Below are 57,671 nucleotides of genomic sequence, written 5' to 3' on the forward strand. Positions count from 1 at the left end.
GTGTGGTAACTATAAGAATAGGTCTTCATGGCCTTTTTGGTCTAGTCATTTAGGTGTTGCACTTCAATTTTAAATCCGGCGTGAATAAATGAATAAAAAGTTACGCCAGTAGTTGTCTTCTTTTCAAGAAATGGCTATGTTGGAAATAATGATGTTAAGTTTGACCATTTCCCGGGCAGATCTAACAACAGCGAGGTTTTATTAAAAAATGGAGGTTACGCCTAATGTTGCACTACCAAGAGCGAGCATTTCGCATCATGCAATTAACTGACATCCACATTGGTTCATTCCCCTTTGTCACGGAGGATTTACAAACCTTGGCCGCTATCAAAAAGGCCGTACTGGCCGTTAAGCCGGATTTAATCATGGTCACCGGTGATCTGATCTGGTCCGATGATGTTGAGCAACCTGAGCGAGGTTATCAAGCCTTGGTTGAATTATTCAATCAATTACCTTTCCCAATTGCCGTGACTTATGGCAATCATGATGCGGAGGATACCATGACCCGAACTCATCTACGCCAATTAGAAGCCGGACTAAAATATCGGGTTCCTAAACAGCACGCCTTTGTTGATGATCGTGATAAAGAAGCTTACACGTTAGAAATCACTGATGAGCACGGTTTAAGCCACGTACTGTATGTCATTGATACTGGTAACCACGCCCCAGGCAGTCAAACAGCCTATGACTACCCTTCTGCACAACAAGTTACTTGGTGGCGCCAAACACAAGCTGACTACCAAGCCAACCAAGATCGACCAATACTTGACTTAGCTTTTATCCACATTCCACTGCCTGAATACCAACAAGCGGGCGAACATCAATTAGCGGGGTTCTTTTGGGAACAAAACCCACGTGTTTCCTGTGGCCAATTGAACTCGGGACTTTTTGCTGAGTTAGCTCAGGATGACCAGTTAAAAGCCGTTTTCTGTGGCCATGATCACGACAACAATTTTGTTGGCACTTATTTAGGCAAGCAACTGATTTACGGGAACGTTTCTGGATATAATTGTTATGGCGATTTACCTCGTGGTTATCGTCTGATTAATTTGCAACCCGACCAATTTACGACCGCAGTAATTCCCTATCAATCCTAAACAAGTACCGCCACTTAGGCAGTCACTAGGGACCAATCTAATTGTTTAAAGTAATCTAAATTACTAACGCGTTCTACTTAACACGCATACTTTTAGCGATTAAATGCGGACCCACCCGACAACTTCAAATAATATCTACTGCCAAAATAAGCCTGTGTGGCAATCCCCAGTTAAACTGGAAATTGCCACACAGGCTTTATAATTACCGTCATTTATTTTTTTAATTAGTGCCGAGTTAATTCTGGGTTGTTAATCTGGTCGCCGATAAGCTCATTGCTGGCTGATTGTGCTTAGCTATTATTTGCCAACAATGGCATCAATTTGAGCCAACTCTTCAGCTGCAAAATCCAAGTGATTTAGTGCTTTGAGGCTATCTTCAAGTTGGCTTAAGCGTGAGGCACCTACTAGCACACTGGTAACAGTTGGTTGCCGCAAATTCCATGCTAGCGCCATTTCCGCAAGGCTTTGTCCCCGATTTTGCGCAATTTGATTTAACTGCTGAACTTTATTGATAGTCGCTTCAACATTTTCTGGGGATAAGAAAGGACTTGAAGAACGGCCAGCTCGAGAATCAGCTGGAATACCATTTAAGTAACGATTAGTTAACAGCCCTTGTGCTAACGGACTAAAAGTAATCGCTCCTAAATTTTCCTGGGTTAAAACATCAGTTAAACCGTCTTCGATCCAACGATCAAACATGTTGTAGCGCGGCTGGTGAATAATAAACGGTGTGCCCAATTTCTTGAAGACCTTGGCAATAGCTACTGTTTGTTCAGCCGAATAGTTAGAAACACCAATATAGAGTGCTTTGCCTTGACGAACTAATAAATCCAGTGCGCCCGCTGTCTCTTCAATTGGCGTATCTGGATCTGGCCGATGATGATAGAAAATGTCAACATAGTCCAGTCCCATTCGTTGCAAACTCTGGTCACAACTGGCAATAATATTCTTCTTTGAACCCCATTCACCATAAGGGCCTGGCCACATATAATAACCAGCTTTAGAGGAAATCACTAATTCATCCCGATACTGTCCTAATTCTTCCCGTAAAATTCGGCCAAAATTACGTTCTGCCGAGCCGGCCGGTGGTCCATAATTATTTGCTAAATCAAAATGAGTGACGCCACGATCAAAGGCGCCACAAAGAATTTCTTTCTGGTTGCTTAGTCGGTCAACATCACCAAAATTATGCCACAGGCCTAGAGAAATTGCTGGCAATCTTAAACCCGATTGCCCCACATGACGGTATGGCATTGTTTCATAACGTTGTTTGCTTGCTTGATACATACTTTCACCTCAATTATTAAGACTAATGCTATTATAATTGAAACAACTGCTTTATTAAAGCGATTTCAAATATTCTTCATTAACGTTGACTACTAAAAGCTCGCTGTTTCTTAAAACGACGTTTAGCAGTAATGGCTAACAAACTAATATCACCAACCAGTAAAAAGATCATTGAACGACTAATAAATTGTGTGCCAGTATTGGTAATTAAGCCACTACCAGTACTACTCAACATTTGACTAACAAATAAAGCCGCCGCCAAAATCAACAGAATCAAGTTCAGCCCAGCAAACCGATAAGCCAGGTTACGCAATAACTTAGCATTAAGCAGACTAAAAATAACAATCACAATTGGCAAAAGAATCAATAATTGACCGACTAGTTTCAGCAACGTTGCGGAAACCACAAAATTACTACCTAACTGTTGACCGCCACTAGCCAACAATAAATGTGCCAAACTGGCCGTGCCTTGACTTTGAATAAAACTTTGACCAAAAGCGCCTAATAAACTAATAAAACCAGCAATAACAGCTAACCAGCCTGTAACACCCAATTTAGCCAGTTTCGGCAAATGCAACTTACTTAAGGTTTGCGTTAATTTGCTAAAAAAGTGATGTTGGTGCTGACCTTGCGACTGGCCAGCATCCGAACTGGGCGCTACTTTAGTTGAATGTTGCCGCTGAGTCCGCGATAAAGGCTGCGCTGAATCTTCACCCTGATTGTCGGCCTGATCAGTCTGGACCTTGAATTGCCGAGTCGCCTCTGGATCAGTCGCAGCTGCTTTTAACGCATAGCCACAATGAGCACAAAATAAATCTTCTGGTGTCACAATTTGACCACAACGCGGACAAAAATGAGCATCACTAGTCCGCTGTTGCGAATTTAAATCTGGTTGCTCTTGCCATTGTTCAAATTTTCTTTGCATGATTTTACTCCTGAAAAATTCATTCTAAAAATATCAAGCCATAAAACTAGTTCCTCTTTCATTCTACACAAAATAAGTTATTTGTCCGTTTTTTTATGAAAACTTGCTTAAAAATTAAAGATTTGCTATGCTAACTATAAATATTAAACGATTTGCCACCGGGCGAGAGCGTACTTATTCCATTAGGTCATGTTGGAATAGGACCCTCTCGTTTTTTTGTTTGATCGCAAATCAAGGAGGAAAATTATTATGTCATGGCTATTTTTAGTTTTTGCAGGAATATTCGAAGTTGTTTGGGCGACGACGATGAAATTATCCCACGGATTCAGTAAATTGCCTTTCACCTTAGCCACTATTTTCGGTATGATCGCCAGCTTTTTACTGCTGGCGCAAGCAATCAAGAAATTGCCGATGAGCCTTGCTTACCCGGTTCGGACTGGTATTGGCGCCGTGGGTGCGATTATTGTTGGCGTGATTTTATTCAAAGACCAATTGAGCCCTCTGACTTGGGTTTTTGTCATCATGCTACTTGTGGGTATTATTGGCATTAAAGTGACTAGTGGTCATTAAAAATTAATTCTGGCATTAATAACCGTGAGCGCTAAAAGTAAGCTCAAGCTAAATTAAGTTGCAGAAGTACCCCCCCAAAAAAAAAATTTTTTGTAAATTGCCTAATTATAAATAGTTATTTACTGATAAAACAACGCCCTTACATTCATTCCATCATGAATGCCACTATCCTACAAGTGGCAATTTAGTCATAAATTCGCCAATAAAAAAAGCCGTCATTTCTGACGACTTTTTTTGCTGCAATATCTTAACGTTTACGTTCTGGGATACGAGCAGCTTTACCACGTAAGGCACGTAAGTAGTACAATTTAGAACGACGTACACGGCCAAGACGGATAACTTCGATTTTTTCAACCCGAGGTGTGTGTAATGGGAATGTCCGTTCAACACCAACGCCGTTACTGATCTTACGAACAGTATAAGTTTCGCTAATGCCAGTACCATGACGCTTGATAATAACGCCTTCAAATAACTGGATCCGTTCGCGAGTACCTTCGACGATTTTAGCGTGAACACGGATTGTGTCCCCAGCACGAAAATCAGGAATATCTTCCCGTAATTGACTCTTGGTAATGTCTGAAATTAATTGATTCATACCAATTTCTCCTCTTCATCCAACATTCTTACCTTGTTTCTAAACCAAGACAGCGGAATATTGTTGCTATGTGGTCCTACCACAATATTAAATAATATCACAAATCGTTAAAGCTTGACAAGTCATCCCGTTGATTTAATTGCCGAACTAATTTCTGAATGGTCGGATCAGTAATTTTTTCTAATAAATCTGGTCGTTCTTTTAAGGTTCGCCAAACGGCAGCTTTTAAACGCCATTCGGCAATTAATGGATGATTGCCATTCGTCAACACAAATGGTACCGTTTGCCCCTGATAATCAGCTGGTCGCGTATATTGCGGATATTCCAATAAACCTTGGGCAAACGAATCAGTTGCTGCCGATTCTTGTTTACCTAACACACCAGGAATTTGCCGGGCGAGCGCATCAATCATCACCATTGCTGGCAGTTCACCGCCAGTAACCACATAATCACCTAAAGAAACTTGATCCGTCGCTAAATCATAAACTCGTTGATCAAAGCCTTCATAGTGACCACAAATAAACGTCAAATGCTGGCATTGCGCTAATTCAACTGCATAAGCATGGTCAAATTGGCGACCACCAGGATCCAAAATAATTGTCCGATCAGAAGGCCCATGTTTGGCCGTCACATCATTTAGCGCCGCTGCAATTGGCTGAACTTGCAACAGCATGCCAGCACCACCACCATATGGTGTGTCATCAACATGATGCTGCTTATTTGTAGTAAAGTCACGAAAATTTGTAACATCAATTTTTAAAATACCATTTTCCTGTGCGCGGCCAATTAAAGACGCTTGCAGGGCCCCGAACATTTCTGGAAATAAACTTAAAATATCAATTTGCATGATGTGACTCCTTAATCATCCAAGCCAGCTGGCACTTCAACATAGGCCATTTTGGCAGCCAAATCAATTTTAAGAACAACTGATTTTAGATAGGGCAATAACAGATCAGCCTTTTTCGGGCGTTTGATCACCCAAACGTCATTGGCTCCCGGCGCCAGAATTTCTTTGACCACACCGATAGTTTCGTTAGTTGCTTGTTCAACTACCGTTAAGCCAACAATATCACGATAATAATACTCACCAGGTGCCAAACGATGCTGTTCAGCCTCCGTCACATATAATAAGTGTGTTTTCAATGGTAAAACTTGATCTAAGTTATCGTAACCAGTAAAAGTCAACAAATGCATTTGTTGCTGGCGACGATGGGTTTTAATCGTCAATTCTTGATAACGATTGCCGCCGATCTGCACAAATAAAGTCCGCCCGATCTTAAAACGTTTCTCAGGAAAATCAGTTGTTGCCAGCACTTTTACTTCACCACGAACACCATGGGTATTCACGATTCGACCAACTTCGTAGTAATTTTCTGCCACGATTGTTTCCTCCACAATTGTCTATCTCAGTTATTTTAATTCAAAAAAAGCTAGGATAAAGAAACTTTATCCCAGCTCAATCGTCCTAATTATCAAGAATATTTAAACGAATTCGTTTACCATTATCCAAACGAATACCATAAATCAACGTCCGAATTGCCTGAGCGACCCGACCTTGCTTACCAATAATTCGACCGATATCTTTGCGGTTAACCGCTAAATTGTAGGTCACAAAATGACTATCTGCCGTAGTTGCAATTGATAATTCATCAGGTACCATGATTAACGGTGTAACAATAGCGCTGATCAAATTTTTAACTGCTTCCGTGGTCATCTGCTACTACTTCTTTTCGAAACGAGCTTCGTGATACTTCTTCATAATGCCTTGTGTTGATAACAAGTTACGAACAGTATCTGAAGGTTGAGCACCCTTTTGTAACCAGTCTAAGATAACATCTTCGTCCAATTTCAGTTGAACTGGTTCTGAGATTGGGTTGTAGTAACCAACTTCTTGAATGAAGCGGCCATCACGAGGTGCACGTGAATCAGCAACAACTAAGCGATAGAATGGTTTACGTTTTGAGCCCATGCGGCGCATACGAATCTTAACAGTCATAATTTAATTTCCTCCTAAAATAACTAACACAAAATAATATACCAAATCTTGGCACCGATGTAAAGTGTTTTTTCTTTACATCTAGAAATACTTGACACAGAAAATACGTTAAGGCCTAGCATAGTGGTAAAACGGGACAGGTTCTGACTGCATTCCTGCTGCTTGTAGTGGAACGCTGCCGACATTGATCTGAGCCAATTACAAACCAAATTGCCTCAAATACAGGTCTTATTGTAAGTGCTAAAGCACCAACAATAATTTGGCTACCACTCGCCCAGGATCGGGCGCAAATTAAAACCATTGGCTGGCGACAAAATCCCTCCATTCCGTCAGGAGTTGAGGTAGTACGCTTCAACTTTGTTGGTTGTTAAGGTGATTTTCGTGGAGCCGAGCGGCTTAATTCGAATTGTCGTCATAATTGAACAATATCACCAAAAAAGTCTGTTTGACAATTTTCTGGTTTAATTCAGAAGTATTATCAAACAGGCTTAGTGGTTTACTTCAATCTGCTTTTCTAAACAGTGGTGCTCAGTTCTGTTAGTTTACTCAGGTGGTTGCTGGGCGATTGTTCTGGCGTGGAACGCTGTGGCCGTCGATTTGAGCTTATTGCTAGCGCAACAATCTCAAATTCGAGGCTTATTCTAAGCGATAAATCGCTAAGAATAATTTCACAGCTGACGCCAATCGCCCAGCAACCACCAATCAAATTGGGAGAATTCTACTAACACTGCCAACCATTACTTAGACTTAAATCGTTTAACTTTCTTTAAACGTTTCTTCTTGTTCTTCTTCTGTTTACGTACCATCGAATTCATTGCCATTTTGCCCATACGTCCTTGAATGCCGTCGCCGAGCATCCCCTCCATGCCAGAGAAGTTACCCTTAGACATTTTGGTCATCATTTCGCGGGATTGTTTGAATTGTTTGATCATCCGGTTGACTTCTTGGACATTGCGGCCAGAACCAGCGGCAATTCGGCGGCGGCGACTAGGATTCAAAAGATCAGGATTCTCGCGTTCCTTAGGCGTCATTGAATAAACGATTGCCTTTAAGTGATCAATATCCTTAGGGTCCATTTTGACATTTTTCAATGCTGGATTGTTCGCCATTCCGGGAATCATTTTCATAATTTCATCCAATGGCCCCATGTTTTGAAGCTGGCTCATTTGATCAACGAAGTCATTGAAGTCAAAACTATTTTCCTGAATCTTTTGGGCCATTTTCTCAGCCTGATCAGTGTCATAGTCCTGTTGAGCTTTTTCAATCAAGCTCATCATGTCGCCCATTCCGAGAATGCGATCAGCCATTCGATCAGGATAGAAGACATCTAATTGGTCGAGCTTTTCACCCTGCCCAATAAATTTAATTGGTTTACCAGTGACGGCTCGAATTGATAACGCCGCCCCACCACGAGTGTCGCCATCTAACTTGGTCAAAATAACCCCAGTGACGTCGAGTTGCTGATTGAACCCATCGGCAACCTGAGTCGCAACCTGACCAGTCATCGCATCGACAACTAATAGGATCTCATTTGGTTGAGCCAAAGCCTTAATACGGGCCAATTCATCCATTAATTGTTCGTCAATTTCCAGACGACCGGCCGTATCAATGATCACGTAGTCATTTTTATTTTTATCGGCTTCGGCCAAACCTTGCTTGACAATATCAACTGGGTCATGATCAGTTCCCATTTCAAAAACAGGGACATCTAATTGTTGACCAACTGTTACCAACTGGTCAACTGCGGCTGGTCGATAAACGTCGGCCGCAATCATTAAGGGCCGTGCATGCTCTTGCTTCTTTAAGCGATTAGCCAATTTACCCGCAGTGGTTGTCTTACCAGCACCTTGTAAACCAACCATCATAATGATTGTTGGAATATGGGGAGACTTATTTAACGGTACGGCAGCTTCACCCATAACTTTAACTAATTCATCATGGACGATTTTAATCACTTGTTGCGCTGGCGTTAAGCTTTCCAGCACTTCTTTACCTAGTGCTTGGGTACGAACTGTTTTAACGAAATCCTTAACCACGTCAAAGTTAACATCGGCCTCCAGGAGTGCCAGCCGAACTTCACGCATTGCTTCGCGGATATCATTTTCATTGATCTTACCTTTACGGCGTAAACCGCTAAAGGCATTTTGTAATCGTTCTGTTAATCCTTCAAAGGCCATTTATCTTCAACCATCCTTACTGAGAATCAATTAAGTGTTCAAAATCTTTAAGTAGTGACTTTAATTCGGCATCAGTTTGATAACGCTGGGAAACCACGCGATTCAATTGATTAACCAACGTCACTTGTTGCTGAAAATGCGCCATTAAATGCAAGCGATCTTCATAACTTTGTAGAATTTTTTCGGTCCTCTTGATATTATCATAAACTGCCTGCCGACTCACTTCAAATTCAGCAGCAATTTCACCTAATGAGTAATCTTGGCCATAATATAAATCAAGATAAGTCGCCTGCTTGGAGGTCAGTAAGGACTGATAAAAATCGTAAAGTTCATTAACGTGTTCGTTGGGCACCAGATTCATTTTAATTAGCCGCCTCATCAATTAAGCCCTTAAATAGGCCGTAAACAAATTTTTCGGCATTAAAGGCCTGCAAATCACCAACATGTTCGCCTAAACCAACTAGTTTAACTGGCAAATGTAGTTCATTTCGGATTGCAATGACAATGCCCCCCTTAGAACTACCATCAAGTTTAGTCAAGACAATGCCGGTAACATCGGTCGTTGCTTGGAACTGTTTAGCTTGATTTAAGGCATTTTGCCCAGTCGAAGCATCTAAAACTAATAACACTTCCTGTGGCGCTGCTGGTAACTCACGCACAATTACTCGTTTCATTTTGGCAAGCTCATTCATCAAGTTCACTTTGTTTTGCAAACGGCCAGCAGTATCAACCAATAACACATCATAGTTTTCGGCTTTAGCTTTTTTGACTGCTTCAAAGGCAACTGAAGCTGGATCAGCACCAGGTTCAGATTTAACAATATCCACCCCAACACGACGGGCCCATTCAGCCAGTTGCTCAATTGCACCGGCCCGGAAAGTATCACAGGCTGCTAACAGGACTTTTTTGCCTTCAGCCTTTAACTGAGCTGATAATTTACCAACGGTGGTAGTTTTACCAGCACCATTAACGCCCACAAATAGGAAAACAGTTGGGCCAGCAGTTGGTGCGGCAAAATGAAGCTGGTTGTCTTCTTCGGCACCAGCATCACCGTATAAATCAACCATTTTTTCAACGATGACCAAACCCACTTGTTTTTTGGTCTTGGCATTTTGTAATTTAACTTCGTCACGTAATTGATTGCTGATCGTCATTGCCGTTTCAAACCCAACATCAGCTTCGATTAGCATTCCTTCCAGATCTTCAAAGAAATCTTCATCAACCGAACGAAAACCTGCTAAAAATTCATTCAACCGTGCTGCAAAACCATGGCGACTTTTAGCCAACCCGCGGTCATAGTCGGTCGTGGTTTCGTCAGTGGTCGTGGTCGCACTAGTTTCAGACGTCGCACTTACTACTGAAGTTGGCGTCACTAAGGATTCTGAGGTGGATTCAGCATCAACCGATGTTGTTGAGGTTTCGTTAGCAGCTGATGTTGCCACAGTTGATGCCTGTGTTGCTAGCTTAGTTGCTTGGCTGGTTAATGATTGGTCGCTTGACTCTGGTGCAGCACTGTCTGACGCAGCTTGTTCAGCTGCTGGTAGTGCTGATTGCTCGTCAGCCTGCTTATTCTCATTAGTCAGCGATGTTTGGGTAACCACTGACTTTTCTGTAGTCGCCGATGTTGATGCAGCTTGACCTGTAGCTGATACTGTCTCTGACGTACTCAAATCAGCCGTTGTCGAACCTGATGCCGAGTTTTCCGTGTCATCAGCTGCAACTGTTGCTTTTTTTTCAGTTGGTTCAGTTGACTCGGCTTTACCGCCGCCAAATGCTTTCTTAACCCGATCGAAAAATCCCATGAAGTTCCTCCCTAAATTAGTTGTTTGAGATCCTGTTGTTTATTGTCCACTGACAGATACAGCTTGTTGATCAAGGTCCGTTAGTGACACGCTGATGATTTTGGAAATACCTGATTCTTGCATGGTCACGCCATAGAGCCGGTCAACTTTAACCATGGTGCCTTTACGATGCGTAATGACAATGAACTGCGTTTGTTGCTCATAATGTTGTAAATAATTCGCAAAGCGGTCAACATTTGCTTCATCCAAAGATGCTTCAACTTCGTCTAAGATACTAAACGGTGCTGGCCGTACTTTCAAAATAGCAAATAGTAATGTAATCGCTGTTAAGGCGCGTTCACCACCAGACAGCAAACTTAAATGTTGCAACTTTTTACCAGGTGGCTGCGCATTGATCTCAATTCCGGTAGTTAATGGATCACTTTCGTCAGTTAAATCAAGTTGCGCCTGGCCACCACCAAACATTTTTGGAAAAATATCACGAAATGCCTGGTTAACCGCAGTAAAGGTTGTTTGAAAACGGCGACTAACCTCTTGATCCATTTCAGTCATTGTTGCTAATAACTGTTCACGGGCTGCAATTAAATCCGCCTGTTGTTTAGCCAAAAATTGATAACGCTCATTCACTTCAGCAAATTCTTGAATAGCATCTAAATTCACCTGACCGATATCGGCCAAAGCCATTTTAACTAATTTTATTTGCTGTTGTAACTCCGACAAAACAACCTGCTGTTGCTGAGCCTGCTGATAGGCGGCCTCAAAGCTTAATTGATAAGTTTCACTTAAGCGAGTTAAGCGTTGACTCATGGCGGTTTTTAATGAATTAACTGCCACGGCAACTTGCTCCTGTTCTTTTGCGGTTTGCTTCTGTAATTGATAACAACGTTCAGCTTCTGGCTCCAAAGTGGTCAAAGCTTGACTAGCTGTCGTTCGATCAGCCTGTGCCCGTGTTAAAGTGGCTTGCTGACGACTAATTTGTTCAGTTAAATCCGCTAGCTGCTGCTTTATGGTATCAATGTCTTGTTTACTTTGAGTTGCTGTCGCCGTCAAATCAGTCAGTGTTTGTTGTAACTGTTGCTGCCGCTCCTTTTGTTGTTGCAAAGTTTGTGTCTGCCGTTTAGCTAGATCCTGTTGATTTTGCAAAGTGGTATTAACGACCGCTAACTGAGTTTTTAATTCACTAATTTCTCCTGTTAAAGTCTCCTTTTGACTATTGAAATTAGTTAACCGTTCCTGAAGTTGATCAAGCTGTGCTTGCACTTGCGTCACTTGTTGGGCCAGTTGCTCCTGCTGATCTTTCGTTGTTGCGATCTTCGCAACTAAGTCAGCTTGTTCAGTTTGTAATCGTTTAGCCGTTAATTGGCCAACTTGTTGTTCTCGCTGTAAGCGACTTAATTGTGCTTGTTCTTGCTGGGTTTGATCTTGGATATGACTTAATGCCAGTTGTTGCTTTTGTTGGGCTTGCTCAGCAATCGTGACTGCTTCACTAGCTGCCATTTGGTGCTGTTTAGTTGTGGCTAAGTGCTCTTTCTTTTGATTTAAAGATTGCTGTAAAGTCTTCAATTGTTGCTGCTGATCAGCCAACTCCTGCTGTCGATTCAATAATCCTTGGCCTTGCTGCTTAAGGCGGCCCCCCGTCATGGCACCCCCTGGTGAAAGGATATCGCCTTCCAAAGTGACAATTCGGGTTTGAAAATGAATTGCTTTAGCAATTGCCGTAGCTGTTACCAGATTAGTTGCTAGAAGAACATTTCCTAGTAAATGTTGTAAAATCTTTTCAAGTCCAGGAGCAATTTTAATTAAATCCGCACCGACACCCAGAAAACCAGGCAGCTGTTGTGCCGTTTGTAAAACATGTTGTGCAACTGAGCGGCTTTGAATCGTTGTTAAAGGCAAAAATGTGGCACGGCCCAAACGGCGTTCTTTCAAGAAGTGAATCGCTTGACTAGCGCTTTGGGTGTCTAGACAAACAATTTGTTGCAGCTGCGCACCTAATACTTGTTCAATCGCCACTTGATAATCACTTGGCACTGTCAGTAAATCAGCAACAGCGCCCTTCAAACCAGGTAATTGATTCTTCGGGTTCAAAACAGCTCTGACCCCTAAGTAAAAGCCGCTATGATCAGTAGTTAATTCTTGTAAACTCTGATAACGTGCTTTTAATTGCTGAAACTTTTCTAATTGTTGGTACCATACTTGTTGTTCTTCGTTAGCTTCATTTTCTAATTGTGTAAACGCTAATTTGGCTTGTTGTAATGCGGCGATTTGTTGATCAAGCGTCTGCTGCAAATCAGCTTCTTTTTGCGTTTGTTGTTGACAAATCGTTGTCTGCTTGGCCAATTGTGCATCCTGTTGCTGTTGATCAGCAGTTTGCTGTTGCATTTGGTTAGCCAAACGCGTTTGACTATCTTCTAAATGAACCAATTCATTACGATTAGTAGTTTGTTGCTGTAACAATTCAATGTAGTCACCACGTCGTTGAGTCAATTGAGTGGCCAAATCGTCTTGATTCTCATTGAGTTGTGTCTGCAACTGCCGCAATTGTTGTTGTAAATCCTGCTGCTGCTTAGTCGCTGCCGCAACATTGTCAGTAGTCGTTTGTAAATTAGCAGTTTGCTGGGTTAAATTAGTTGCCAACTCCGCCAATTGCTGCTGGGTCGTGCTTAAGCTCGTATCATGATAACTAGAACGTTCTGTGGTCAAAGAAACCTGACCCTTTAATTGCTCCTGTTGACGCGTCTTTTCTAAAAGCGATTGCTGCTGACTTTCAATTTTTTGGTTAATCACGGCCAATTTTTGACGCAATTCACTTAAATTCTGATTTGCTTGTTGGGCCTGTTGATCGATTTTGTCAGAAATCTGTTGTAATTCAGTTTGACGCGTTTGCTTAGCAGTTTGTTGTTGCTGCAAATCAGCCAATTCCAAAGCCAAAATTTGTTGATCAAGTTGATCATACTGCTTTTTTTGACGTTGATAATCAGTCGCTAGACTGGCTTGTTGACGTAATGGCTCAATCCGACTTTTTAATTCGGCATAAATATCCGCAACTCGATTCAAATTTTCATTGGCGGTCGCTAGTTCAGCTTCAGCCTGCTGCTTTTGCTGCTTATATTTATAAACACCAGCCACTTCTTCAATAATCATCCGTCGTTCTTCTGGCTTACTATTGAAGATTTCTTCAACCCGCCCCTGAGAAATAATCGAGAAAGAGGCCTTGCCCATACCTGCATTCAGAAACAAATCACTGATATCACGTAAACGACAGCTTTTCTGATTAAGATAAAACTCACTGGTACCATCGCGAAACAATCGCCTGGTCACAGACACGGTAGTTTGATCAGTCGTTAATTCATGGTTACGATTATCAAAAATTAAAGTGACCTCAGCCCGATTTAATGGTTCTCGCAACGCACTGCCAGCAAAAATAATATCCGGCATATGACTGCCTCGTAAACTTTTAGCTGATTGTTCGCCCATCACCCAGCGAATAGCTTCAGTAATATTACTTTTACCACTGCCGTTAGGACCAACAATGCCAGTGACCCCTGTTGTAAAGTCAATGGTCGTTTTGTCAGCAAAAGATTTAAATCCATTAATAATTAGTGATTTTAGCGGCATGAATCATCCAACCTATTCCTCATTGATAACATGATATTTCAACAATGCACTTTTAGCAGCCGCTTTTTCGGCTGTTTTTTTATTCTTACCTTCACCCTTGGTAACCAGCTGACCATCCACCTGCAACTCAACGATGAATTGTTTATCATTTTCATCACCAACTGTGTCTAACACCACATATTCAATCTGGCGTTCGCCATCGCGCTGCAAATATTCCTGCAATCTGGTCTTAAAATCCACATCAGAGGAATATTGTCCAGCGTCAATTTTAGGGAAAAGTATTTGTTTGAGAAACGCGACTACTGCGGGCATACCTTGATCAAGATAAAGAGCGCCATTGAACGCCTCCCAAACATCTTCTAACAAGCTGGGACGTTCCCGCGAGCCCATTCGTTCCTCACCGACACCTAAGTTGATATAAGGCTTAAACCCAGCTTCCAGTGCCAAATTGCAAAAACTTGATGACTTAACAATTGCGGCTCGCATTCTGGTTAGCTTGCCTTCTGGTAAATGTTGGTAATTTTCAAATAAATAATCTGAAACAGCTAGTTCCATGACGGCATCACCTAAAAACTCTAGCCGCTCATAATTACCATAACCTAATTCTTTATTTTCATTGGCAAATGAGGCATGCGTAAAGGCTGCATCTAATAAAGATAAGTCTTTAAACTCCACACCGTACTTTGCTCGCAAAGCCGTCGTAAATTCGGCAGCGACCATAAAACCTCACTCCTTAATTAATTAGCCTAACCTAAATTCAATCATAATCCTGAATACTTCAATTATACCCTAAATCAGCGTTTTTGTGAGGTGACACTCACGTTTTCCCAACCAATAGTCGGTGCTAATGAAAATCCTTTTACACGCTGATTAACTGCACGAACATCACAACTTCCAGTCGTTGGTACAACATAAGCAGCTTGGTTCATATAAGTTTGCCAAGTACGAAAAGCCTGAACCCGTGTCGTCGTATCAAAAGCAGCAACATCATCAATCGCGGCTAATAATTGGTTATTTCTCTTCGTGACAAAGCGACTGAGATTAAAACTAGCCGTTTCTGAATATAAATCAGCTGGCGAAGGCTCGGTCGATAAATCCCAAGCGGCTTCAAAAAAGTCAATATCCGGATCATCATTCATTAACTTGTCGTAAAAGCTGTTCGCTTCTAACAAGCGACCTGACGTTAATTTAACATTTAGCCCCAGTTTATGCCATTCAGCCAAATAAGTTTGCACCATTTCCTCTTTATGCGTACTATCGCGCTTAACTGCAAAATGGAGAACTAATGGTTTGCCATTTGGTTGCACTCGCCATTTGCCGGACTTGCGATACCCAGCCTGATCCAAGAGTCGGGCAGCTTTAGCTGGATCGTAATCATAGCTAGCCGCCTGATCATTGTAGTATTGCTTAAAAGCCCGAGGAATCAAAGTATTGATTTTAAATTGCCAACCATTGGTATACTGACGCGATACTTGTTGAACGTTCATACTATAAATAATGGCCTGCCGCAAAGCCTTTGTTTGCAACTTATTATGTTGATCCATCACATTTTTGCCATTTTTGTAGCGGCCTACTTTAAACGCTAGATAACGATAACTTAACGATTTATCGCCGATGAATTTAGTATGCGTATCTGATTGTAATGCTGTAAATTGTTCATCGGCAACAGTAGCAACATCATATTGGTGTTTTTGCATGACTTGAACCACTGAATTAGGCGACACCACATTATAAGTAATCGTAGCTAACTGTGGCTTGCGACCATAATAATAAGGATTCGGTGTCCAAACTACTTTCTGCCCAGTTTCCACACTTTTAACTTGGTAGGGGCCATAATACAGCGGGGTTTCACGAATTGCGGCACTATTGCGGACCTGATCAAAGGCAATTTGCCGGAGCTGATGACTAGGACTTGCATATTCCCAAAAATAGCCATTGCCACTTTGGGTCATTCCGGGCTTCATTGCTAAATAATGAATCACCACTTGATTGCCTTGAGCACCAGCCGGTAGTTCAATGCCGGAAATATGGTCAGATTGACCGGCATGATAAGCCGCCATGCCCACAATCTGCGCCAATGAATTCGTGTAACGCTGGCTTTGACTTTTAGGATTGGCAATTAGCAAATACGAATACAAAATATCCTCAGCAATCAAGGGCTGACCGTCTGACCAACGGACCTTAGGATTAATCGTGATTGTCACCGTTTTAGCAGCAATATTCAAAGCCAAATTAGCGGCGCCACCATCAATAATGCGGTAATTATCATCAAACTTGAATAAAGGTTCATTACCTGGGTCAGCAATAACTTCATCATTTTTGTCAGTCACGAAAGCTTCATTGAAAATCCCCTTAAAAGGTGACCAAGAAACTAATGCATATTTAAAATGACCACCACTTACTGCTGTGTGCTGATTATGCACACCGACTGGTAACTTAGCCAAAGTTGTGCCTTGATAATTACCGGTTGACTTGGTGTCATCATCATGACGCTGACAACCAGCTAGCAAAATTATTCCCATACAGAAGGCAACTAATAACCCTAGCTGTCCTGACTTCCACTTCATCATCGAAAACTCCTTACAAAAATAAAGCGTGCCAGCACTGGTTTTCCACTGATCAGTAATGATAAAATCCGGACAATTCTGAGAAGAATCGCCCGGATTTTATCATTGAGTAGGACCAGCCACCTCTTGCAGGCACGTTTACAAAATAATATTTGACTGTTCGGCACAATTAAGTTCTGTTACCAGCCAGCTAATAACACTTAATTATTTCGTTTGGTGGGCAAAAACATAGTCAACGGCATCCCCAACAGTTTCTAGTTTTTCCGCATCGTCATCAGGAATTTCACCGCCAAAAGTATCTTCTAATTCCAGCACAAATTCAACGAGATCAATTGAATCAGCTGCTAAGTCACTCTTAATATTAGTGCTCGCAGTAATCGATTCTGGTGCAACTTCAAACCGGCCAGCAATTAATTGACTGATTTTTTGTAAAATTTCTTCTTTAGTCATGATGGTCCTCCTATTTGATTGGATTAGCTTTTAGAAAAGCAATCATCTGATGAATCGTTTGTTGTTGTAACATTTCGCGTATCTGACCAATGGTTGACACAACCGCGCCCTCATCAGAACCACCATGTGTTTTAATGACTGGCGCATTTACACCTAATAACACGGCGCCACCATTGGCTGACGTACTAAATTTTGTTTTGATCTGACCTAAGGCTGGTTTAATCATTAACGCACCTAATTTTGCTCGGGTACCACTGTTAAGCAAAGCTAACTTGATTTGTTTCATTAATAAACTCGCCATACCTTCAGTCGCTTTCAAAACAGCATTACCAGTAAATCCATCAGTGACAATGACATCGGCTTTATTAGTTAATAGATTGCCCGCTTCAATATTACCAACAAAATTTAAAGCAGTGTTTGCTTGTAAGCGTTGATATACTTCTTGGTGCAGACTATCACCCTTGTCAAATTCAGTACCATTATTCAGTAAACCAACTCGCGGTTGAGCAATTTTACGAATATCGCGCGCATAAATTGACCCCATGATTGCCCACTGTTCCAAGTAACTTGCCTTGCTTTCAGCATTTGCGCCTGCATCTAACAAATTGACTACATTGGTCACATCAGTTGTGGGCAAGGTTGGCATCAATGCTGGCCGTTCGACGCCCTTGATCCGACCAATAATAAAAATTCCGGTTGCTAATAAGGCACCAGTGTTACCCATCGAAAATAAGGCCTCAGCCTCGCCTTGTTTAACAGCCTGAGCTGCCATGACCATTGATGAATCTTTTTTGGTCCGAACAGCCTTAACCGGTTCATCTTCGTTCGTGATTTGGCTATCTGCCTGCACAAAAGTTAAGCGCGTACTGTTTTGAACAAGTGGCTTAACTTTTGCTAAATCACCAAATAAAATAAATTCTAAATCAGGCCATTGATCACGAGCCTGTTCAACTCCCCTGATCACGACCTCTGGTGCATGATCGCCACCCATGGCATCTACTGCTATTTTCATGATACTTTCATCCCCGCTTAGTCAAAGTTATCTGCTGCTTGTTGTTGCTGCAAATACTGCGCCAATTCATAGTGCGTTGTTTGCGTCAATTTCGGATCTTCTTTAAAAATTGCTTGGACCTCCAAGCGGGCGGTTAAGAGAATATTATTATTAGCGACAGGGTCACCTAATCTGAATTCCGGTATGCCTGACTGCTTATCTCCAAAAATATCACCTTGGCCCCGTAATTTCAAGTCCGCTTCGGCCAAAACAAAACCATCATTGGTTTGGGTCATGATTTCCATTCGTTTAACAGCCACTTCATTTTGTGGATCCGCAATTAGAAAACAAAAGGCTTGCCGTTGTCCACGACCAACACGACCACGAAGTTGATGCAGGGTCGCTAATCCAAACCGATCGGCGTTATAAATAATCATCACATTGGCCTCAGGTACGTCAACACCGACCTCAACAACTGTTGTAGCCACTAAAACTCGGATTTTTCCTTGAGTGAAAGCCGCCATAGTTGCTTCTTTCTCAGCCGTGGGCATTTGTCCATGGAGCAAAGCGACTGACGTCTGGGAACCAAAGTATTTCTGTAACCGTTGATAAAGATCTTCAGCATTTTTTAAGCTGACCTGATCAGATTCGCTGACTAGTGGTGCCACAACAAATGCCTGATCACCAGCGGCTAACTGGCGTTGCGTAAATGCAAATGCTTCATTAGCTTGATTGATTTTCAACCAGCTTGTTTGAATTGGCCGTCGACCAGCTGGCAACTCATCAATTGTTGAAATATCCATTTCACCGTAGGTCGTAATCGCTAAAGTTCGTGGGATTGGCGTCGCCGTCATTGCCAAAATATCTGGGTTAGGTCCCTTTTCTCGTAAAGCGCGGCGCTGATTAACACCAAACCGATGTTGTTCATCTATTACTGCGAAACCAAGGTTTTTATAAGTAATCCCCGTTTGAATTAAAGCTTGGGTGCCAATAATAATATTGGTTCGTCCAGTTGCTACTTCAGTTAAAACTTGGTTGCGAGCGGCTGTTTTTAAGGAACCAGTCAATAAACTAACTCGAACATGCAGCGGTGCAAATAACTTGGTTAATTTCTGATAATGCTGCTCGGCCAAAATTTCCGTAGGCACCATTAAGGCCGCCTGGAAGCCGGCCGTTACGGCTGCGAACATCGCGATTGCTGCCACCACAGTTTTACCAGAACCAACATCACCTTGCAACAAACGATTCATATGATGGGCATCTTTTAAATCAGCACAAATCTCGTTAACAACTCGTTTCTGAGCAGCCGTTAATTCAAAAGGCAGCGTCTGAATAAATTCTTTTAGCGCTCCTAAATCATAGTTCAGCTGTAAACCAGTATCGCTATTATGATTCTGAACGCGCAATGATTCAATTTGTAATTCAAACAGGAAAAATTCGCGAAAAATCGCACTACGCCGAGCCTGCAACGATTCTGTCTGATTTTTAGGAAAATGCATTTGCCGCACTAATTCCTGATCGTTGAGCAATCGATAATGTGACCGCACTGTGGTCGGAATAACATCAGGCAGCAAATCATGATATTGGTCGTAAGCCTCTTGGATCAAACTAACTAGTTTTTTCTGACGAATATTTTTATTAACTGAATAGATAGGATCTAACTCATTTTTAGTGGCGGCAGTGATTACTTTCATCCCCACAACACTTTTTTTAGTTAAATTCCACTTACCATAAACGGCCACTTCTTCATCTGGCTCAAACTTATCTTTCAGCCAAGGCTGATTAAAGAAACTAACAATGACTGCCACTTGATCAATCAACAGCCGCACTGACAAACGAATTTTGTGCGGGCCAAAACGGCTGATCACTGGTGGACTAATTACTGTTCCCTTAAACAAGGCTTTTTCCTGATCAACTAATTCAGCCAGGGGACGTGACTTTAAATCATCATAGCGAAAGGGAAAGTAAAATAACAACGATTTAATTGTCGTGATTTTCAAATCAGCCAAAGCAGCAGCAGTTTTGGGACCCACGCCACTTAAAATAGTAATTGGATCTGTTAGTTGCATCATACTTTCCCCCCCTCATCAAAAATAACATGACAAAAGTGGTAAAAAAGGTTGCCATAAACTAGTCTGCACACCTTCTTTACCACAATTTTAACGCTAATTATTCAACTGAAATCAAATATGGGTAAACTGGCTGATCACCTTGGTGAATTTCAACTTCAATTTCATCATCCTCAGCACTGACAGCATCAGAAATAGCTTGTGCTTCATCTTTATTACCAGATTGACCAATGATGATGGTGACAATCTCACTATCTTCATCAAGCATTTTGATAACCGTTGCAATTGCGGCACTTTGACGATTAGGATCATCTACCAGAATCTTACCATCAACGATGCCCATGTAATGACCCTTGTAAATTGCTAAGCCATCAATCTCAGTATCACGGATTGCTTCTGTAATTGAACCACTCTTGACTGTTGACAACGCATCAGTCATTTCAGCTTGATTATCAGCTAAGCTAGCTTCCGGGCTGAAGGATAATAAAGCAGTCATCCCTTGCAAAATTGACTTACTTGGCACAATTGCAACTTCTGCCTTAACAACTTCAGCAGCTTGTTGAGCAGCTAATAAAATATTACCGTTATTTGGTAAAACTAAAACTTTTTCTGCATTGGTCGTATTGATTGCATCAACGATATCTTGAGTACTTGGATTCATCGTTTGACCACCACTAAGCACATAAGTTGCACCTAAACTCCGGAAAAGATCAGAAACACCTTCGCCAGCAGCAATCGTCACAATACCCCATTCCTGTGGTCCCTGTTGTTCTTTCTCATCCGATTCAATAATACTTTCATGTTGAATCCGCATGTTATCAATTTTTATTTTAGCCAAAGTCCCGAAATGTTGACCATAGTCTAAAACTTGCCCGGGATTCTCAGTATGCACGTGAACTTTAACAACTTCATCATCAGCAACAACCAAGAGTGAATCGCCAATCTTACTGAGATATTCACGGAAGTCATTAATATCAAATGGCTTTGTTGGTTGATCACCTTGACCAAGTTCAACCATCATTTCTGTACAATAGCCATATTGAATATCAGCAGTTGATAGTTGGCTTTGGGCAGATTGGTGATGAGTCGCATTGACCATCTCGTTCATTTCAGTTTCATCAGGTACATAAGCATCGGCATCAGAAGTGTCGCCAGTTAAGCCTTCTAGGAAGCCTTCATAAATAAAGACTAAGCCTTGGCCACCGGAATCCACAACCCCGACTTCTTTTAGAACAGGCAATAAATTAGGGGTATTGGCTAATGACTTCTTTGATTCAGCCACTAATGCTTGCAATATTTCAACAATATCATCAGTACTATTAGCCTTGATCAAAGCCGCCTTAGCCGCTTCACGAGCCACTGTTAAAATAGTTCCTTCAACTGGCTTCATCACTGCTTGATAGGCTGTTTGAACGCCACCAGTTAATGCATCTACTAAATCTTGAGCAGTTAAGGTTGTTTTACCAGCCATACTTTTAGCAAAGCCACGGAAAATCTGGGAAGTAATTACACCAGAATTACCACGGGCACCCATTAATAAGCCCTTGGCAAAAGCTTGTGCCAATGTGCCAACATCAGTTGCAGCAGATTCATTAACTGCTTTAGCACCTGATTTAACTGTTAAATTCATATTGGTCCCGGTATCACCATCAGGTACTGGGAAAACATTCAGCGAATTAACAAATTCAGCATTGACGCCCAAACGATGAGCGGCCACGCGAACCATATCTTGAAACTCTTTATCTTTTATCTCTAACACTTTCACAATTGTTCCTCCTGATGACGAAAATCTGACTCAATTAGTCTAATTCGCCTAGTACTTTGACGCCCTGTACAAAGACGTTGACTGAGTTTGCAGCCATACCTAACATTGACTCAAGATTGTACTTCACCTTATCTTGAACATTGCGGCAAACTTCAGAGATCTTAGTGCCATAGGCAATGATGATATAGACATCAATTGCCACTTCATCATCCTGCTGCCGAACCACGACACCGCGAGAATAATTTTCACGTCGGAGAATTTCATTTAAATTGTCGCGGATTTGATTCTTACTGGCCATCCCCACAATTCCATAAATATCTGTTGCAGCACCGCCAACAACGGTAGCAATCACGTTGTTAGCAATGTCAATTTCGCCATATTTTGATTTGATTTTGACTGCCATGTGGCGCCTCCTCAAAATGATTTACTTTAATTGATTCATATAGTGACTATTATAGCATTCCACAATGTATTTTAGCATAATCAGCCATCATTTCAAAATCAAGCTTTTCGCTCACATCAGGAAACAATATTTTAGCCTAAACTTACCAAATAATAAAATAATTTAATTGTTCCCAGCAACTATTCTGAACTCTTTCGCGTAAAAAGTCTGGGGACCTCTTGCGCAGAGACAGGTTTTATGATAAATTAAATCAGTGAGCTTTTTAAAGCAGAATAACCAATGAAGGAGGTTCGAAAATGGCTAAAGATTTTATTACAGGACGTAAAACAAGTTTCGGCAACAAGCGTTCACATGCGTTGAACTCTTCACGCCGCTCTTGGAAGCCAAACCTTCAAAAGGTTCGTATTTTAGTTGACGGCAAGCCTAAACGCGTTTGGGTTTCTGCTCGTGCACTTAAATCAGGTAAAGTAACTCGTGTCTAATTATTAAAGTTAATAAGCGATGCGATATAAACCTTATGGCTAAGTTTTCTATTCATTTAGAAAACTTAGCCTTTTTTCGTGGCATAAATAAACAAAATTTGTAGTCAGGTACTTCAGAGAACCAACACCCTTTCAGAGCGAACAACAGGCGGTTAGTCGCTAAATATTAACATCAAAAAAGCGCAATTCTGATGAATTACGCTTTTTTGATGTTAGGCCGAACTGGTCATCTTTTGCGAACACGCTGCAGCTGTATAAGTCATTTTATTTTTAGAAAAACTAATTAATATTCACTGGCAAGTCACCGTCCATTGATCATACGCTAAATTGATCATCAACCAACTCACTTTTTTGCCACTTAATCACGGCTTAAAATTACGGCGACGATGCCAGTTTCAAACGTAAACCAAGCCGGTTTCTCCGGTAAAAACTCATTACTTGACCAGGAAGTCGGATAATCAGCTTGATAATTCGTCAAAGGATACTTAACCTGACGTAGAGTTAAGCCAGTCACTGGTGTCAAACTGACAAATGATAAATAACGATAGTCTGTCTGATAAGGCAACTGGTAAGCGCCAGCACTAAAAAAACGCACTTCATTTTTTTGATCAATTAATCGAACACGATCAAGCCACTGACGGTAAGCTGGCATTGTCATCATAAATAAATTGACTAATTCATGATCTAGGCGACCACCAGTGCCGGCAAACAAAGCAACTTGGTCGGCTTTTAGATCTGTACAAGCGGTTTGGACCGCCCATTGCGAATCTGTAAAGTCCTTTTGTGCTTGCGCATACCGCAGATCATGAACTTGCCGGTCAACCAAACGACGTTCAAAAACTGATAATGAATCAAAATCACCGAGACCAATTGCTGGCGTAATTCGCTGCTGAAGCAATGCGACGATCCCATGGTCGACGCCAATCCAAGTCTCACTGCGGCGTGCTTGATAAACAGCCGCCGGCACTAAATTTTGGGGGCCACCTAGCATGACATTTATGCGATTCATTAATTAGTTCACCTCAATCATAATCAATTAATAATGACAAAATTATTACCGATAAACAGGTTTTTGCGCCGTTATTTCTTGATACATTTGTTGATAGTCAAGATAGCGAAAATTCGCAACCTCACCTGCAGCAACGGCTGCCTTAACTGCACAGCCTGGCTCTTGCAAATGTAAACAACCGCGGAAGCGACATTGATCTGCCAACGCCACAAACTCAGGAAAACAGCTAGCCAATTGATTTGCAGCCAACATGGTTAATTCCAATGAAGAAAAACCGGGTGTATCAGCAATCAAACCATGTTTGCCAAAGGGATACAAGGTGACCGTTCGCGTAGTATGCCGTCCACGATTAAGACTTTGAGAAATTGCTGCCGTCGGTAAATTTAATTGTGGAAATAACTGATTAAGCAAAGTAGACTTGCCGGCACCAGACTGACCCATAACCATCACTTGCTGCTCTGCAATCAAATTTAGTAACCCTTCAAAATTAGCCGCTTGTTCCTGCTGACCCACGATTAAATCATAACCAATTTTCTGGTACGTCACCCAAATTGGTTGTAACTTTGCCAACTCAGTCGCACTTAACAAATCAGTCTTGCTGACATAGATAATGGCCTTAATTCCTTGCGCCGCCAAATAAACCAAATAACGATCTAATAAATTTGTGGAGAATGCCGGTTCCGCCGCACTAATCACAACCACAGCCACGTCAATATTCGCCACTGGTGGCCGCACCGATTGATTCTGGCGTGGTTCAATTTTTAAGATATAAGCATCAGCAAAATCGACTAGGTCACCGACAATTGGTTTAATTCCCTGCTTACGAAAGTTACCACGCGCGCGAGTCCGAACCACACTACCAGTAGTGGTTAATACATCATAGAAACCACTAATTGATTTAATGATTTTTCCTGATTCGATTGGTTTCACCATCCTTTTCTAAAAGCAAGCAGTCGTTATGGTTTAATGGTTTCATTAGCATAATCAACGCCATCACGGACTACGCGATAGGTTGCACTATTATCATTTTTAACTTCAAAACTTAAAGTAACTTTTTGTGCCGTTGTAACCTTATCAATTTTTTTGTAAACCGTGCTTAAGTTATGCTTGGCATCACCAATGTAAATTATGAAGGTACTAACCGCAACTTTTGAAGAACCACTGGCGTTTTCAGACTCATCGCTGGGAGTGGCCGGTTCCAAGGTAATTGTTTTATCAAAAGTTTTGGTCTCTTCAGTTTGTTGCCCTTCAGAAGAAGAGTCGGCATCAGAACTACTGCTACTTGTTGGCTCAACACCCTTGGATAAAATCAAGGTTACTGTGCTACCAGATGCCACACTTGTGCCTGCCGCTGGACTCTGACTCATCACCGTGCCACTAGTAAAATCACTACTATATTGACTAGTGCCAAAAGTTAATTTCAATCCCACTCCTTCAGCGTAATCTTGTGCCTGCTGCTTCGTATAAGTTGATAAATCACGGAGGCTAACTAAGGCCGGTCCTTGACTAACAGTCAAAGTGATTGTTGTCCGTTTTGGCACAACTTTCTTTTTAGCGGCCACACTTTGCTTCATGATTTGCCCAGCAGCTACAGTTTCTGAATTTTTATTTTTTCGTTTAACTGTGAAACCTGCCCGCTTCAACTTAGCTTTGACAGTATCATAATCTTGATCATGATAATCGCCAATTGTATATGTTTTTGCGCCAGAGCTTAAAATCAAATTAACGGTTGAGCCAGATTTCACTGAAGTACGATCACTAGGATCACTTCGGATCACTAAATCCCTGGCGATCTGATCACTGTGTTCATAATCCGTTTGGCCAATTTTCAGATTCTTATCTTGTAAGGTTAGCTTAGCTTCATTAACTGACATACCTGATAAATCAGGTACCGTAACATCTTTTTTGCCTAAAATCAAAACTAAAACAACCACCAAAATTACCAAACCAACGCCACCAAGCGTCCACCAGGCCCACTTAGGTAAGCGCCGTTTGGCCTTAGTAGCAACAGTCGATTTTGGTGCCTTCGCATCTGCTGGATGCTCAGCTTCAGCTTCTTCAGGCTGATTTAATTCACTATCGCGCACTTCATTTGGTAAGTCTGATAATACTTTGGTTTCTGCTAAATTACTATCAGCAACTGCTGGCACAAATCGAGGCTCATTGACTCGATCTGGATCAAGGCAAGTTTGTAAATCGCCGGCCATCTCGGCTGCACTTTGGTAACGTTGAGCTGGATCTTTGGCAGTTGCCCGTAAAACAACATTTTCAAGTGCTTGCGGAATTTGGTTGTTAAATTGTCGTAATGATGGAATATCCTCATGAAAATGTTTCAGCGCAATTGTAACTGCTGAATCACCAGAAAAGGGTACTTTACCCATTAATAACTCATACAAAATGATACCTAACGCATAAATGTCTGATTGCGGTGTTGCCATGCCACCACGGGCTTGCTCAGGAGAGATATAGTGAACTGAGCCTAATAATGAGTTAGTTTGCGTAACTGATTTATCATTTAAGGCAACGGCAATTCCGAAATCAGCAATTTTGACTTGGCCGCTTGCTGTTACTAAAATATTTTGCGGTTTTAAATCGCGATGAATAATCCCCTGACTATGTGCTAATTGAACAGCTGACAGAACCTGCGTCATCATTTCAATTACTTCTGGTAGTGGTAAAGGATAGTGCTTGTCAATGAACGTCTTTAAATTATCGCCAGCGATATACTCCATGACAATATATTGCATCCCATTATCACTGCCAACATCATAAACACTGACAATATTAGGATGTGATAATTCACTAGTTGCTTTGGCTTCGCGTTGAAAACGACGGATCGTTGCTTGATCATGCTGTAAGTCCATGCGCAGCACTTTAACAGCAACTTGTCGATGCAAAATAGTATCTTCGGCCAAATAAACATTAGCCATGCCACCTTCGCCAAGCGTATCTAGAATTTCATAGCGTCCTGAAACCAAATACCCCCGCTCCATCATCACGGTTGCACCTCCACCTGATTTGCACCCGGCTGAACCATCAACACCGTAATATTATCAAGGCCACCATTGGCATTTGCTTGAACAACCAATCGTTGTGCTCGCTCTTTATTAGGTACCTCCGCTTTTAAAATATCGGTAATCAATTCGTCAGGGACCATATTAGTCAAGCCATCACTACAAAGTAAAAATAAATCGTTGGCTTGCCATTCCCCTTCGCGAAAATCAGGCTGAACATCCTTGGAGACACCTAATGTTCGAGTAATCACATTTTTCTGAGGATGATGTTTAGCTTCCTCCGGACTGATTTTGCCATATTTGACTAACTCATTGACCAAAGAATGATCCTCAGTAATTTGGGTCAATTGTTGATCGCGCCACAAATAACCGCGGCTATCACCAATGTTCGTCATTAAATAATGTTGTTGCCAAATCATAATAGCCACGAAAGTCGTGCCCATCCCATTAAGATCTGCAAAACGACTAGAAGCATTAATAATGCGGTCATTTTCATCGGTCAATTCATTCTGTAACCAATCACTTAATTGCTGACTATCGTGGAGATCCGTTAATTTGAAATCATGACCAATTTGTGAGACAGCCATCTCGGAAGCCACATCGCCACCTAAATGACCACCCATACCATCAGCAACAATTGCAAAAAGTACCCCGGCCTTATTTTGAAAAGCGGCCACATAGTCTTGATTATTGGCGCGTTTTTTACCAATGTCCGTTAAATAAGTGACATCCATTTTTTCACCATCTCATGTTATTGAATTCGTTTCAGACAAGCAATGAAAAAGCCATCACTATTCTCGTCATCCATTAATAATTGAAAGTTCTTTTGATCGCCAGTCCAATTGAGTGCTTGTGCTGCTGCAACTGGAACTGCCTCAAAGTTAGGCTGATTTTCTAAAAATTGCGCGACAACATCTTGGTTTTCCGCAGCAATAATTGTACAAGTACTATAAACCAGTAAACCACCAACTTTAAGCTTTGGCGCAACTGCCGCTAAAATTGCTGCTTGCACTTTAGGCAAACCGGCAATTTGTTCAGCCGTTTTTGCATAGCGGATTTCGGGTTTACGCCGCAACAAACCTAGTCCCGAACAAGGTGCATCCACCAAAATCCGGTCAAAACTTGCATCAGGATAGGCGGTATCCACTTGGCGTGCATCTAACAATTTTGTTTGAATGCGATTGCTAACACCCAAGCGCTCGGCATTACGGCGAATTAAATCGAGCTTGTGCTGATGAATGTCTAAAGCCACCACATGACCACCTGAATGTGGATCTAGATATTCCGCAATATGTGTAGTTTTGCCACCAGGTGCAGCACAAGCATCAAGTACGACTTGATTTGATTTCACTTGTAAGCTTGGTGCTACTAGCATTGAACTCTCATCTTGCACAGTGAATTCACCAGCCGCAAAAGCCGGATCCTGGGCAAAGTTACCACCTTCAGCACGCAAACCTGCCTGACTCAAGGGACTTTCCGTCAGTGTAGGATGATCAGGTAATAATTCGGCTAATAACGTGGCCCGATCAGTTTTAACCGTGTTAACGCGAATTGACGCAAACGGTGGTTGATTGATCACTGCAAAAAGCTGTTCGCATCTAGCTAACCCATACTGTTCAACCAAACGCTGGGTCAGCCACAAAGGTACACTGCCAGTAATACTAAGTCGTTGGATTGGGTCACTGATTGTTGTGTAATCTGCCTCACCATGCCGCTGTACTTGCCGTAAAATAGCATTAACTAAATTAGCATAACGCCCACCATCACGTTTTTTGGCAATTGCGGTTGCTTCGTTAAAAATCGCATGAGCAGGAATTTTATCAAGAAATAAAAATTGATAAAGCGCGACCCGCAAGTCGACTTGTACCCAAAGTGGTAATTGCTCTGGATGCTTAGCAAATTGCTGCCAATTATAATCCAAGCGTAATTGCCACTGGATTGTGCCATATAGCAATCTTGTAACTAATTTCTGATCAACTAGACTTAAATGCTCACGATTTAGCACCTGATTCAATTCCAAGTTAGCATATTGTTGTTTGTTAATAATGTTTTCTAATAAATTAACAGTTAACGCCCTTGTTGTTTGTTTTGCCATTATTCAACCACCTGTTGGCCCGCGACGAATTCGTCTAAGTAGCCATTCATAAAATTACTAATCGGCATCGGCTTTTTACCTGCCGGCTGGATTGTCTTAATTGCCCAAACGGAACCAGTTCCGGCGGACAACCAAAGTTGTTTTTTATCAGCTTTGACCACAAATCCGGGCGCTAAACTAGTTGATAAATCTGCGACAGCACTGTCCCAAATTTTAACCCGCTGACCAGCTAATTCCAAATAGGCAATTGGTTCTGGTCGTAACGCACGAACTTTATCAACTAATTGTTTAGCTGATTGTTGCAAATTCAATTGCTCTTCTTCAGGTTTAATATTAGGTGCAAAGGTCACTTGTTCAGGATCTTGCGGCACCTTGATCATCGTGCCCGCAATAATTTTCGGTAAAGTTGTTAACAATAAGTCACGACCTGCTAGACTTAACTTCTGGAAAACTGCCGCATTATCATCAGTAGCGTCAATTGGCACTTTTACTTGACTGATCATATCGCCAGCATCCATCTTAGCAACCATTTCCATAATCGTGACGCCAGTTTCACTATCGCCATTCATAATTGCCCGTTGAATTGGGGCACCACCACGATATTTTGGTAATAATGAGCCATGAACGTTTAGTGGCAATATCTTGGCAGCAGCTAGTAGTGATTTGGGTAAAAATTGACCAAAAGCGGCCGTAATCAATAAGTCCGGTTGTAAAGCAATTAGTTCGGCCAATTCTTGACTCTTACTTAATCGAGCTGGCTGATAAATTTTAATTCCTAAAGCAGTTGCCGCAACTTTAACTGGTGAAGGTGTTAAGACGTGTTTGCGACCAACTGGTTTATCTGGTTGCGTCACGACTGCCAGAATCTCATATTCAGGTTGGGCTGCTAAAGCCTGTAAGATGGGCACGGCAAAGTCCGGTGTCCCCATGAAAATGATTGATGTCATGTTTTTTACTCCTTAATTTAAGAAGGCCACTAAGAGAATTGCAACGGCTCACGATCAATCCGCAACTGAAAACCAGATTCTTTTTGCATCGTCTGGGTTAATTGTTGTAAGGCTGCAAATAACTTGGGTTCTTGCTTATATTTAATAATTAATTGATAGTAATAGCGATTGTTAATTCGAGCGATCATCTGCGGCACTGGGCCTAAAACAACTGCTTGAGGAGACAAAATAGGCAACAGTTGCCGCTGAATTTGAAAAATTTTCTGAGCTGTTAAATCCTCTTGCGCATGGCTCACAGAAACAAGAATCGTGTAGTAATAAGGTGGATAGCCACCTAAATGACGCAGATGCATTTCTTGTCGATAAAAAGTTTCATAATCCTGTTTTGCTGCTAACTGAATCGCATAATTATCGGGATTATAAGTCTGTACGATCACTTCGCCGGCTTTATTGGCACGACCAGCGCGACCACTCACCTGAGTCAATAACTGAAACGTCCGTTCACTGGCGCGAAAGTCCGGCAGACTTAGCGAGGTATCGGCATTGATCACGCCTACCAAAGTCACCTCAGGAAAATCTAGCCCTTTAGCAATCATTTGTGTCCCTAGCAAAATATCTGCTTGATGCTGACCGAATTTCTTGATAATTCGAGCGTGACCACCCTTTTTGGAAGTGGTATCCACATCCATTCGTAAAATACGAGCAGTCGGCAGTAATGCTTGTAAATCTTGTTCGACCCGCTGTGTACCAACACCAAAACTACGAATTTGACGGCTATGGCAATGTGGACATACTTGAGGAATTGGCTCTTGATGACCACAATAATGACATTTTAACGCCTGAATATCTTGATGTAGTGTCAATGAAATATCACAGTTTGGGCATTTAATCACCTGACCACAATCACGGCACATTATAAAATTAGCATACCCACGCCGATTAAGCAAAAGGATACTTTGTTCGCCCGCTGCTAACCGCTGCTGCAATGCCGTCAATAAATTGACCGATAAACTTGTTTTTCCTGACACCTTGTCTGCTTGGCGCATATCCAAAATATTAACTTGGGGCAATTGCGCAGCTTGTGGGCGTTTAGTAAGTCGTAACAATTGATAACGTCCTTTTTGGGCCCGGGCCCGTGATTCTAATGATGGAGTCGCACTGCCCAAAATTACCGGACAATGATGAATTGAGCTGCGATAAAGTGCCACATCTCGAGCGTGATAGCGCGGCATCTCCGTTTGTTTATAACTCGTCTCATGTTCTTCATCAATAACAATAACCCCAATATTTTTCAGAGGTGCAAAGACTGCTGAACGTGCACCGACAACAACCTTCGCTTCACCTCGCTCAATTCGACGCCATTCATCAAATCGTTCCCCCGCCGACAAGCCACTATGCAAAACGGCCACTTGCTTTTGGAAACGTTGCCGCACACGATTTACCATTTGCGGTGTTAAAGCGATTTCGGGAACCAACATTAAGGCCGTCCGACCTTTACGCAGTGCCTCAGCCAACGCTTGCAAATAAACTTCAGTCTTGCCACTACCAGTAATTCCCTCTAATAAAAAGACTTGTTGTTGCTGAGCCACAATTTGTGGGTTAATGGCTGCTAAAGCTGTTTGTTGCTCAGCCGTCAACTGATGTGCCGTTTCTGTTGTTTCCAGACTAGTTGGCCGTCGGTATGACTCAACTTCCTGACTAGCCAGCCATTGCTTTTTAACAGCACTTGTTAGTGTACTGCGAGAGAGTTCGGGGAGTTGCTCCTGCCAATCGGCCCAAGTACCAGTAAACGTTAAATGATCATGTAAAAAATTTAAAAGTAGTAATTGTTGCCGGGCATTCGCGCGAGTAGCGATTAACTGCGCTTGAATCATGGCTGCTGTCAACAGATTACGATAAACTAAGACTTTCTTAATGCCTAAACGCTGACTAACCTGGTAATCGATTGTCAAAACACCTTGTTGTTCCAGAAGTTTTATTTTTTGGCCCAATTTTGGATCTAACTGAGCTGGGAATTTTCCATGCAGCGGACTATCCAACAACGGTATCAGTGGTGAGTCAGCCGATAAAGGCGCTTTTAAACTAAAAAAACGTTGATAATTAGCACGTAAGGCATTAGGCAACATTGTTTGTAAACAACTAATTAGAAACGAGAAGGTATCTTTTGCTAACCAAGCTGCCATGTCTAAGGCTTCCTGATTAAGAACTGGTTCCAAATCAAGAATTTTACGAATTGGCTTTAATTTATCCTTAAACTCAGAAGTGTCTGCTAACTGCCAAACAAAGCCTTGACGGAGATGACCTTGACGGCCAAAAGGAACCAGCACGCGCATCCCCGGCTGCACTAAATGATCAAGTGCCTCAGGAATAGCATAGTCAAAGGGACGATTGGTTTGTTGCGCAGGAATATCAATAATAATTTGAGCAATCATGCCAGCACGCCTCCCTCTGTCTAATAAATCGTCAATCACAATTACTTATAACTTCATATACGCACAAATTTGGTTAATCACTTCAGTTGCCATCTGACTTTTAGCCATTAATGATAAAACAACTTGATGACCATCACGAAACAGTAGCGTGCCCTGATTCTGATCAACATTAAACCCACTATCAGTTCGACCAACTGGATTGGAAATAATTAAATCAAGATGTTTCTTGGTCAGCTTGGCGGTCGCGTTCGCCAATAAGTTTTCAGTTTCGGCTGCAAAGCCGGCCACAAACTTACCGGGATGATTGGCAGGTAAACTTGCCAAAATATCCGGATTTTTAGTTAACAATATGCTCATGGTATCTTGATCAGCTTGCTTTTTAATTTTCTGCTTGGCAGGTTGCGCACTACGAAAATCTGCCGGTGCTGCAGCCATCAACAGTAAATCGTGCTGAACAAACTCCGCTTGTAATTGCGTCATGAGCTCAGTTGCACTAATAATTGGGATAATGCGCGCCGGAAATGAGATTGGTCGGTTCACACTACTAATGATGGTTACCTCGGCACCAGCCGCATAAGCGGCGGCAGCCAACGCATAACCCATTTTACCAGATGAATGATTACTCAAATAACGAACAGGGTCAATTGCCTCACGAGTGCCACCAGCTGTCACTAGCACCCGCTTACCTGCTAAAGGTTGGGGCTGTGTTTGCCGCCAATAAGCTTGTTGCACCAAATTAAAAATAGTAGTTGGCTCTGGTAGCCGCCCCTTAGCTTGGTACCCTTCGGCCAAAAAGCCAGTTTCCGGCTCAAAAACCTGACGCCCATCAGCCTTTAATTGCGCTAAATTTCGTTGGGTGGCGGGTTGTTGATACATTTGATCATTCATGGCTGGAAAGAAATAAACTGGTTTGGTCGTTGCCAAGATTGCTGTTGTTGCTAAATTATCAGCCAATCCTTGGGCCACCTTAGCAATCGTATTAGCCGTTGCTGGCGCGACGACAATCAAATCAGCCCAGATAGTCAAGTCAAGATGTGCCAGTCCTTCATCATTAGTTCCTAAATACTGATCTGTATAAACGGGATGTTGACTGACAATTGCCAGAGATTTCACGGCCACAAATTCTTGGGCCGCTGAAGTAACCACCACCTTAACTTCAGCCCCTGCTTTAATAAATAACCTTACTAATAATGGCATCTTGTAAGCTGCAATTCCACCAGTAATAATTAATAGAATATGTTTACCATGAAGATTCATTATAAGCCACCTCATCAGATTAGTTACGACCTAATTTTTATAAAAATAATTATTTAATAAATAAAAAAGAAACCTTCTTAAAACTCTCAGGAGTTCAGAAGGTTATAATTCATTAGTTATCCTGTTGATCAGTTTTCTTTTCGTTATCCTGCTCAGCTTGTTTATATTGTTCAGCTTGGTCAATCGCCTCAGCGTCTTGTTCCTTTAAATCAGACGTTGGGTCAATTTCAACTTTACCGTCTGCAATTTCTTCTAAAGCCATTCCCACAGTTTTACCTGATTTATACTTATCAAGCATTTCAAACGAACCAGATTCCAATTCGTGTGCTCGTTTTGCTGCTAAAATAGCTAACGAATAGCGTGAGTCAACTTTTTCCAATAATTTATCAATTGGTGGATATGAAATCATTTTAATCTTCTCCTAACATATTCTGATAAGTGTCCAACACCCGTGCTACTCGGAGATGTTCACTAGCAATAATGTGTTCAATGCGATCAACTGCTTTGTCAACTTGATCATTAACAACAGCATAATCATAGTTTGTCATTAAATTGATTTCCTCGCGAGCCTTTTGCATTCGCTTGGCAATCGTGGCACTATCATCAGTGCCACGTTTTTCAATTCGTTTTTGCAGAATGTGTAAATCTGGTGGTGTCAAAAAGATGAAAACCCCATCACTAACCTTACTACGAACTTGCATGGCACCGCGAACTTCAATTTCTAATAAGACATCTTGGCCTTCATTGAGCATTTGATTAACATAACGCAGCGGGGTGCCATAATAATTGCCAACATATTGGGCATACTCAAGCATACCACCTTGAGCAATTTCATCCTCAAATTCAGTCTTGGTTCTAAAATAATAGTCAGCACCATCAACCTCGCCAGGACGAGGTTGTCGTGTAGTCATGGAAATCGAGTAGCGAAATTGCTGGCCATATTTAGCCACCATCGCCTGCCGTACTGTTCCCTTACCAACACCAGATGGACCAGATAAAACAATCAACATACCTTTTTTAGTCATGCAAAAGCTCCTAAGCCAAAAATGATTAATACTTATATAATGACCTTTTTTATGATTTTTTTCAAGTGTTTTTAAAACAAGTTGGCCCGCTTTCCAAAATACGCTCGCCAATGATTTAACAATAAAGCTGACCAGTAAATTTAATTTTGACGATATTTTCGACGATGATGGGCACTATCTAATCAGCTTAATTTAAAATTTCTCATGAAAAAGCGTAAATAAAAGTGCTAATTGACGACCCAGTCTAATTCCTTTAAGTCACCTCGTAATAACGTTGGCTAACTGAATAAGTCATCACACGATGGGCTAGCCTCGCCAGTTAGTAAACTTAAACAATCGTTAGCACCAACTCAAAAGTAACTTTTAAACTTGAAAACTAGTATCTTCAATTAGCCCAAGGCTTTGAGTAGCCCCGCCAATTTGATCAAAAAATATTTCTGAAAAAAGCTTGCTTTTAGAACAAATGTTCGTATAATAAAGGGTGCAAACAAATGTTCGGAGGAAAATAAAATGGCGACTTTTAAACAACTCAAACAACAAGTCAAACAGACCCTAAATTTCTTTTTTGACCTCGATAATTCAGACCAACCAACCAAAAAAATAGATGTCCAACATAATTTACCAACGATCAATCCAGAATTATTACAAGCGCAAATGTCGGCATTAGTCACTAAACCTCAAACAGTTTCATTACAAATAAAGGCTGATCAACCTAATCGACATCAAACCCAGTTCTTAGTTGGTCAGTTTCGCACGGTTAATTGGCAGAATGGTACCGCAGTGTTTCGAATTAGTCATAGTAATTTGATTCAACTGATTCGTTTTGACCAAATTATTCGGATTGCCGCTTAAATTAATTTTGTTTACCCCTTTTGTACCACTATTTAAAAAGCCGAAAAAAAGAAGTTACGACAACTCAACTACTGAGTTTAGTCATAACTTCTTTTTTTGCCTTTTTAAAGATGCTGCCATTCGGGAAAACGACTGGCATGATAATCTGGCGTCGAATTTTGAATTTCTGCAACAGCTCGTAAGACTAAGGGTGACGAATTAGCTGGCGAAAGTGTTGCCAGCGATTGCCAAGTACAACCGTTGGAATCATTACGGCCATCTGCAACCTGTTCTGGTAATTGACTTTGAGCTGCGGCGAATTGAACATCAAATAACGCGAAAATATGGTGAACAGTATCAGCAACCCCCTGTTCATGAACGAAGGTATCATAAACCCGGTTATTTGTGTAGCTAATTACTTGATGACCAGTTTCTTCCTTAAATTCTCGAACCAAAGTCGTGACTAAATCTTCACCAGCTTGCTGGCTCCCACCAGGCAAATCAAAACGATTGGCATAGGGACCGGCATTTTTTTGAATGCAAAGTAATTGATCCGCTTGGCGACAGACAGCATAAACACCAAAATGTTGGCTAACTGACATTATCAATCACTCACTTTTCTAGGTTGTCGCTGGCGTTTAATTTCATCTGCTTGACGTAACAGCTCAGCAGCGTGCTCTTCAGCCAAAGTAGTGACCTTAGTTCCAGCTGTCATTTTAGCCAAAACTAACACTCGCTGGTCACCAGTAACTGGTCGCAAGGTTGTCGTTGTTTCGCCATGCTGGACCTTTTTTTCAATGAGATATTGATGATCGCTCATTGCCGCTACTTGTGGCAAATGTGTAATACATAGCACTTGCGAATACGCCGCTAACAAATTAATTTTGTCAGCAATTGCCTGAGCCACTCGACCACTCACCCCAGTATCCACCTCATCAAAAATAATACTAGCCACGCCTTCATGATGCGCAATAATCGTTTTGATTGCTAACATGATTCGCGACAATTCACCACCTGAAGCAATCTTGACTAGTGGCTTTAAATCTTCACCAGGATTAGTCCGTAAATAAAATTCAGCATGATCCTGACCACTGCTTAAGTATTGGCCAGCTTCAGTTGTAAAATGAACAGAAAAAACTGCTTTTTCCATATAAAGTGAGCTTAACTGTTGATGAATCTCTGCGGCTAATTTCTTGGCTACTTGTTGTCGTGCCTTCGTTAACTGCGCGGCCAAATGGCCTAGTTGCGCCTCAATTTGCTTAAATTCACTGGCAATTTGATCACCATCATTAGTAACTTGCTGCATCTGTTGATACTCAGTCTTGATTTTGGCTTGATAATGCAAGACATCAACTAAATCTGGGCCATACTTCCGCTTAAGATTATTGATGACCTCAAGCCGTTGCTCAATTTCATTAAGTCGATCCTCATCAAATTCCAGATTATCCAATTCTGTTTGCACACTGGTACTAATATCCTGTAAATCATAATAAACACTATTGATATGATCAGAAAGTTCCTGATATTCAGTACTTAACTGCGCAATATCTGCTAATTGTCCTCGCGCCACTGCGGTTAGATCCATGGCGTTCTGATCCTCATTGGTTAAAACAGCTAAGCTTTGTTGCAGGGCAAAATTAACCCGCTGAAAATTAGTTAAGCGATCCCGTTCCTGAGTCAACTGCTCATCTTCATTGGTTTGCAATTTAGCCTGATCAATTTCTTCTAACTGAAATTTCAACATATCTAACCGCTGCACATAGGCTTGTTCGTTACGATTGCGATCATCTAATTGTTTTTTTAAGCGCCGGTATTTAGCGTAGACCGTTTGATACTCAGTCTTAATTTTGCCAATTTTGTTTTGACCGTACTGATCCAGAATAGCTAAGTGTTGTTCAGGATTCATTAACTCTTGATGCTCATTTTGACCGTGAATATCCACAAGTTGCTCGCCTATTTGCCGTAAAACCGTGGTTGTGACAATCTTATTGTTGATGCGACAAACATTGCGGCCATTACGACTTAATTCACGTTCCAAGAGGATATTCTGACCATCTAACGGTAAATCATTTTGCGCAAATAGCGTCCGTAAATTGTCGCCTAACTTAACCACAAATAAACCTTGGATATCAGTTTTTTTAGCCTTGCTACGAATAAAGTCGCTAGAACCGCGGCCACCAACTAATAAACCTAAGGCATCGATAATAATTGATTTTCCGGCCCCAGTCTCCCCAGTGAGAACGGTCATGCCGCTTTCAAAATCAACTTCGAGATGTTCAATAATTGCAAAATCACGGATAATTAAATTTGCTAACATAACAACTACCCTCTCATTAGCCAATCAGTTCTGAATTAATTGTACTAAACGTTCCCAGATTTTGGTCGTCACCGCCGAATCAGATTTCAAAATCAACAGGACCCCATCGTCATTATCCATTACCATAAAAACCTCTGGCCAGCGTAGTTGCTTTAACGCCGCGGCCACCATTGGTCCACTTCCAGGCGCAGTTTGCAAACTAATTAGATTATCCTGCTGCCCCAACTGAACATGCGCGTTTTGAAACAAATCGCGTAATGCTTGATCAGTGGTTGCGGGTTGCTGACGCTGAGCAACCTGATAAACCAATCCTTGGCTAGTTGCCACCTTGATCAAGTTAAGTTCATTAATATCCCGCGATATCGTTGCCTGAGTAACTTGATAACCTTGTTCTGCCAAGGCATTGACTAAATCAGCCTGGCTTTGAATCGTTCCTGTTTGGATTGCCTGCATGATCAGTTGTTGTCGTAATTGTTTCTTCATCTTTATCCCTTCAGACTAGCCGTGCAAAACTGCCCAAGCTTGCGCCACAACCTGTTTTATTTCCGCATCATAATTCTTGATGGTTGCCGCATCAGTAGTCGTCGTCAACTTAAAATACGCTAAAAATTCAATATTACCCGAACCACCAGTAATTGGTGAGAAATCAAGACCAGCCACTGAAAAGCCTTGGGTTTGTGCAAAATTCAAAATTTTTTCAAGGACAGCAATATGTACTTTAGCATCTCGAACAATGCCGTGCTTGCCCACATGTTCCCGACCTGCTTCAAATTGTGGTTTGATCAAGGCGACTAATCCACCACCAGGAATCAAAATTTTTGTCAACGGTGGCAAAATCAATTCTAGAGAAATAAAGGAGACATCAGTCACAGCAAATTCCGGCAAACCCTGCGTAAAATCTTCTGGCTTACTATAGCGGAAATTAACGCGTTCCATAACTGCTACCCGCGGATCTTCACGCAATTTCCAGGCTAATTGATTGTAGCCCACATCTAAGGCATAGACTAGCTTAGCGCCATTTTGCAATGAAACATCAGTGAAGCCACCAGTCGATGAACCAATATCCAACACGGTCTTATCTTGAACATCAATCTCAAACACTTGTAATGCTTTGGCTAATTTAAAGCCACCCCGCGAAACATAAGGATTGACTTGGCCCTTAACCCGTAAAGTCGTCGCAATTGGAATCTTCTCTCCAGGCTTATCTAAACGTTCTTCATGATCATTAACCACTTGACCGGCCATGACTGCGCGCTTAGCTTGCTCGCGCGAAGAAAAGAGACCTTGTTGCACTAGTAAAATATCAACACGTTCTTTTTTAATCATTTTATTTCTCCATCAAAGTACTGTAAAAATTGCGCTAGGTCGTGCCAATTTTCTGGTAAAGCCGTTAACGCAAGTTGAGCAGCTTGCACCTCTGCGGCTAAAGCTGCTTGTGCGCCTGCCACCCCTAATTGTGCTGGATAAGTATTTTTACCTGCTTCTTGATCCTTATGCACGGCTTTTCCCATTTTTTCGGCAGTGCTATGAATATCCTGTAAGTCATCAAAAATCTGAAACGCCACGCCAAAGTGGTGACCAAAATCAACTAAATGAGTGGTCATCTCTGGCGGTAACATTAAACGACAAGCTGCTAAACGCAAAGGAGCCGTTAACAATGCGCCGGTTTTTAAAGCATCAAGTTGCGCGACTTGATCCAGTGCAGTCAATGATTGGCCCGTTTGTTGAATATCAATGGCTTGACCAGCCACCATCCCCTGGGGGCCACTTGCTTGGGCCAGAATCGCGCATAATTGACCTGCTTGAGGCAGAGAAACTTGGCCCAACCACTGAAAGGCTAACGTCAATAAACCATCACCAGCTAGAATTGCCATTGCTTCGCCAAACTGCCGATGGTTAGTCAAGCGACCACGACGATAATCATCATTATCCATTGCCGGTAAATCATCATGAATCAATGAATATGTGTGAACCAATTCCAAACTGCCAGCAATTGCCAAATCAGTTTCTGGTACAATTGATTGTTTAGCAGCCACTGCGGCCAAATACAATAATGGTCGGATTCGTTTGCCACCAGCTAACAACGAATACGCCATACTTGCTTGCAACTGTGGTTGTTGATCAACTTTGGCAATTTCAGTTTGTAAATATTGATTTAACTTTTGCCGCCACATTGATGTTGAAAATGATGTTTCTTGAGCTGTCATGAACCTACCTCGATTTCCACTACCTTTATTTTAGCATTAGTCATATCGACAAAACCAGCTGCCCACAATCGTTAAAATTAATCCTGATCTTGATCCTCATGATTAGCATCAAGCAGACCAGTTTCGCCTTGTTCGTTAACAATTTGCGTTAAGGTATTTTCAGCATCAGTTAATGTTTTTTCCAGGGAACGTGATAATTTGATGCCGGTTTGAAATTTGGCTAGCGCCGTCTCTAGTGGCACATCACCTTGCTCCAATTCATTGACAATTGTCGTTAAGGCCGTTAAATTCTCTTCAAAAGTGGGTTGTTTCTCTTTACTTGTTGTCATCTGCTTGCTCCTTTTGTAAAACTTTTGCTTGAATAATCCCATCAGTTAAGTGAACTTCAAATTCTTGGTTCAACTGGAAATCAGCGAGCTGACGCAAAGGTTGGCCAGTTGGACTAGTCGTATAACTGTAACCACGATTCAAAGTTCTTAAGGGACTTAATTGATCTAAATTACCCATCTGTGTTTGCACTTGTTGTCGTCGTTGTTGCAAATCAGTTGCCATTGCGCGTAGCAATCGTTGCTGTAAATTACCAACCTGAACTTGATTTGTGGCAATTCTAGTCTGAGGATTCAAGCGACTAAGTCTTTGCTCAACCTGCTGTACTTGCTGTTGTTGCTGCTGCAAATAGGTTTGGCCAGCACGTAGAAAACGTTGTTGTAACAAATCTAGTTGCTGACTGTAGCCTTGATATAGCCGTTCAGGATGTTGAAACAGGAAACTATGCTGCTGTCGTTGCAATTGCTGTTGGGCTAATCGAATAAGCTTCTGAAAGCTTCGCTGTAAACGTACTCGATCTTGAGCAATTTCAGTTAATAATTCACTTAACTGTGGTGTGGCTAACTCAGCTGCCGCGGTTGGTGTAGCCGCCCGCACGTCGGCGACCAAATCAGCGATGGTTGTATCCGTTTCATGACCAACAGAAGAAATAATTGGAATAGGACTGCTGGCCATGGCTCGCGCGACACTTTCCTCATTAAATGGCCATAAGTCCTCTAAAGAACCGCCACCACGGCCAATAATAATCGTGTCAAAACCGCCTTGCTGATAAACTTGGTTAAGTCGTTGAACTAATGAATTAGCTGCCTGATCACCCTGAACCACTGCTGGAAATAAAACCAGCTGAACTTTGGGATCACGGCGTTGCGTGGTCGTAATAATATCACGAATAACGGCACCAGATTGACTCGTGATCACCGCAATCCGTTTTGGATATTTAGCTAAGGAACGTTTATTCTGTTGAAATAAACCTTCTGCTGCTAACTTCTGTTTTAACTGTTCATAAGCCTGATAAAGGGCACCTACCCCATCAGGTTCCATCCGTTCCACATAAATTTGATAACTACCACTTGCTTCATATAAGCCAATTCGCCCCACCAATTGCACTTTCATCCCAGTTTCGGGTACAAACTTTAACTTTTGGAAAGCTGACTTAAACATAATAGCGCTAATTTTAGCGTGATCATCCTTCAAAGAAAAGTATTGGTGACTGTTAGGACGAAGCCGAAAATTTGATAATTCTCCTGTTAAATAAACTCGCTGTAAGTAAGGGTCAAAATCAAATTTTCGTTTTAAATAAGTGGTTAGTTGGGTCACTGTTAAATAATCTTGCTCAGCCACGTTGCGCTCGTTTCTCAGCGAGATCGGTAGTTTGACTTAACAAAGCAGCGACCGTCATTGGGCCGACGCCACCTGGTACTGGGGTAATGTAGCCGGCAATTGGGGCAACGGCTGCGTAATCAACATCACCAATTAACTTGCCATTAACACGATTGGTCCCCACATCAACAATTATGGCCCCGGGCTTGATAAAATCAGCCGTCACATAGTTGGCTTGTCCTAAAGCAGCAATCACAATGTCCGCGTTTCGAGTTAACGTCGGTACTTGTTGAGAGTGTGAATGAACAATGGTTACTGTCGCATCAGCCGCCAATAAAAGTCCAGCAATTGGCCGTCCCACAATCAAACTGCGACCCAAGACCACTGCATTTTTACCAGCCACGTCGATTTGATAATGCTGCAATAATTTCATAATCCCAGCAGCGGTTGCTGGCACTAGTTCACCGCGTCCCGACCATAACTGACCCAAATTATAAGGGTGAAAACCATCCACATCTTTAGCTGGGGCAACTGCTAATAAAACCGCGGCTTCATCGATTTGAGCTGGTAATGGTAATTGGACTAAAATACCGTCAATCGTCAGATCATTATTCAACGCTGCAATCACCGCTAACAACTCGTCTTGTGTCGCTGTTTCAGGTAATCGCCGTATCACTGAATGAATGCCTACTTTCTCCGCCTGACGTGCCTTCATTCGAACGTAAAGTTCACTGGCGGGATCATGTCCGACTAACACCACTGCCAGACCTGGAATGATTTTGGCGTTCGAAGCTAGCTGGGCAACTCGTTGCTGAGTTTCATGTCGCCAAGTCCGCGCAGTAGTTTTACCGTCTAAAATAATTGCCAAATTAATTCCCCCTTTAATCAAAATACTCGTTTATATTTTACCGTGTTTAACAACTATTTCCTAGCACACTCATAAATTGATGATGTCAGTTAAAACAGCTGACCAGCAACTCAGTTTTGGCGAGCCTTTAATGCAAATAATCCTGTGATACTTTAACAGTTATCACAGGATTGCTTTTTAAACTATCAAATTTATAGTGACTAACAAAATTATTTCATTTAAACGCAATTATGATCGTGCTTGATACCAAAACTACTTAGTTGCAGCTGGCAAAAAACTAGCCAAGACACCATTGATAAATTTCTCAGCATTGGCATCACTGAATTCTTTAGCCAATTGAATCGCTTCGTTAATAGCAACTGCATTAGGAATTGTTGGTTGATTTTGAATTTCATCCAAACCAATCCGTAATAGGATCAAATCAGTCCGCGATAAACGCGCCAACGTCCATCCTTTTTTTAGTTTCGGCGTTAAAGCCTGATCAAGTTCCGTTTGTTTAGCGGACACCTCTGTTACTAACGTCTCCAAATAAACTTGATTAGGATCTGACTTATCAAGCACGACTGGTGTTTGATCATCATCTTGATGATTTTCTTGAATCGCTAAGACGATTTGCAATGCTCGCGGAATACTTAAGTCGGGATTACTGGCCAACATAAATAGCGCTTGAAAAGCAAGTTTACGTGTTTGATGACGATCTAACATTTTTTATTCTCCCGTAGGTTGATCGGCACTTTCTTTGCTGGCTGGCTCTTGGTTGATGGCATCAGCGAAAAAGGCACTTGGATCGACTTTTTCTTCTTTTTCCGGAATAATTCCTTCCACATGAACATTCACCTCAGCTAAATGAAGGTCAGTCATATAGAATAATTGTTCTTTTAAGGTTTGTTGCATCGCTAAGGCAACTTTTGGTACTGAAACACCGTAGTCTAAGTAAACATAAACGTCCGCAGCAACTTGATCACCATTTACGCTTAATTCCACACCACGGCCGTGATCTTGACGACCTAAAATAGTATTAATACTACTAACTAAGTTACCGCGCATTTCGTAAACGCCCTTCACTTGTTTAGCAGCAATACCTAAAATAATTTCTAGTACTTGCGGCGCGATTTGAATCGTGCCCTGTTGATCATCACGTTCAGCTAAAACAATATTCTTCTCGTCTGCCATTGTCTATTACCTCCTAGCTATTCGCTCTTGAGATATAACTACCATCAGTTGTATTGATTGTTAACACATCACCGGCATTAATGAAGAATGGTACCTGAACAACTAAGCCAGTTTCCATGGTTGCTGGTTTAGTACCGCCGGAAGAAGTATCGCCACGAATCCCAGGTTCAGTTTCAGTGACAGTCAAATCAACTGTGTTCGGTAAATCAACACCTAAAGTCTCAGCGCCGTGCATCATCACACCGACTTGCATATTCTCTTTCAGAAATTTCAGTTCATAAGTAATTTCTTCGCCAGGTAATTCTAATTGTTCGTAAGTTGACATATCCATGAAGACATAGTTATCACCGTCTGCATAAAGATATTGCATTTGCTTACTTTCAATTTGTGCTTTTTCAACTTTTTCAGTGGAACGGAACGTTTTCTCTTGAACAGCGCCAGTCCGTAAGTTCTTCAGCTTACTCCGAACGAAGGCACTTCCCTTACCAGGTTTAACATGTTGAAATTCGACAACACGCCACAGGCCACCATCAACTTGGATAGTTAAGCCGTTTTTAAATTCGTTAACTGAAATCATAAATTATGCCTCACTTATTTATTCAATACTCTTACTATATCAATCTAACCCCGGTCTTGGCAACAAAAATCAGTTATTTATTGCCAGAACTGCAGGAACTGATCCTGACTTTCTGCAAACAACTCATGCCAATAAGTCATTACTTTTAAAGGCTTAGATCACTAACAATTCGGCTTTAGGCGCTTGGGTGAGCACCTCGCAACCATTCGGCGTCACTAACAAATCGTCTTCAATTCTAACACCGCCGTGCCCTTCCAGATAAATACCTGGCTCATCTGTTACCACATTGCCACTAACAAGCGCTTGTCGGTTATATTTGCCCCAAGCACCTGGCCCTTCATGAATATCTAAACCAATGCCATGACCAGTACCATGGCCAAAGTTGGCACCATAACCAGCCTGATCGATCATCCCGTGAGCCAGCTGATTGATTTCACCACCAGTAACACCAGGCTTAGTTGCCTTGATCACCGCCCGATTAGTGTCTAATACTAACTGGTAGATATCTTGTAACTCTTGGTCAACTGTTCCAACCGCAATCGTCCGCGTAATATCAGAGGTATAACCTTGATAATAACAGCCAAAATCAAATGTGACTAATTCATGATTAGCAATTTTTTTATCACTGGCAATGCCATGAGGCCAAGCTGATCGTACACCTGAAGCAACAATTGTCGCAAAAGATGAAGCACTCGCACCTTGGTTACGCATAAAATATTCCATTTCGGCAGCTACTGCTAATTCAGTTTGCCCAACTTGAACAAATTCAAGCAAATGTGCAAAGCAAGCATCGGTAATTGCAATCGCCTGTTTTAGTAAGGCAATTTCATGGGCGTCTTTAATTTCACGAAGCTGGGCAACCATCTCTGTTGTTGGTTGCAAGTTTGTTCTTCCCAATTGCTGCTTCAATTGTAGAAATTCACTATAACTCAATTGATCAGCTTCAAATCCCAATGTTGTGATGCTAGTTTTTGCTAATAAGGTTGCCACACTGGCAAAAATCCCCTTAGTTTGCAGCACTAATTTAAATTCTGTCACTTGCTGCTTAGCCTGAGCCACATAGCGGGAGTCCGTAATTAAAGCAGCCTGATCAGCCGTCACTAATAAGGCGCTCTCATCCCCAGTAAAATGACTTAAGTAGGTCACATTTTTTTCATTGGTAATTAATAAGGCAGGTAGTTGCGCAACTGCCATTTTTTCTCGTAATCTTTGTAGTCTTGACATGATGGTCACCTCAAAAAATATTCTCTCACTTTGTCCTTAAATTGGCTAATTTATGTCAATTATTTTGTGATAAATCTTTTTCGGCCACAAAAAAAGCTCGGGAAACCCGAGCTTAAACAATTTCTTAGTTTTCAGCAGCTACTGCTACGACAGAAACTTGTTTACGATCTTTACCAAGACGTTCGAACTTAACAACGCCGTCAGTTAAAGCGAATAAAGTATCATCGCCACCGCGACCAACGTTTGTACCTGGATGAACCTTAGTACCACGTTGCCGATAAAGAATTGAACCAGCTGTAACAGTTTGACCGTCAGCCCGTTTTGAGCCTAAACGACGACCAGCAGAGTTACGACCGTTAGCACTGGAACCGCCACCTTTATGGTGAGAGAAGAATTGTAAATTATGCATTTCCATTACGATGCACCTCCGTCTGTTAATTAAGCGTTGATAGCGTCAATGACAACCTTAGTATATGGTTGACGATGACCCTTCTTTTGATGTTGATGTTTCTTTGGTTTGTACTTGTAAGTAACAACTTTCTTTTCGCGACCTTGTTTTTCAACAGTACCAACAACACTAGCACCGTCAACTACTGGAGCGCCGATTTTAGTTTCACCTTCGCCACCGATTAACAAGACCTCTTCAAAAGTTACTTGCTTGCCAGCTTCAACGTCGAGTTTTTCAACGAAGACAGCTTGACCTGCTTCAACCTTATATTGTTTACCACCAGTTTTAATAATTGCGTACATCCTGTGCACCTCCTATTTCTTAGACTCGCCAAAAGAGGCAAGATTATCTTTTAAACCTCTGATTGTGCGGTTGCAGCTGTGGTGACACAATTACAACTCATACATTCTACCAAAAATACCCGGGTGTTGCAATAGTTAGTTAGGAATTAAAAATGCAACTGTGTTTTGAATAATAACCTTGTATCGTGACCGAAGTCTCCGACTGAGTTTCGAGCAGTTGAGATGAAATATGACAAAGAGAAATTTGCTTAAGTCGCTCCCTAGTTGAGTAACGTCCGGGGTCCCGCGATTGAACAATGCGAGATACAATTTTACTAGGACTTCCCCAATTAGGGGTTGGTGGGCTGGGCGATTAAGAGGGCGTGGAACATGGTGGGCGTTGGTTTGTAATTGGCTTAGATCAATGCCGGCCGCGTTCCACTACCAGCAAGCCCGTAATGGCGTCAGAACCAATTCTGTCTCAACAGCAATCCATTCTTTGAACTTTTTTGTGATAATCAACTTAGACATAACTCGAAAATATTACAAACCTAAATCGTCTTTTTCTGCCGAATAATACCAAACTTTTTTATGATGCAGTTTAGCATAGGCAATCTCCTTCTTAGTACTCTCGCCGACATAGCCATTAACATCCACCATAAAAATGCCGACAGCTAAATCGATTTTTTTAAGATGCAACTGGCCAAACAACTGTGCCTCTGTGGCGGTGATTTCCCGGTTATCAATCAGGATTGGACTTAAAACAACTATTCCTAGTCTACTTAAATGCCACTCAAGCTGTCGAAATGTGTTCGCAAATTTTCTTGAGCCACAAAGTGTTACAACTTCAGAATAATTCTCCATGTTGCACACCTCCGTCAAATATTTTCTAAATAAACAAAAAAGCCTACTATCTTAGGCTTTTTATCAGTATAATATAAACTGTAACTTATCAATGACGCAGGTGAGACTCGAACCCACGACCTACGGTTTAGAAGACCGTTGCTCTATCCTGCTGAGCTACTGCGCCATAACAATTAGTAATTATAAGCAACTGTTAACCTGGTTGTCAATCACACAAGGAGGAAAATTATGAAATATAATCAATTTGCTGCAACAATTCCTAGTGCTAAAGACCAAATTCTCGAATTGCAAAAGATTCGGATCTATCCAACTGATTTGGCGCAGTATCCGTTTGCTGAATTGGTGGATCACGTCTTTCGACAGTTTTTTCCTGAATTTCGTTCACCAACAACTCAAAATGAACACTTGGCCAATATCTTAGTTGCGCCTGATAAAAGCTTAGCAACAGCTTTATCTGAAGCAGCCAATCAAGTTGATCAGCTTCATTTCTACAATGCAGCTTTACAATTATTAGGTTTCTTTGCCGGTGAAGATTTCGACTTACGGGCACCATTAACAACAATGATGGCACTAAATCTACCAATTGTTGCTGAAAAGCAGTTAGATTTCACTCAGTTCACGCTGGCCGTTTATCAACTAATGAATACCCGTAGTAAGAATGGCCTAACTTTCCTCGATAACTTGGCTAGTCGCGGTTACTACCAATTTAATTTAAATGCTGCCGAGCGCGAAAAGCCAGTAATTTTCAATGGTAAAGTTCAAGCTACTTATGATTTCAACAATGTGATTCGGGAAATCGTCTATGTTGAATCTGATTTAGATACTGATAATGATGGTCAACGTGATCTATTGGCTGCAACAATTATTCGACCCAAATTAAGCCAAGATTTTCTCAAAGTACCAGTACTTTATACCGCTAATCCTTACTTTTTAGGGACAACGGACACGGCAATGAATCCAGTTGACTTACCACTAACTAAGAAGCCAATTGGCAACGCGCGGAAAGATGGCGTTGCTTTTGATCAATTTGTTAGTTTTAAAACCGAACGTCCTACGGCTGAACAACTAGCTGATCCCTTCAGCCAAAATGAAAGTACCGTCCAAGCAACAACGGTCAGTTCAGTGGTACTTAACGATTTCTTCCTTGCCCGTGGTTTTGCATCTGTTTACGCCGCTGGTATTGGCAGTCGTGGTTCTGATGGGATCGGCACTTGTGGTTCTCCTGAAGAAACCGACTCAGTCACCGCTATTATCGAATGGCTACATGGGGATCGGCGTGCTTATACAGATCATTCCCGCCAACAAGAAATCAAGGCCACTTGGTGCAACGGCCGAGTCGCAATGACGGGTAAGTCTTATTTAGGCACTTTAGCAATCGCTGCTGCAGCTACTGGGGTTGCTGGTTTAGAGACAGTTATTTCTGAGGCGGCTATTTCTAGCTGGTATGATTATTATCGTGAACATGGCTTAGTTGTTGCTCCAGAAACTTTCCAAGGCGAAGATGCCGATGTTTTAACCAATGAATGCTTCAGTCGTCAAAAGGATGCTGGTAGCTACGCTCAAGTTCATGATTTCTATCAGAAAAAACTCGCTCAAATGAAACAGGCTCAAGATCGTGTCACTGGTAGTTATAATCACTTCTGGGATGTCAGAAATTATCGAAATGATCTTGATCAAGTGAACTGTCCCATCGTCAGTGTTCATGGTTTGAATGACTGGAACGTTAAGCCAAAGAATGTCTACAAACTAAATCAAGCCCTGCATCAACTTGGGAAAACTCATAAAGTTATTTTGCACCAAGGACAACATATCTACATCAACAACTTCCCTAGCTTAGATTTCTATGATTTGATCAATCTTTGGCTGACCAATAAGTTGCTGGGCATCAATAATCACGCTGAAGAAATTTTCCCTGATTATTTGATTCAAAGTAACGTGGATCAATACAACTGGACAACACCAGCCACTTGGCCTAATGGGCATGAACAAACTCAGGCTTTAACAGATAAGTTTGCGACAACAACTAATCAAACCAGCTTTACTGATAATGGCACCGCTGCATTTAAACAAAGTGGTTTAGGCGATCTCGCCTGGGAACAAGCTTTTATAAATCAGGATTCGCGCTTTACTAACAATCAAATCGTTCTCAAAACGGCCGTCCTTAAGCAAGCACAATTATTAAGTGGCCGTCCCGTCGTCCACCTTCGCTTAAAAAACAATGCTGACTATGGTTTAGTCAGTGCAATGCTAGTTGATTATGGCATTAGCCATCGTTTAACAACTCGGCCACAAACAGTGGCTTTCGAAGCGCGGCAATTTGGCAAACAGGCGCCGCTAGAAACGACGCTGGAATTTGCAATTAATCCAATCACCACGCCGGCAAAATTGATTTGTAAGGGGCACTTAAACTTACAAAATCCTCACCATAATTATCAAAATGAGGCCTGGTCAGCCAACGAATTTCAAGATATTGATTTAAAATTACAACCCACATATTTCCACTTGGCACCAGGTCATCAATTAGGCTTGATCATTTATGCAACCGACATGAGCATGACTCTGCGGGGACAAAATGAGTTACAATATACCGTCGACTTAGCAAATTCATCGTTAAGTTTGTACCAGAAGTAAAACTTCTAAGGCGCTGACGTCTTAATTCAATGTTGGGCTGACAATGTGCCTTCTGAAGTTGCATTCGCCCACCACACCATTAGCAATACTTGAATAATAGTATTAAAATAGTCTGCTTAGCATTTTCCGGTTTTATCCAGAAAAATGTTAAGCAGACTATTAATTTACAATAAACTGATTGTTCACATAGCAATGCGCAGCAATCACTCAGCCAATATAAATTCAAGTGATTAGCGTCAATCAGCAAATCTAGCAGAAAAATCGAACAATTAATACAACATCATATATTGCTTACGCTCCCAACCAGAAACTGTTTGACGGTATGCAGACCATTCTTGACGCTTTGATTCCATAAAGCTTTGATATAAATGAGGTCCTAAAGCAGCCTTAACGACCTCATCAGCTTCCAACGCTTTCAAAGCATTGTGTAAAGTTGATGGTAAATCTTCAATTTGTGCCGCACGGCGCTGTTCAGGTGTCAAATCATAAATATTACAGTTGACTGGCGCTACTGGGGTTGCTTTTGCAGCCAACCCTGCTAGACCGGCTCCTAAAATAGAAGCAATTGCTAAATATGGATTAGCGCTGGGATCAACACTACGTAATTCTAAACGGGTTGCTAAACCGCGGGCTTGCGGCACCCGAATCAGTGGTGAACGATTATGACCAGACCAAGCAATATAGACTGGTGCTTCAAATCCTGGTACTAACCGCTTATACGAATTCACAATTGGATTATTGATTGCGGTTAAAGCGCGGGCATGATCCATAATACCAGCTAAGAAATGTTCAGCCGTACTTGATAACTGCTCATTACCATTGGCATCATAAAAAGCATTACCAGCTGCATTGCTTAGTGACATATTAATATGCATCCCCGAACCAGCAATATTTGCCAGTGGTTTGGGCATAAAAGTAGCATGAAGATCGTACTTTCGGGCAATTGTTTTAACAACTAATTTGAAAGTTTGAATATTATCGGCAGCTTCCAAAGCATCAGCGTATTTAAAATCAATCTCATGCTGACCAGCGCCAACCTCATGATGACTGGCCTCAACTTCAAAACCAAGCTTCTCCAACTCTAAAACAATATCACGCCGACAATTCTCACCTAAATCAACTGGTGCAAAATCAAAATAGCCACCATCATCATTTAAATCAAGGGTCGGTTGTTTATTTTCATCCAGTTTAAATAAGAAAAATTCTGGCTCTGGCCCAATATTAAAACGACTAAAGCCAGCCGCTTGCATTTCGCGCATCATCCGCCGAAGATTATTACGAGGATCGCCAATAAAGGGCTCACCATCAGGCGTGTGAATATCGCAAATTAGCCGAGCAACCTTGCCATGTTCAGCTTCCCAAGGAAAAATCAAAAACGTGGATAGGTCCGGAATCAACAGCATATCACTTTCTTCAATCCGCACAAAACCATCAATTGAGGAACCGTCAAACATCACTTTGTTGGCCAGTACCTTATCAATTTGACTAATTGGCACTTCCACATTTTTAATGATGCCATTAATATCTGTGAACATTAAACGCAAAAATTGAACGTTTTCTTCAGCAGTAATTTGCTTGATCTCTGCTGCAGTCAAATTCTTTTTTACCATGTTGTCCCTCTTTTTCTGTGGGCCGCGCGACCTACTAACAGATTTATCAATCGGTCAATTAAGCTATACCAATTTTAAAAAATAACTAGTGAAGTTGTGTCAACTCACGAATTTTTATTGATTTTTTTAACAAAAATAATCATACCAATTGTTGTAGTCACATGCAACAATTATGATGAATTTAATCTATTTTTTTAACCAAGTCGCCAGATCAGTCGTCATTCGACGCAACTCTGATTCCGGTTGCGTTAGAATGTCATACCAGCGCGTAGGTAATTGGTGCCGGAAATAGGTTAATTGCCGTTTAGCATAATGCCGTGAATCCACCTGAATTTGCTGAGTAACTTCGCTCAAAGTTCGGTCGCCAGCAAAATAAGGATAAAATTCGCGGTAACCAATACCTTTGGCAGCCTGATCCGAGGCTGGTACTTGTTCACTAAGCCATTTTGCTTCAGCAGGCAACCCCGCGGTCATCATTTGCAAGACCCGCTGATTAATTCGTTGATACAATAAGGGACGCGGACAGTTAAGTCCCAAAATAAAAGCATCATATTGTGGTTCAGCTTGAGCCTGTTGTGAGAATAATTGGCCACTTTCGTCGATAACCGTTAAGGCGCGCATAATTCGTCGTGGATTGTTTAATGGGATTTTGGCTGCCGCCACGGGATCTTGCCTTGCCAAATCCTGCCATAAGGCTGCCGCGCCTACTTGATCCAGCTTAGTTTGCCATTTTTCCCGCAAAACCAGTTGGCGGTCTTGACTAGAATCATTTTCGGCAACATCACCACCACCTAAGGCCAGATTTTCTAACAATCCCCGCAAATAAAATCCGGTCCCACCGGCAATGATTGGCAAGTGACCTCGAGCCGTAATCTCAGTAATCAATTGTTGCGCCGCCTGCTGGAATTGGTAAGCGGAGTAACTTTGATCAACATTACGAATATCAATTAAATAGTGTGGCACTAACTGGCGCGTGGTTTGATCAACTTTAGCTGTACCAATATCTAGCTGGCGATAAATTTGTAAAGCATCGCCAGAAATGATTTCACCATGATATTTTTGTGCGAGTTGAACACTTAGGTCGCTTTTACCAACCGCAGTTGGTCCAACAATCGCCAGAACTTTAGGTTTCATGACAAACTCCTTTTGAATGATGAAATATTCGGGATTTTTCCAGAACAAATAAGTACTTTGACTTGTTCTTCCCTAATAAATAAGTAATAATAGAGGGATAGAAAGCTGAATAGCAAGGAGGGTTTTCATTATGACAAAACATTTCATTAAGGGCTTCATTTTAGGCAGCTTAACCGCACTAGGTGCAATCGCTGGTTCCGTTTTTGCCTTCAAAAAGACAGTCATTGAACCACAAGAAGAATACGACAATAAGATTGAAGAAAATCGGCGTCGTGCTAACCGCAAAAGTCACGCTGCCCATCAAGGTTAAATCATTACTAATTTGCTAAAAAAGAAAGAGGTCGTTGACAAAAGTCAGCCACCTCTTTTTTTAGTTGTGAAAGTCGGTGTTTTTTTGGCATAGCTTAACTTTAATTATTCACTTGAGCTGGTGCAACTAGATCGAGTGAATAATTAAGTTAGGCCTAGCCATTTACCGACTTGAACACGATTTGAGTAAGTTGTGAGCGGCAACCGCCGATCATGCTAATGATGAAATTGTGTCTAGTCATTTACCACTGCGAACACAATTAACAAAACATCTTGTCTTCAATTAATCCGCAAATTAATACTTCTTTTCAACTTTTTTCTTCTTACCTTCCCAGCTGCTATAACCATCTTTTAACCATTTAACATCGGTAAAACCGGCCTTTTTTAAGTGAATCGCAATCCGAATTGAAATGTTCTGGCCAGTTTCATACAGATAAACTGGTAAGTCTTTTCGTAGTTCATTTTGCCAACTCTTGTACTGGGTATAAGGCATGTTCCGCGCGCCTAAGATATGACCGGCATTGAAGTCTTTCTTATCGCGTAAATCGATTAACTGCGCTTTCCGCATGGTTTGTTCAAAGGTCTCATTATCAATGGCACCGCCAAGCATCCGGCCTCGTAATTTGTAATAGCCCCAGTTACCAACCATATATAACAGAATCGCAATTAAAATAATATTAATAATATTCCAACCACTGATTGCTAACAACATGATGTTCACCCTAATCCTTTGTGTTTTCTAAAACTAACGAAGCTGCACCCACAACCCCGGCAACATTGCCTAAAGTTGCTAAGCGTAATTTCGTATTGTCACGCACATTAGGGAAAGTAAATTCAGCAAAATACTTCTGAACGCGAGTTAATAAGAAATCACCAGCTGCACTAACGCCACCGCCAATGACAATATAACTTGGGTTCAAAGTATTGCCAATATTAGCTAAAGCTAAACCTAAGAAGTAAGTAATCCGATCAACCACTAATAAGGCTAACGTATCATTTGTCTTGGCGTAGTCAAAGACAATTTTAGCAGAGATTTCATCGCCATCGTCAAGATGACGTTTCAATTCAGAATCACCAGCATATTCTTCAGCCATATCTCGAGCCACACGAACAATCCCAGTTGCTGAAGCAATTGTCTCTAAGCAACCACGCTTACCACAAGTACATAGATAACCCTTAGGATCGACAGTAATATGACCAACTTCACCAGCTGAACCAGAAACACCATGTAATAATGAACCGTTAGCGATGATGCCACCACCAATACCAGTTCCTAATGTAATGAAGGCAACATCATCTTGATTATCGCCAGCACCCTTCCAACGTTCGCCTAAAGCAGCCACGTTAGCATCATTATCGATAAAGAAAGGAATGCCCGTTGCTTTCTCAATTTCACGTTTCGGATAAACAAGGTTCTTCCAGTTCAAATTATAAGCACCAATAACTGTCCCATTAACGCGATCAACACTACCAGGTGACCCCATGCCAATCCCAGCAAATTGGTCAGTCGTCATTGCATATAATTTCAAATGATGATTGATTGAATCGATAATATCAGGGATGATGTGACTACCTTCGTCAAGAATATTTGTTTCTTCACTCCAGCGTTGTTGAATTTCACCATCTATGGTCATAATGGCAAATTTAATTGACGTGCCACCTAAGTCAACGCCAACCAATTTTTTATTTTCCATCGTGATTAATCTCCTTCTCCATTGTTTTCCATCCGTTTTAATTCTGCTTCATGCTCATGACGCAAAACAATTTTAGCGCGGGCATAGAGATGGTCACTGATCAGATTTGCTTGATGCAATTTCTGCAATTCAGCACTGGTCATTTCAATATCCCATAACCGTTTACCCAAATAAACGTAAATCCCAAAGCGTTTTAGTAATTGCTCAATATCATAATAATTATGAAGTTCAGGTTCAAAATCAGACATTATAAGCGTACCATTCCTAACCGATATAGGAAAGCACAAATTAGCAAGTAAGCCACAATGGCACAAATCTGTAACAATCGTCCTGAACGCTCCCGTTGTCCGGGAAGTGCCAAGCCAATAATCAGCAGAAAGCCACCGATCAAACCGCCAAGATGGCCCCAAATATCTATCCCACTTGCAAATAAATCAAAGATAAAATTAAAGACAGCTAAAGCTGCAAATTGACGACCAGTTTGGCGCAGATAGAAATTATCTTTAAAAACAACTCCTAAGGCCATATAAACGCCAAATAAACCAAATAAGGCCGTACTAGCACCTGCTGCCAAGCCATTGGTGGCACCAAAAGCAAAGCTCGTTAAGTTACCACTAATCGCACTTAAGAAATAAATGACAGCGTAACGCCAATGACCGATCATTTGTTCCACAGAACCACCGATGTAATATAAAGTGGCCATATTAACCACAATATGCATCAGGCCAATGTGAATGAACACTGGCGTAAGCAAACGCCACCACTGACCAGCGATAATCAAAGGTGTAAACTTCGCACCAAACTCGACTAGAACTTGACTGGACTCACTGCCACCAGCAATCACTTCGCCTAGATAAACGAGGATCGTGACGATGACCAGTAGTTCAGTGACCCAACTGCGTCGTTGGATTCGTTGCATCATTCGACTCATTTAGGTATCACCACCAAATCAACTTGTTGATCGAATTGACTCACTTGCCAAACTGGTACGGTCACAGTCATGGCATTTAATGCTAAAACAACGGTTGGTTGTTGGTACTGGGCCAAGAATCGATCATAGTAGCCACCACCAAAACCAACACGCCAGCGATCAGTAGAATAAACTAACCCCGGAACAATTAGCAAATCAACCTGGTCTAATTGAGGACGATCAGGTAACGGTTCCGGAATACCAAAATCTGATTTACTCAGCTGATCGGCCGCCTGATACTGGAAAAAGTGCATTTCGTGTGTTGCCGGATAAGTTCGTGGTAAATACACTTGTTTCTGATCACGCCATGCCTGTTCAATAATTGGTTGCGTTGCTACTTCAATCGGTGAACTTACCGTTATCCCAATTGAAGCGGCCTGTTGGTAAAGCGGTAACTGCCAAAGTTGCTGATAAAGTGAAGCTTCTTCTTGACGTTTGACCAATGCTGGCAATTGCCGCAATTTGGCTATCTGTTGTTGGCGTAATTCTTTTTTCTTCATAGTCTTCACTCCTCGCCAAGAAATGCTGGAAATGACAACAGTGTTTATATAAAAAACGACTGATTAAGCAAAAGAAAAAGCCGGACACAAAACAATAAATGTTCTGCCCAGCCATGAATTTAAATCAAACAAACCAAGCTAGTAAATCTCTTGCAAGTCTGCCAAGGGTTCGACTTACGTTTGCTCAATCGCTTATTTCGTTCAGTTTAACTATTTTGTTTCCCGATGTAAGGTAACTTTGTGATCACGAGGGCAATACTTCTTTAATTCCAAGCGATCGGGATTGTTACGCTTGTTTTTATTTGATAAGTAAGTCCGTTCATGACATTCTGTACATTCTAAAGTAATGTTGACACGCATGTGATAACCCTCCATTCTGGTTAATCTACGTTATTCACGACTTTATCAAGTATAGCAGAAAGTCATCGATTCCGCTAGACTTTTTCGTGAAAAATCTGACTGGCTAATTATCGCCTTCAAGTTTGAAATAATCTTCGACCATCATTTTAGCCAAAGTCGTATTATAACCACCTTCATTATTAACATCTAAGTTAGGGAAGACGATGGCAATCGCTAATTTAGGATTATCTGACGGCGCATAACCAACAAAACTTAAAGTAGTGGTTTCTGGCGGATTAGTATTATTAGGATCATCAGGATTATAGTAGAACGATTGGGCAGTCCCAGTTTTGGCTGACATTGATGGTTTAACATCTTTCAAAGTGTGGGCGGTCCCCCAAGCCTGCGTCCCATGAACAACGTTGTACATTCCTTGTTTAACGACCGCTAATTGATCATTCGTGAAGCCAACTCGATTTAGTGTTACTGGCTGCTTCTGGTAAATTACAGCATCTTTTTCACCAGAATTGCTGGTCTTCTGAATTGAGTTAACCAAATATGGCTGCATCCGATAGCCACCGTTGGCAATTGTGGAAATATACTGGCCCATCTGCATTAAGGTATACCCGTCGTAGTTACCGTAACTCAAGTCAAGGGCACTACCAACTTTTAATTGGTTATATTCATTTAAGGTTGAACCAATGTAACCATCAACCTCACCCGGCAGATCAATACCTGTCTTATAGCCTAAACCAAATTGCTGGAAATAATTACGTTCTGTTTGGAAAATATTATCATCCATTTTGATTGAAGTGTGAGGACTATAAGCTGCCTTACCTTCTAACATTGCTAAACGCATCATATAAATGTTAGAAGAAACTTCCAATGCCGTTACGGCATTCATGCTACTAAAAGTACCCACAGGATAAACAGATTTCTTAACCGGCGTTGATGGCAAATAAATGGCATCATCAGACAAAGTGTTATTAGTTGGGGTAATCACACCATTCATCATCGCACCCAACACAGTTGCGCCTTTGACTGAAGACCCCATTACAAAAGTACGATTGATCACCCCAAGGGCATCATCAGTCATTTTGTTCGTTTGCGGATTATTCTTAATGCCAGCCATGGCATAAATTGCCCCAGTGCTAGGGTTCATCGCAATGGCGTAAGCCCCGTCAGAATACTTGGTCACACCAGCAGTCTTGGCGGAATTATAAACGGTCTGTAGATCAGCCTCAACTTTGGCCTGATAAGCTGAGTCAATCGTCAGATTAAGGTTGCTCCCCTTAGTCCCAGAATACTCAGTTAACGTGTTCAAAATTTGATTACTGCTACTAACTTCAACTTGAGTTTGCGATTTGGTGCCACGTAAAATCGATTCATATTGTTTCTCTAAATAACTATTCCCCACCCGATCATTACGAGAATAACCAGTTGTTAACATCTGATTCAAACTATCTTCTGGCAG

58 protein-coding genes, 1 tRNA gene and 1 other annotated feature (1 of these 60 running past the window's edge) are annotated in these 57,671 nt (G+C 41.6%); of the genes, 6 read left to right on the top strand and 53 right to left on the bottom strand.

All coding sequences use genetic code 11. From position 1 onward, the window contains the following. The first annotated feature begins 224 nt into the window (after nucleotides 1–224). Complete coding sequence (locus tag EKM81_RS04645) at nucleotides 225–1,097, top strand: metallophosphoesterase family protein (protein ID WP_125649072.1); 873 nt, start codon at nucleotides 225–227, stop codon at nucleotides 1,095–1,097. Nucleotides 1,098–1,394: 297 nt separating this feature from the next. Here EKM81_RS04645 and EKM81_RS04650 read toward each other — a convergent pair whose 3' ends face one another. Together EKM81_RS04650 and EKM81_RS04655 are read right to left on the bottom strand one after the other, a co-directional pair. Then, the gene (locus tag EKM81_RS04650) at nucleotides 1,395–2,384 is read right to left on the bottom strand and encodes an aldo/keto reductase (RefSeq protein WP_125649075.1); all 990 of its coding nucleotides are present in this window, start codon (nucleotides 2,382–2,384) and stop codon (nucleotides 1,395–1,397) included. A gap of 79 nt (nucleotides 2,385–2,463) precedes the next feature. Continuing rightward, complete coding sequence (locus EKM81_RS04655) at nucleotides 2,464–3,309, bottom strand: zinc ribbon domain-containing protein (protein ID WP_125649078.1); 846 nt, start codon at nucleotides 3,307–3,309, stop codon at nucleotides 2,464–2,466. Nucleotides 3,310–3,558: 249 nt separating this feature from the next. On the opposite strand from EKM81_RS04655, the gene EKM81_RS04660 reads away from it, so the two are divergent. Continuing rightward, nucleotides 3,559–3,879 carry a DMT family transporter gene (locus EKM81_RS04660; RefSeq protein ID WP_125649081.1) on the top strand — a complete coding sequence of 107 codons (321 nt, stop codon included), beginning with the start codon at nucleotides 3,559–3,561 and terminating at the stop codon, nucleotides 3,877–3,879. Between the two features lie 247 nt (nucleotides 3,880–4,126). Here EKM81_RS04660 and rplS read toward each other — a convergent pair whose 3' ends face one another. The 16 genes from rplS to EKM81_RS04740 form a co-directional block, all read right to left on the bottom strand. After that, nucleotides 4,127–4,474: a 50S ribosomal protein L19 gene (gene rplS / locus EKM81_RS04665; protein ID WP_164509209.1), complete on the bottom strand. Its 348-nt coding sequence runs from the start codon at nucleotides 4,472–4,474 to the stop codon at nucleotides 4,127–4,129. Between the two features lie 97 nt (nucleotides 4,475–4,571). Next, on the bottom strand, nucleotides 4,572–5,321 hold the full coding sequence (gene trmD / locus EKM81_RS04670) for a tRNA (guanosine(37)-N1)-methyltransferase TrmD (protein WP_125649087.1): 750 nt from the start codon (nucleotides 5,319–5,321) through the stop codon (nucleotides 4,572–4,574). Between the two features lie 11 nt (nucleotides 5,322–5,332). After that, the gene (gene rimM, locus EKM81_RS04675; RefSeq protein WP_125649090.1) at nucleotides 5,333–5,854 is read right to left on the bottom strand and encodes a ribosome maturation factor RimM; all 522 of its coding nucleotides are present in this window, start codon (nucleotides 5,852–5,854) and stop codon (nucleotides 5,333–5,335) included. Between the two features lie 85 nt (nucleotides 5,855–5,939). Next, on the bottom strand, nucleotides 5,940–6,188 hold the full coding sequence (locus tag EKM81_RS04680; RefSeq protein WP_125649093.1) for a KH domain-containing protein: 249 nt from the start codon (nucleotides 6,186–6,188) through the stop codon (nucleotides 5,940–5,942). A gap of 6 nt (nucleotides 6,189–6,194) precedes the next feature. Continuing rightward, a complete protein-coding gene (gene rpsP / locus EKM81_RS04685; RefSeq protein WP_125649096.1) occupies nucleotides 6,195–6,470 on the bottom strand; it encodes a 30S ribosomal protein S16 in 276 nt (91 codons plus the stop codon). Between the two features lie 737 nt (nucleotides 6,471–7,207). Beyond that, a complete protein-coding gene (gene ffh, locus EKM81_RS04690) occupies nucleotides 7,208–8,647 on the bottom strand; it encodes a signal recognition particle protein (RefSeq protein ID WP_125649099.1) in 1,440 nt (479 codons plus the stop codon). Nucleotides 8,648–8,663: 16 nt separating this feature from the next. Next, nucleotides 8,664–9,008, bottom strand: a complete 345-nt coding sequence (locus EKM81_RS04695) for a putative DNA-binding protein (RefSeq protein WP_125649102.1) — start codon at nucleotides 9,006–9,008, stop codon at nucleotides 8,664–8,666. Between the two features lies 1 nt (nucleotide 9,009). Further along, nucleotides 9,010–10,449: a signal recognition particle-docking protein FtsY gene (gene ftsY / locus EKM81_RS04700; protein WP_125649105.1), complete on the bottom strand. Its 1,440-nt coding sequence runs from the start codon at nucleotides 10,447–10,449 to the stop codon at nucleotides 9,010–9,012. Nucleotides 10,450–10,488: 39 nt separating this feature from the next. Further along, the gene (gene smc, locus EKM81_RS04705; RefSeq protein ID WP_125649108.1) at nucleotides 10,489–14,067 is read right to left on the bottom strand and encodes a chromosome segregation protein SMC; all 3,579 of its coding nucleotides are present in this window, start codon (nucleotides 14,065–14,067) and stop codon (nucleotides 10,489–10,491) included. 12 nt (nucleotides 14,068–14,079) lie between these two features. Beyond that, entirely contained in the window at nucleotides 14,080–14,787 is a 708-nt protein-coding gene (gene rnc, locus EKM81_RS04710; protein ID WP_125649111.1) for a ribonuclease III, read from the bottom strand. Between the two features lie 74 nt (nucleotides 14,788–14,861). After that, nucleotides 14,862–16,637 (bottom strand): oligopeptide ABC transporter substrate-binding protein, encoded by a 1,776-nt coding sequence (locus EKM81_RS04715; protein WP_125649113.1) that lies wholly within the window; start codon nucleotides 16,635–16,637, stop codon nucleotides 14,862–14,864. 201 nt (nucleotides 16,638–16,838) lie between these two features. Further along, nucleotides 16,839–17,084 (bottom strand): acyl carrier protein, encoded by a 246-nt coding sequence (gene acpP, locus EKM81_RS04720; RefSeq protein ID WP_125649116.1) that lies wholly within the window; start codon nucleotides 17,082–17,084, stop codon nucleotides 16,839–16,841. Between the two features lie 10 nt (nucleotides 17,085–17,094). Next, a complete protein-coding gene (gene plsX / locus EKM81_RS04725; protein ID WP_125649119.1) occupies nucleotides 17,095–18,096 on the bottom strand; it encodes a phosphate acyltransferase PlsX in 1,002 nt (333 codons plus the stop codon). A 17-nt stretch (nucleotides 18,097–18,113) separates the two neighbouring features. After that, complete coding sequence (gene recG / locus EKM81_RS04730) at nucleotides 18,114–20,144, bottom strand: ATP-dependent DNA helicase RecG (protein WP_125649229.1); 2,031 nt, start codon at nucleotides 20,142–20,144, stop codon at nucleotides 18,114–18,116. 100 nt (nucleotides 20,145–20,244) lie between these two features. Further along, the gene (locus tag EKM81_RS04735; RefSeq protein WP_191987264.1) at nucleotides 20,245–21,870 is read right to left on the bottom strand and encodes a DAK2 domain-containing protein; all 1,626 of its coding nucleotides are present in this window, start codon (nucleotides 21,868–21,870) and stop codon (nucleotides 20,245–20,247) included. A 73-nt stretch (nucleotides 21,871–21,943) separates the two neighbouring features. Continuing rightward, on the bottom strand, nucleotides 21,944–22,312 hold the full coding sequence (locus EKM81_RS04740; protein ID WP_125649125.1) for an Asp23/Gls24 family envelope stress response protein: 369 nt from the start codon (nucleotides 22,310–22,312) through the stop codon (nucleotides 21,944–21,946). Nucleotides 22,313–22,608: 296 nt separating this feature from the next. Here EKM81_RS04740 and rpmB point away from each other — a divergent pair, with 296 nt between their 5' ends. Next, a complete protein-coding gene (gene rpmB / locus EKM81_RS04745; RefSeq protein WP_125649127.1) occupies nucleotides 22,609–22,794 on the top strand; it encodes a 50S ribosomal protein L28 in 186 nt (61 codons plus the stop codon). A gap of 358 nt (nucleotides 22,795–23,152) precedes the next feature. On the opposite strand, the gene EKM81_RS04750 is transcribed toward rpmB, so the two are convergent. The 10 genes from EKM81_RS04750 to gmk form a co-directional block, all read right to left on the bottom strand. Then, nucleotides 23,153–23,803: a thiamine diphosphokinase gene (locus tag EKM81_RS04750; RefSeq protein ID WP_225420177.1), complete on the bottom strand. Its 651-nt coding sequence runs from the start codon at nucleotides 23,801–23,803 to the stop codon at nucleotides 23,153–23,155. A 45-nt stretch (nucleotides 23,804–23,848) separates the two neighbouring features. Continuing rightward, nucleotides 23,849–24,724 (bottom strand): ribosome small subunit-dependent GTPase A, encoded by an 876-nt coding sequence (gene rsgA, locus EKM81_RS04755; RefSeq protein WP_125649235.1) that lies wholly within the window; start codon nucleotides 24,722–24,724, stop codon nucleotides 23,849–23,851. Between the two features lie 35 nt (nucleotides 24,725–24,759). Continuing rightward, nucleotides 24,760–26,799 (bottom strand): Stk1 family PASTA domain-containing Ser/Thr kinase, encoded by a 2,040-nt coding sequence (pknB, locus tag EKM81_RS04760; RefSeq protein ID WP_125649238.1) that lies wholly within the window; start codon nucleotides 26,797–26,799, stop codon nucleotides 24,760–24,762. Further along, entirely contained in the window at nucleotides 26,799–27,551 is a 753-nt protein-coding gene (locus EKM81_RS04765; RefSeq protein WP_125649130.1) for a Stp1/IreP family PP2C-type Ser/Thr phosphatase, read from the bottom strand. The genes pknB and EKM81_RS04765 overlap by 1 nt, the downstream gene beginning before the upstream one ends. Before the next feature lie 17 nt (nucleotides 27,552–27,568). Next, nucleotides 27,569–28,912, bottom strand: coding sequence for a 16S rRNA (cytosine(967)-C(5))-methyltransferase RsmB (gene rsmB, locus EKM81_RS04770; RefSeq protein WP_125649135.1), 1,344 nt, complete (start codon nucleotides 28,910–28,912; stop codon nucleotides 27,569–27,571). Continuing rightward, the gene (gene fmt / locus EKM81_RS04775; protein WP_125649138.1) at nucleotides 28,912–29,859 is read right to left on the bottom strand and encodes a methionyl-tRNA formyltransferase; all 948 of its coding nucleotides are present in this window, start codon (nucleotides 29,857–29,859) and stop codon (nucleotides 28,912–28,914) included. The genes rsmB and fmt overlap by 1 nt, the downstream gene beginning before the upstream one ends. 29 nt (nucleotides 29,860–29,888) lie before the next feature. After that, nucleotides 29,889–32,291: a primosomal protein N' gene (priA, locus tag EKM81_RS04780; protein WP_125649141.1), complete on the bottom strand. Its 2,403-nt coding sequence runs from the start codon at nucleotides 32,289–32,291 to the stop codon at nucleotides 29,889–29,891. A 45-nt stretch (nucleotides 32,292–32,336) separates the two neighbouring features. After that, entirely contained in the window at nucleotides 32,337–33,548 is a 1,212-nt protein-coding gene (gene coaBC, locus EKM81_RS04785) for a bifunctional phosphopantothenoylcysteine decarboxylase/phosphopantothenate--cysteine ligase CoaBC (RefSeq protein ID WP_225420179.1), read from the bottom strand. A 112-nt stretch (nucleotides 33,549–33,660) separates the two neighbouring features. Continuing rightward, nucleotides 33,661–33,957, bottom strand: coding sequence for a DNA-directed RNA polymerase subunit omega (gene rpoZ, locus EKM81_RS04790; protein WP_125649147.1), 297 nt, complete (start codon nucleotides 33,955–33,957; stop codon nucleotides 33,661–33,663). Nucleotide 33,958: 1 nt separating this feature from the next. Beyond that, on the bottom strand, nucleotides 33,959–34,573 hold the full coding sequence (gene gmk / locus EKM81_RS04795; RefSeq protein ID WP_125649150.1) for a guanylate kinase: 615 nt from the start codon (nucleotides 34,571–34,573) through the stop codon (nucleotides 33,959–33,961). Nucleotides 34,574–35,083: 510 nt separating this feature from the next. On the opposite strand from gmk, the gene EKM81_RS04800 reads away from it, so the two are divergent. Beyond that, nucleotides 35,084–35,425, top strand: coding sequence for a hypothetical protein (locus tag EKM81_RS04800; protein WP_125649153.1), 342 nt, complete (start codon nucleotides 35,084–35,086; stop codon nucleotides 35,423–35,425). Between the two features lie 104 nt (nucleotides 35,426–35,529). Here EKM81_RS04800 and EKM81_RS04805 read toward each other — a convergent pair whose 3' ends face one another. The 16 genes from EKM81_RS04805 to EKM81_RS04880 all read right to left on the bottom strand — a co-directional run bounded on the left by EKM81_RS04805 (nucleotide 35,530) and on the right by EKM81_RS04880 (nucleotide 47,176). Continuing rightward, entirely contained in the window at nucleotides 35,530–36,006 is a 477-nt protein-coding gene (locus tag EKM81_RS04805) for an NUDIX hydrolase (RefSeq protein ID WP_125649157.1), read from the bottom strand. A gap of 2 nt (nucleotides 36,007–36,008) precedes the next feature. Next, nucleotides 36,009–37,721, bottom strand: a complete 1,713-nt coding sequence (recN, locus tag EKM81_RS04810) for a DNA repair protein RecN (protein WP_125649160.1) — start codon at nucleotides 37,719–37,721, stop codon at nucleotides 36,009–36,011. Nucleotides 37,722–37,745: 24 nt separating this feature from the next. Further along, nucleotides 37,746–38,204, bottom strand: coding sequence for an arginine repressor (locus tag EKM81_RS04815; protein WP_125649163.1), 459 nt, complete (start codon nucleotides 38,202–38,204; stop codon nucleotides 37,746–37,748). A 15-nt stretch (nucleotides 38,205–38,219) separates the two neighbouring features. Next, nucleotides 38,220–39,047 carry a TlyA family RNA methyltransferase gene (locus tag EKM81_RS04820; protein ID WP_191987263.1) on the bottom strand — a complete coding sequence of 276 codons (828 nt, stop codon included), beginning with the start codon at nucleotides 39,045–39,047 and terminating at the stop codon, nucleotides 38,220–38,222. Then, nucleotides 39,044–39,928, bottom strand: a complete 885-nt coding sequence (locus tag EKM81_RS04825) for a polyprenyl synthetase family protein (protein ID WP_225420180.1) — start codon at nucleotides 39,926–39,928, stop codon at nucleotides 39,044–39,046. Before EKM81_RS04825 ends, EKM81_RS04820 begins: the two co-directional genes overlap by 4 nt. A 77-nt stretch (nucleotides 39,929–40,005) precedes the next feature. Further along, complete coding sequence (locus EKM81_RS04830) at nucleotides 40,006–40,257, bottom strand: exodeoxyribonuclease VII small subunit (RefSeq protein WP_125649166.1); 252 nt, start codon at nucleotides 40,255–40,257, stop codon at nucleotides 40,006–40,008. Beyond that, a complete protein-coding gene (gene xseA / locus EKM81_RS04835) occupies nucleotides 40,244–41,596 on the bottom strand; it encodes an exodeoxyribonuclease VII large subunit (protein WP_125649169.1) in 1,353 nt (450 codons plus the stop codon). Before xseA ends, EKM81_RS04830 begins: the two co-directional genes overlap by 14 nt. Further along, complete coding sequence (gene folD / locus EKM81_RS04840; protein ID WP_125649172.1) at nucleotides 41,589–42,443, bottom strand: bifunctional methylenetetrahydrofolate dehydrogenase/methenyltetrahydrofolate cyclohydrolase FolD; 855 nt, start codon at nucleotides 42,441–42,443, stop codon at nucleotides 41,589–41,591. The genes xseA and folD overlap by 8 nt, the downstream gene beginning before the upstream one ends. A 252-nt stretch (nucleotides 42,444–42,695) precedes the next feature. Beyond that, a complete protein-coding gene (gene nusB / locus EKM81_RS04845) occupies nucleotides 42,696–43,148 on the bottom strand; it encodes a transcription antitermination factor NusB (RefSeq protein WP_125649175.1) in 453 nt (150 codons plus the stop codon). A gap of 3 nt (nucleotides 43,149–43,151) precedes the next feature. Beyond that, nucleotides 43,152–43,616: an Asp23/Gls24 family envelope stress response protein gene (locus EKM81_RS04850; RefSeq protein ID WP_125649178.1), complete on the bottom strand. Its 465-nt coding sequence runs from the start codon at nucleotides 43,614–43,616 to the stop codon at nucleotides 43,152–43,154. 13 nt (nucleotides 43,617–43,629) lie between these two features. Beyond that, nucleotides 43,630–44,193 (bottom strand): elongation factor P, encoded by a 564-nt coding sequence (gene efp, locus EKM81_RS04855; protein ID WP_125649180.1) that lies wholly within the window; start codon nucleotides 44,191–44,193, stop codon nucleotides 43,630–43,632. Nucleotides 44,194–44,346: 153 nt separating this feature from the next. Next, a complete protein-coding gene (locus EKM81_RS04860; RefSeq protein ID WP_125649184.1) occupies nucleotides 44,347–45,417 on the bottom strand; it encodes a M24 family metallopeptidase in 1,071 nt (356 codons plus the stop codon). A 124-nt stretch (nucleotides 45,418–45,541) separates the two neighbouring features. Then, the gene (rpmA, locus tag EKM81_RS04865) at nucleotides 45,542–45,832 is read right to left on the bottom strand and encodes a 50S ribosomal protein L27 (protein ID WP_125649187.1); all 291 of its coding nucleotides are present in this window, start codon (nucleotides 45,830–45,832) and stop codon (nucleotides 45,542–45,544) included. Between the two features lie 23 nt (nucleotides 45,833–45,855). Then, entirely contained in the window at nucleotides 45,856–46,167 is a 312-nt protein-coding gene (rplU, locus tag EKM81_RS04870) for a 50S ribosomal protein L21 (RefSeq protein WP_125649190.1), read from the bottom strand. Between the two features lie 11 nt (nucleotides 46,168–46,178). Further along, nucleotides 46,179–46,249, bottom strand: a sequence feature (ribosomal protein L21 leader region). Nucleotides 46,250–46,689: 440 nt separating this feature from the next. Beyond that, nucleotides 46,690–47,010 carry a hypothetical protein gene (locus tag EKM81_RS04875; protein WP_125649193.1) on the bottom strand — a complete coding sequence of 107 codons (321 nt, stop codon included), beginning with the start codon at nucleotides 47,008–47,010 and terminating at the stop codon, nucleotides 46,690–46,692. Nucleotides 47,011–47,102: 92 nt separating this feature from the next. After that, a tRNA-Arg gene (locus EKM81_RS04880) sits at nucleotides 47,103–47,176 on the bottom strand. Between the two features lie 62 nt (nucleotides 47,177–47,238). Here EKM81_RS04880 and EKM81_RS04885 point away from each other — a divergent pair. Then, on the top strand, nucleotides 47,239–49,641 hold the full coding sequence (locus EKM81_RS04885) for a Xaa-Pro dipeptidyl-peptidase (protein WP_125649196.1): 2,403 nt from the start codon (nucleotides 47,239–47,241) through the stop codon (nucleotides 49,639–49,641). Between the two features lie 269 nt (nucleotides 49,642–49,910). Here the strand turns inward: EKM81_RS04885 and glnA are convergent, their stop codons facing one another. Both glnA and miaA read right to left on the bottom strand, forming a co-directional pair. After that, nucleotides 49,911–51,251 (bottom strand): type I glutamate--ammonia ligase, encoded by a 1,341-nt coding sequence (glnA, locus tag EKM81_RS04890; protein WP_125649199.1) that lies wholly within the window; start codon nucleotides 51,249–51,251, stop codon nucleotides 49,911–49,913. A 186-nt stretch (nucleotides 51,252–51,437) separates the two neighbouring features. Continuing rightward, nucleotides 51,438–52,385 (bottom strand): tRNA (adenosine(37)-N6)-dimethylallyltransferase MiaA, encoded by a 948-nt coding sequence (gene miaA / locus EKM81_RS04895; RefSeq protein WP_125649202.1) that lies wholly within the window; start codon nucleotides 52,383–52,385, stop codon nucleotides 51,438–51,440. A 130-nt stretch (nucleotides 52,386–52,515) separates the two neighbouring features. Between miaA and EKM81_RS04900 the strand changes: the two genes are divergently transcribed. Then, complete coding sequence (locus EKM81_RS04900; RefSeq protein ID WP_125649205.1) at nucleotides 52,516–52,695, top strand: DUF3042 family protein; 180 nt, start codon at nucleotides 52,516–52,518, stop codon at nucleotides 52,693–52,695. Between the two features lie 294 nt (nucleotides 52,696–52,989). Here EKM81_RS04900 and EKM81_RS04905 read toward each other — a convergent pair whose 3' ends face one another. The 7 genes from EKM81_RS04905 to EKM81_RS04935 all read right to left on the bottom strand — a co-directional run. Continuing rightward, nucleotides 52,990–53,406, bottom strand: coding sequence for a rhodanese-like domain-containing protein (locus EKM81_RS04905; protein ID WP_125649208.1), 417 nt, complete (start codon nucleotides 53,404–53,406; stop codon nucleotides 52,990–52,992). A gap of 10 nt (nucleotides 53,407–53,416) precedes the next feature. Continuing rightward, nucleotides 53,417–54,388, bottom strand: coding sequence for an ROK family glucokinase (locus EKM81_RS04910; protein WP_125649212.1), 972 nt, complete (start codon nucleotides 54,386–54,388; stop codon nucleotides 53,417–53,419). Between the two features lie 5 nt (nucleotides 54,389–54,393). Next, nucleotides 54,394–54,636: a YqgQ family protein gene (locus tag EKM81_RS04915; protein ID WP_125649215.1), complete on the bottom strand. Its 243-nt coding sequence runs from the start codon at nucleotides 54,634–54,636 to the stop codon at nucleotides 54,394–54,396. Then, nucleotides 54,636–55,319: a rhomboid family intramembrane serine protease gene (locus tag EKM81_RS04920; protein WP_125649217.1), complete on the bottom strand. Its 684-nt coding sequence runs from the start codon at nucleotides 55,317–55,319 to the stop codon at nucleotides 54,636–54,638. The genes EKM81_RS04915 and EKM81_RS04920 overlap by 1 nt, the downstream gene beginning before the upstream one ends. Next, on the bottom strand, nucleotides 55,316–55,858 hold the full coding sequence (locus EKM81_RS04925; protein WP_125649220.1) for a 5-formyltetrahydrofolate cyclo-ligase: 543 nt from the start codon (nucleotides 55,856–55,858) through the stop codon (nucleotides 55,316–55,318). Before EKM81_RS04925 ends, EKM81_RS04920 begins: the two co-directional genes overlap by 4 nt. Nucleotides 55,859–56,068: 210 nt before the next feature. Beyond that, entirely contained in the window at nucleotides 56,069–56,218 is a 150-nt protein-coding gene (rpmG, locus tag EKM81_RS04930; RefSeq protein ID WP_125601090.1) for a 50S ribosomal protein L33, read from the bottom strand. Nucleotides 56,219–56,321: 103 nt separating this feature from the next. Then, nucleotides 56,322–57,671 carry the 3' portion of a peptidoglycan D,D-transpeptidase FtsI family protein gene (locus tag EKM81_RS04935; RefSeq protein ID WP_379880990.1) on the bottom strand. 750 nt of this gene lie beyond the right edge of the window, so only the last 1,350 of its 2,100 coding nucleotides appear in the window; its start codon lies off the right edge, out of view — the gene reads right to left on this strand; it ends in the stop codon at nucleotides 56,322–56,324.

This window comes from Lapidilactobacillus gannanensis, from assembly GCF_003946675.1.
GTDB lineage: Bacteria > Bacillota > Bacilli > Lactobacillales > Lactobacillaceae > Lapidilactobacillus > Lapidilactobacillus gannanensis.

Excerpts from the sequence above, each read along its gene's own strand:
- EKM81_RS04660 (WP_125649081.1), top strand. The coding sequence starts at position 3,559 with ATGTCATGGCTATTTTTAGTTTTTGCAGGAATATTCGAAGTTGTTTGG.
- EKM81_RS04925 (WP_125649220.1), bottom strand. The coding sequence starts at position 55,858 with ATGAAGAAAAAAGAATTACGCCAACAACAGATAGCCAAATTGCGGCAA.
- rplS (WP_164509209.1), bottom strand. The coding sequence starts at position 4,474 with ATGAATCAATTAATTTCAGACATTACCAAGAGTCAATTACGGGAAGAT.
- fmt (WP_125649138.1), bottom strand. The coding sequence starts at position 29,859 with ATGACATCAATCATTTTCATGGGGACACCGGACTTTGCCGTGCCCATC.
- EKM81_RS04900 (WP_125649205.1), top strand. The coding sequence starts at position 52,516 with ATGACAAAACATTTCATTAAGGGCTTCATTTTAGGCAGCTTAACCGCA.
- rpmA (WP_125649187.1), bottom strand. The coding sequence starts at position 45,832 with ATGGAAATGCATAATTTACAATTCTTCTCTCACCATAAAGGTGGCGGT.
- EKM81_RS04750 (WP_225420177.1), bottom strand. The coding sequence starts at position 23,803 with ATGAATCGCATAAATGTCATGCTAGGTGGCCCCCAAAATTTAGTGCCG.
- EKM81_RS04830 (WP_125649166.1), bottom strand. The coding sequence starts at position 40,257 with ATGACAACAAGTAAAGAGAAACAACCCACTTTTGAAGAGAATTTAACG.
- EKM81_RS04740 (WP_125649125.1), bottom strand. The coding sequence starts at position 22,312 with ATGGCAGTCAAAATCAAATCAAAATATGGCGAAATTGACATTGCTAAC.
- glnA (WP_125649199.1), bottom strand. The coding sequence starts at position 51,251 with ATGGTAAAAAAGAATTTGACTGCAGCAGAGATCAAGCAAATTACTGCT.
- efp (WP_125649180.1), bottom strand. The coding sequence starts at position 44,193 with ATGATTTCAGTTAACGAATTTAAAAACGGCTTAACTATCCAAGTTGAT.
- EKM81_RS04650 (WP_125649075.1), bottom strand. The coding sequence starts at position 2,384 with ATGTATCAAGCAAGCAAACAACGTTATGAAACAATGCCATACCGTCAT.
- rnc (WP_125649111.1), bottom strand. The coding sequence starts at position 14,787 with ATGGTCGCTGCCGAATTTACGACGGCTTTGCGAGCAAAGTACGGTGTG.
- rpmB (WP_125649127.1), top strand. The coding sequence starts at position 22,609 with ATGGCTAAAGATTTTATTACAGGACGTAAAACAAGTTTCGGCAACAAG.
- EKM81_RS04645 (WP_125649072.1), top strand. The coding sequence starts at position 225 with ATGTTGCACTACCAAGAGCGAGCATTTCGCATCATGCAATTAACTGAC.
- EKM81_RS04680 (WP_125649093.1), bottom strand. The coding sequence starts at position 6,188 with ATGACCACGGAAGCAGTTAAAAATTTGATCAGCGCTATTGTTACACCG.
- acpP (WP_125649116.1), bottom strand. The coding sequence starts at position 17,084 with ATGACTAAAGAAGAAATTTTACAAAAAATCAGTCAATTAATTGCTGGC.
- nusB (WP_125649175.1), bottom strand. The coding sequence starts at position 43,148 with ATGTTAGATCGTCATCAAACACGTAAACTTGCTTTTCAAGCGCTATTT.
- EKM81_RS04800 (WP_125649153.1), top strand. The coding sequence starts at position 35,084 with ATGGCGACTTTTAAACAACTCAAACAACAAGTCAAACAGACCCTAAAT.
- EKM81_RS04860 (WP_125649184.1), bottom strand. The coding sequence starts at position 45,417 with ATGTCAAGACTACAAAGATTACGAGAAAAAATGGCAGTTGCGCAACTA.
- EKM81_RS04825 (WP_225420180.1), bottom strand. The coding sequence starts at position 39,928 with ATGACAGCTCAAGAAACATCATTTTCAACATCAATGTGGCGGCAAAAG.
- EKM81_RS04910 (WP_125649212.1), bottom strand. The coding sequence starts at position 54,388 with ATGGAAAATAAAAAATTGGTTGGCGTTGACTTAGGTGGCACGTCAATT.
- EKM81_RS04735 (WP_191987264.1), bottom strand. The coding sequence starts at position 21,870 with ATGGTTCGCGTGGCCGCTCATCGTTTGGGCGTCAATGCTGAATTTGTT.
- rsmB (WP_125649135.1), bottom strand. The coding sequence starts at position 28,912 with ATGGCAAAACAAACAACAAGGGCGTTAACTGTTAATTTATTAGAAAAC.
- EKM81_RS04850 (WP_125649178.1), bottom strand. The coding sequence starts at position 43,616 with ATGGCAGACGAGAAGAATATTGTTTTAGCTGAACGTGATGATCAACAG.
- EKM81_RS04920 (WP_125649217.1), bottom strand. The coding sequence starts at position 55,319 with ATGAGTCGAATGATGCAACGAATCCAACGACGCAGTTGGGTCACTGAA.
- miaA (WP_125649202.1), bottom strand. The coding sequence starts at position 52,385 with ATGAAACCTAAAGTTCTGGCGATTGTTGGACCAACTGCGGTTGGTAAA.
- EKM81_RS04695 (WP_125649102.1), bottom strand. The coding sequence starts at position 9,008 with ATGAATCTGGTGCCCAACGAACACGTTAATGAACTTTACGATTTTTAT.
- rpsP (WP_125649096.1), bottom strand. The coding sequence starts at position 6,470 with ATGACTGTTAAGATTCGTATGCGCCGCATGGGCTCAAAACGTAAACCA.
- EKM81_RS04805 (WP_125649157.1), bottom strand. The coding sequence starts at position 36,006 with ATGTCAGTTAGCCAACATTTTGGTGTTTATGCTGTCTGTCGCCAAGCG.
- pknB (WP_125649238.1), bottom strand. The coding sequence starts at position 26,799 with ATGATGGAGCGGGGGTATTTGGTTTCAGGACGCTATGAAATTCTAGAT.
- EKM81_RS04815 (WP_125649163.1), bottom strand. The coding sequence starts at position 38,204 with ATGAAGAAACAATTACGACAACAACTGATCATGCAGGCAATCCAAACA.
- EKM81_RS04915 (WP_125649215.1), bottom strand. The coding sequence starts at position 54,636 with ATGTCTGATTTTGAACCTGAACTTCATAATTATTATGATATTGAGCAA.
- rplU (WP_125649190.1), bottom strand. The coding sequence starts at position 46,167 with ATGTACGCAATTATTAAAACTGGTGGTAAACAATATAAGGTTGAAGCA.
- EKM81_RS04820 (WP_191987263.1), bottom strand. The coding sequence starts at position 39,047 with ATGATTAAAAAAGAACGTGTTGATATTTTACTAGTGCAACAAGGTCTC.
- gmk (WP_125649150.1), bottom strand. The coding sequence starts at position 34,573 with ATGACTAAAAAAGGTATGTTGATTGTTTTATCTGGTCCATCTGGTGTT.
- rpmG (WP_125601090.1), bottom strand. The coding sequence starts at position 56,218 with ATGCGTGTCAACATTACTTTAGAATGTACAGAATGTCATGAACGGACT.
- coaBC (WP_225420179.1), bottom strand. The coding sequence starts at position 33,548 with ATGAATCTTCATGGTAAACATATTCTATTAATTATTACTGGTGGAATT.
- ftsY (WP_125649105.1), bottom strand. The coding sequence starts at position 10,449 with ATGGGATTTTTCGATCGGGTTAAGAAAGCATTTGGCGGCGGTAAAGCC.
- EKM81_RS04885 (WP_125649196.1), top strand. The coding sequence starts at position 47,239 with ATGAAATATAATCAATTTGCTGCAACAATTCCTAGTGCTAAAGACCAA.
- plsX (WP_125649119.1), bottom strand. The coding sequence starts at position 18,096 with ATGAAAATAGCAGTAGATGCCATGGGTGGCGATCATGCACCAGAGGTC.
- priA (WP_125649141.1), bottom strand. The coding sequence starts at position 32,291 with ATGATTGCTCAAATTATTATTGATATTCCTGCGCAACAAACCAATCGT.
- ffh (WP_125649099.1), bottom strand. The coding sequence starts at position 8,647 with ATGGCCTTTGAAGGATTAACAGAACGATTACAAAATGCCTTTAGCGGT.
- recG (WP_125649229.1), bottom strand. The coding sequence starts at position 20,144 with ATGCAACTAACAGATCCAATTACTATTTTAAGTGGCGTGGGTCCCAAA.
- EKM81_RS04765 (WP_125649130.1), bottom strand. The coding sequence starts at position 27,551 with ATGGATGTCACTTATTTAACGGACATTGGTAAAAAACGCGCCAATAAT.
- trmD (WP_125649087.1), bottom strand. The coding sequence starts at position 5,321 with ATGCAAATTGATATTTTAAGTTTATTTCCAGAAATGTTCGGGGCCCTG.
- rpoZ (WP_125649147.1), bottom strand. The coding sequence starts at position 33,957 with ATGATTTCATATCCACCAATTGATAAATTATTGGAAAAAGTTGACTCA.
- smc (WP_125649108.1), bottom strand. The coding sequence starts at position 14,067 with ATGCCGCTAAAATCACTAATTATTAATGGATTTAAATCTTTTGCTGAC.
- EKM81_RS04905 (WP_125649208.1), bottom strand. The coding sequence starts at position 53,406 with ATGTTGTTAGCAATCAGTGGTTGGAATATTATTAATATTATTTTAATT.
- EKM81_RS04875 (WP_125649193.1), bottom strand. The coding sequence starts at position 47,010 with ATGGAGAATTATTCTGAAGTTGTAACACTTTGTGGCTCAAGAAAATTT.
- recN (WP_125649160.1), bottom strand. The coding sequence starts at position 37,721 with ATGTTAGCAAATTTAATTATCCGTGATTTTGCAATTATTGAACATCTC.
- EKM81_RS04715 (WP_125649113.1), bottom strand. The coding sequence starts at position 16,637 with ATGATGAAGTGGAAGTCAGGACAGCTAGGGTTATTAGTTGCCTTCTGT.
- EKM81_RS04655 (WP_125649078.1), bottom strand. The coding sequence starts at position 3,309 with ATGCAAAGAAAATTTGAACAATGGCAAGAGCAACCAGATTTAAATTCG.